Source organism: Streptomyces sp. NPDC028910, from assembly GCF_055564955.1.
Window position 1 is genome coordinate 56927 of record NZ_JBVHVF010000026.1, and the last position, 46665, is coordinate 103591.

At 72.1% G+C, this 46665-nt stretch carries 13 protein-coding genes and 1 pseudogene (1 of these 14 running past the window's edge); 12 read left to right on the top strand and 2 right to left on the bottom strand.

Annotation, left to right across the window (positions count from 1 at the left end; all coding sequences use genetic code 11):
• From ACZ4TV_RS26910 to ACZ4TV_RS26925, 4 genes are all read left to right on the top strand, one after another.
• Positions 1 to 5660, top strand: partial view of an amino acid adenylation domain-containing protein gene (locus ACZ4TV_RS26910; protein WP_468137540.1) — the 3' portion only. The gene continues 2152 nt to the left of window position 1, outside the view; the window shows 5660 of its 7812 coding nt (coding positions 2153-7812); its start codon lies off the left edge, out of view; its stop codon occupies positions 5658 to 5660.
• Complete coding sequence (locus ACZ4TV_RS26915) at positions 5657 to 14509, top strand: non-ribosomal peptide synthetase (protein ID WP_468137541.1); 8853 nt, start codon at positions 5657 to 5659, stop codon at positions 14507 to 14509. The genes ACZ4TV_RS26910 and ACZ4TV_RS26915 overlap by 4 nt, the downstream gene beginning before the upstream one ends.
• Positions 14510 to 14520: 11 nt before the next feature.
• Positions 14521 to 18396 carry a non-ribosomal peptide synthetase gene (locus tag ACZ4TV_RS26920; RefSeq protein WP_468137543.1) on the top strand — a complete coding sequence of 1292 codons (3876 nt, stop codon included), beginning with the start codon at positions 14521 to 14523 and terminating at the stop codon, positions 18394 to 18396.
• 79 nt (positions 18397 to 18475) lie between these two features.
• Positions 18476 to 19195 (top strand): thioesterase II family protein, encoded by a 720-nt coding sequence (locus ACZ4TV_RS26925; RefSeq protein WP_468137544.1) that lies wholly within the window; start codon positions 18476 to 18478, stop codon positions 19193 to 19195.
• 201 nt (positions 19196 to 19396) lie between these two features.
• Here ACZ4TV_RS26925 and ACZ4TV_RS26930 read toward each other — a convergent pair whose 3' ends face one another.
• Complete coding sequence (locus tag ACZ4TV_RS26930) at positions 19397 to 20914, bottom strand: FAD-dependent monooxygenase (protein WP_468137546.1); 1518 nt, start codon at positions 20912 to 20914, stop codon at positions 19397 to 19399.
• A gap of 450 nt (positions 20915 to 21364) precedes the next feature.
• Between ACZ4TV_RS26930 and ACZ4TV_RS26935 the strand changes: the two genes are divergently transcribed.
• The 8 genes and pseudogenes from ACZ4TV_RS26935 (at position 21365) to ACZ4TV_RS26970 (ending at position 45547) form a co-directional block, all read left to right on the top strand.
• The gene (locus ACZ4TV_RS26935; protein ID WP_468137547.1) at positions 21365 to 21586 is read left to right on the top strand and encodes a phosphopantetheine-binding protein; all 222 of its coding nucleotides are present in this window, start codon (positions 21365 to 21367) and stop codon (positions 21584 to 21586) included.
• Positions 21583 to 22833 (top strand): cytochrome P450, encoded by a 1251-nt coding sequence (locus tag ACZ4TV_RS26940; protein ID WP_468137549.1) that lies wholly within the window; start codon positions 21583 to 21585, stop codon positions 22831 to 22833. Before ACZ4TV_RS26935 ends, ACZ4TV_RS26940 begins: the two co-directional genes overlap by 4 nt.
• A complete protein-coding gene (locus ACZ4TV_RS26945; RefSeq protein ID WP_468137551.1) occupies positions 22830 to 23567 on the top strand; it encodes a thioesterase II family protein in 738 nt (245 codons plus the stop codon). Before ACZ4TV_RS26940 ends, ACZ4TV_RS26945 begins: the two co-directional genes overlap by 4 nt.
• 67 nt (positions 23568 to 23634) lie before the next feature.
• The gene (locus ACZ4TV_RS26950) at positions 23635 to 26739 is read left to right on the top strand and encodes a type I polyketide synthase (RefSeq protein WP_468137552.1); all 3105 of its coding nucleotides are present in this window, start codon (positions 23635 to 23637) and stop codon (positions 26737 to 26739) included.
• A gap of 58 nt (positions 26740 to 26797) precedes the next feature.
• Positions 26798 to 32359, top strand: a pseudogene (locus ACZ4TV_RS26955) (type I polyketide synthase); the annotation flags it as partial.
• A gap of 12 nt (positions 32360 to 32371) precedes the next feature.
• The gene (locus ACZ4TV_RS26960; RefSeq protein WP_468137554.1) at positions 32372 to 39001 is read left to right on the top strand and encodes a type I polyketide synthase; all 6630 of its coding nucleotides are present in this window, start codon (positions 32372 to 32374) and stop codon (positions 38999 to 39001) included.
• Positions 39002 to 39005: 4 nt separating this feature from the next.
• Positions 39006 to 42119, top strand: coding sequence for a type I polyketide synthase (locus ACZ4TV_RS26965; RefSeq protein WP_468137556.1), 3114 nt, complete (start codon positions 39006 to 39008; stop codon positions 42117 to 42119).
• A gap of 191 nt (positions 42120 to 42310) precedes the next feature.
• Positions 42311 to 45547, top strand: coding sequence for a non-ribosomal peptide synthetase (locus ACZ4TV_RS26970; RefSeq protein WP_468137563.1), 3237 nt, complete (start codon positions 42311 to 42313; stop codon positions 45545 to 45547).
• 209 nt (positions 45548 to 45756) lie between these two features.
• Here ACZ4TV_RS26970 and ACZ4TV_RS26975 read toward each other — a convergent pair whose 3' ends face one another.
• Positions 45757 to 46518, bottom strand: coding sequence for a thioesterase II family protein (locus tag ACZ4TV_RS26975; protein WP_468137557.1), 762 nt, complete (start codon positions 46516 to 46518; stop codon positions 45757 to 45759).
• Positions 46519 to 46665: the final 147 nt, after the last annotated feature.

Consider the following 46665-nt stretch of genomic DNA (forward strand, 5'->3'; position numbering starts at 1 on the left):
GCACGGTCGTCTTCGCCGGCGACGTCCTGCCGGCCCGGCTGGTACGCCAGGTGCGCCAGGCCCTGCCCGACGCGCGGATCGTCAACTCCTACGGCCAGAGCGAGAGCTTCTACGCCACCACCTTCAGCCTCGCCGCGTCCCAGGAGTGCGCCCACAGCGACGTCGCGCCCATCGGAACCCCCCTGGGCAACATGCGCGCCTACGTGCTGGGCCCGGGACTCACCCCCGCCCCCCAAGGCGTGATCGGTGAACTGTACGTGGCCGGCACCTGCCTGGGCCGCGGCTACCACGGCCGCCCCGGCCTGACCGCCGAGCGCTACCTCGCCAGCCCGTTCGGCCCCGCGGGCGAGCGGATGTACCGCACGGGCGATCTGGCCCGCTGGAACGCGGCCGGCCAGCTGGAGTGCCTGGGCCGCGGCGACGGCCAGGTCAAGGTCCGCGGCTTCCGCATCGAGACGGCCGAGGTCGAAGCGGCGCTCACCCTGCACCCCGGGATCAGCCAGGCCGTGGTGATCAGCCGTGAGGTGCCCACGGGCGGGCGCCGGCTCGTCGCCTACGTGGTGCACACCGGCGAAGGAGGCGTCGGTGACGACGGCGCCGGCGGCATCGGCGATGTGGATGTGCAGTCCGGAGCCTCGGCCGCCGAGCTGCGCAAGTTCCTCGCCACACGGCTGCCCGACTACATGGTGCCCTCCGCCTTCGTGGCCGTCGGCCGGCTGCCGCTGGGACCGACCGGCAAGCTGGACCGCTCGGCACTGCCCGAACCGGAATTCCTGGGCGAGGCCTACCGGCAGCCCCGCACCGACGCCGAGAAAATCATCACCGCGGCGTACGCGGACGTCCTCGGCGTGGAGCGGGTCGGTATCGACGACGACTTCTTCGCGGTGGGCGGCGACAGCCTGCGCTCCATCCAGGTGGTGGCGCGGGCCCGGGCGCGGGGCCTGAACCTCAGCACGCGGGAGATCTTCGAGTGCCGCACGGCGGCCCGGCTGGCCGAGGTGGCCGCCAACCGGCGCCACGAGGTGCCCGCGCTGGCGGAGCTGGAGGGCGGCGGCGTCGGAGAGATGGCGCTGGCGCCGGTGGCACGGCACGTGTTCGCCCACGGCGGCGCGATGAACCGTTTCGCCATGTCGATGGTGCTGGAGCTGCCCGCCGGCATCGAGGAAAGCCAACTGGCCGCGACGCTGGACGCCGTACTGGACCGCCACGACCTCCTGCGCGCACAGCTGGTGGGCGGCGCGCAGCCCCGTCTCCTCGTGCGTCCGCCAGGCGCCGTGCGGGCGGCGGACCTGATCCACCGCGTCCCCGTCACCGGCCACTGGCAGGACCCCGCCGCACTGAAGGCGGCGAAGACGGAACTGGAAGCCTCCGCCGACCGGCTCGACCCGCGGGCCGGGACCGTCGCGGACTTCGTCTGGTTCGCCGCCGACTCCGGCGCCGGCAGGCTCCTCGTGGTGCTGCACCACCTGGTCGTCGACGGCGTGTCCTGGCGCATCCTCATGTCGGACCTCGCCGAGGCCTGGCAGCAAGTCCGCTGCGGCCAGACGCCCGAGCTGCCCGAGGTCGCCACCTCGGCCCGCCGCTGGGCGGCGGCGCTGGAGTCCGAGGCCCTCTCCCCCCAGCGGGAGGACGAACTGGACCACTGGCGCGACGTGCTCGAGTCGCCCAACCTCCCCCTGGGCGAGCGGGCGTTCGACCCGGCCGTGGACGTGATGTCCACCCTGGACACCGTGCGCGTGCAGCTGCCCGCCGACATCACCGAGGCCGTACTGACCACGCTTCCCGCCGCGTTCAAGGCCACCGGCACCGACGTCCTGCTCGCCGCGCTCGCCCTCGCCGTCAACCACTGGCGCGGGGACGACCGCTCGATGCTGGTCCGCCTGGAGGGCCACGGCCGCCAGGAGGACGCCGTCCCCGGCGCCGACCTCTCGCGCACCGTCGGATGGTTCACCAGCATGTACCCGGCCCGCATCGACGTGCGGGGCGTGGACCTGCCCGACGCGATGGCCGGCGGCCCCGCCGCCGCAAAGGCGGTCAAACTGGTCAAGGAGCAGCTGCGCGGCGTCCCGGACAAGGGCCTGGGCTACGGCCTCCTGCGCTGGCTGAACCCCGAGACCACGCCACAGCTCGAGCAGTACGCGGCGCCGCAGATCGGCTTCAACTACCTCGGCCGGATCTCCGGCACCGACGTGCCCGAACACCTGCGCGCCCAGGGATGGATACCGGCCGACTGGTCCTCCGAGCTGATCCCGATGCCCGACCCCGACCTGCCCGCGCTGTCCGCGCTGGAGGTCAACTCGGTCGTCACCGACACCGCCGACGGCACACAACTGCAGGCCGCCTTCATGTTCCCCACCGGCGTCCTGTCCCGCGAGCGGACGGCCGAACTGGCCGAGCTGTGGGTCAAGGTCCTGCACGGCATGGCCGCACACGCCGCCCGCCCCGGCACCGGCGGACTCACCCCCTCCGACACCCCCCTGGTCACAGTGGGGCAGGACGAGATCGACCAGTGGCAGGAACGCTACGGCCGCCTCGTCCAGATCTGGCCGCAAGGCCCGGGCCAGTCCGGCATCCAGTTCCAGGCCGCGCTCGCCGACGGCACCTTCGACGTCTACCACATGCAGTTCCTGCTGCACCTGACCGGACACGTGGACCCGGCCCGCATGCGAGCGGCAGGCCAAGCCCTCCTTCAGCGCTACCCCAACCTGCGCTCGGCGTTCCTCGCCGGAGCCGACGGCGAACCGGTCCAGGTCGTCGCGGAACACGTCGCCCTACCCTGGCGGCACCTGGACCTGACCCATCTCGCCGAGGCCGAACAGGACACGGCCATCGACCAGGCCCTGGCCGACGACCGGGCCGAGCAGCTCGACCCCTCCCGGCCGCCGCTGCTGCGCCTGGCCCTGCTCACCTGCGGGCCGCACAAGGCCAAACTCATCATCACCGCGCACCACACCCTCTTCGACGGCTGGTCCTCACCGCTGGTGATCAAGGACCTGGTCCGGCTGTACGCCGGGACCGAGGAACTCGCCCCGGTCCGCAGCTACGGCGACTACCTGGGCTGGCTGTCCCAGCAGGACCGGGACGCATCAGCCGCCCGCTGGAAGGAAGAACTCGACGGATTCGAGCAGCCGACCCTGCTGGCCGCCGACCTCCCCACCAAAGGCGAGGCGTCCCGCCTGGGCCGCGTCGAGGTTCCGCTGTCGATCGACCAGGGCCGCGAACTCGCCCGCCGCGCCGCCCAACTGGGCGTCACCCTCAACACGCTCCTGCAGGGCGCCTGGGCGGTCCTGCTCTCGAAACTGACCGGGCAGCACGACGTGGTGTTCGGCGCCGCCGTCAACGGCCGCCCCGCCGACCTGGCCGGATCCGACGAGATGGTCGGCCTGTTCATCAACACCCTGCCCACCCGCGTCCGCTGCCGCCCCCACCAGAGCGTGGGCGAGGTCATCACCGACCTGCAGGACCGGCAGATCTCCCTGCTCGACCACCACTACTACCCGCTGGCCGACATCCAGCGCGGCGTCGGCCTGCCCTCCCTCTTCGACACGATCGTCGTCTTCGAGAACTACCCGATCGACCGCGAGGGCATGGTCGAGGCGAACGACTCGGCGGGCTTCACCATCGACGCCATCCGGCCCTTCGCCGGCTCCCACTACCCCCTCACCCTCAACTCCTCCGACCCCTACCTGCGCCTCTCCCTCGACTACCAGACCAACCTCTACGAACGCGACACGGCCCAGGAGATCGCCGCCCGCCTCGTCCGGGTCCTGGAGCAGATCCTCAAGGACCCGCACACGCCCGTCGGCGCGCTTCAGGTGCTCTCGGAGCAGGAACGCGACCGGCTGGTCAGGGGGATCAATGAGACGGCCCATCCGGTGGCGGCGGGCACTTTGCCGGGCGCGTTCGAGGCTCAGGTGGAGCGCACCCCTGAACGGGTGGCGCTGATCGGCGAGCGGGAAAGGCTGACCTACGCCGAGTTCAACCGGCGCGCCAACCGGCTGGCGCACTGGCTGCTCGAGCAGGGCGCCGGACCCGAACGGCTCGTTGCCGTGAAGATCCCCCGCTCCGTCGACCTGATGGTGGCGATCTACGCGGTGGTCAAGGCCGGCGCGGCCTACCTGCCCCTGGACACCGAGCTGCCCGAGGACCGGATACGGCGCGTCCTGGACAGCGCCGAACCCCTGCTCGTCCTCGACGAGACGCTTCCCGACGTGTCCGGATACCCGGAGGCGAACCCGCAGCGGGCACTGTCGCCGGACCACGCCGCGTACGTCATCTACACCTCCGGCTCCACCGGGCGTCCCAAGGGGGTGCAGGTGGCGCACCGGTCGATCATGAACCGGCTCGCGTGGGGACTCGCGCACTTCGACGTCGGCGAGCAGGACCGGGTGCTGCTGAGCACGACGGCCAGCTTCGACGTGTCGGTGCCGGAGATCTTCGCGCCGCTCCAGGTTGGTGCCGCCGTCGTCATCGCACGCCCCGACGGGCGCCGCGACCCGGCCTACCTCGCCGAGTTGATCCGGCGCGAGCAGGTCACCGGCGCGGACTTCGTGCCCTCCCTGCTGGAGGTGTTCGTCAACGAGCCCGCGGCCAAGGCGTGCACGAGCCTGCGCTGGATCGAGGTCGCCGGTGAGGCGTTCTTGCCCGCCCTGGCCAACAAGGTCTGCGAGGTCCTGCCCGGCTGCGCGGTGCACAACCTCTACGGGCCCACCGAGGCCTCCGTCGAGGTCACCGCATGGCAGCACCTGCCCGGCGCCGACCGGGTACCGATCGGCGCACCGGTGTGGAACACCCAGGTCTACGTCCTGGACGCCGCCCTGCGCCCGGTCGCCCCGGGCGTCACCGGCGAGCTGTACCTGGCCGGCACCGGACTCGCCCGCGGCTACCTCGGCCAAAGCGATCTGACCGCCAGCCGGTTCGTCGCCTGCCCCTACGGCCGGCCCGGCACCCGCATGTACCGCACCGGCGACCTCGTACGCTGGAACCGGGACGGCCAGGTCGAATACATCGGCCGCTGCGACTTCCAGGTCAAACTCCGCGGCTTCCGCATCGAACTCGGCGACATCGAGCAGGCGATCGCCGCGCACGCGGACGTCGACAGTGCCGTGGCCCTGGTGCGGGAGGACCGCCCCGGTGACCAGCGGCTGGTCGCGTACGTGGTGCCGGCGGGCGGCAAGGCCCCGGCCCAGCTGAACCTCACCGCCCTGACGGACCTGGCCCGCGAGAGCCTGCCGCAGTACATGGTTCCCTCGGCGATCGTGCCGCTCGCCGAGCTCCCCTCGACGCCGAGCGGGAAGCTCGACCGCAAGGCGCTTCCCGCCCCGGACCTCCCCACCGAGGCCGTGACCGGACGAGGACCGCGCAACCACAACGAGGAAGTCCTCTGCCGGCTGTTCACCGAACTGCTGGGCGCGCAGGAGATCGGCATCGACGCCGACTTCTTCGACCACGGCGGGCATTCGCTGCTGGCCACCCGACTCATCGGCCGCATACGCAACGAGCTCAACGTCGACGTGAAAGTCACGACGGTATTCCGCAGCCCGACCGTCGCCAAACTGGCCGCCCAGATCGAGGAACTGGCCACGTCGAACCGCCCCCAGCTGCGCCCCCAGCTGCGCCCCCAGCTGGGCCAGATGACCGTTCAGGAGAAGCGTCGATGATCCCGTTGTCCTTCGCCCAGCGCAGGATGTGGTTCCTCCACCGTCTGGAAGGCCCGTCCTCGACCTACAACATCCCCTTCGTGCTGCGCCTGGACGGGTCGCTGGACACCGCGGCGCTGGCCGCGGCGGTCACCGATGTCGCACACCGGCACGACAGCCTGCGCACCCTGGTCGTGGAGAACGCGGACGGCACGCCGGAACAACGGGTCCTGTCCCCGCATGAGGCGGCCCCGCAGTTCCAGGTCATCGACGTCGCCGCCGACGCGCTCGACGCCACCTTGCACCAGACCCTGTCCCAAGGTTTCGACCTGGAGGCGGAACTGCCCCTGCGGACCACCGTGTTGCGCCTTGCCCCGCAGGAACACGTCGTGGCGTTCGTGTTCCACCACATCGCCGCCGACGGCTCCTCCATGGCGCCGTTCCTGCGGGACCTGGTCTCGGCGTACTCGGCCCGCCACAGCGCAAGCGCACCGCAGTGGACGCCGCTGCCGGTCCAGTACAAGGACTACACGCTGTGGCAGCGGCAACTGCTGGGCGAGGACGGCGATCGCGAGAGCGTCGCCGCGCCACAACTGGCCTACTGGCGCCGCGAACTGGACGAGGTGCCGCAGCCGGTGCAGCTGCCGCTGGACCGGCCCCGGCCGGCGGTGGTCAGCCACCGCGGCGGCCACGTCGAATTCCTCCTTCAGTCCGACCTGGTCTCCGCACTCGGCAAGCTGGCCGCCGACCGCGGCGCCACGGCACCGATGGTGGCCCAGGCCGCACTGGCCGTGCTGCTGAACAAGCTCGGCGCCGGCGAGGACGTCACGATCGGCAGCCCGATCGAGGGCCGCACCGACGAGGCCCTGGCCGACCTGATCGGCTTCTTCGTCAACACCTGGGTACTGCGCGCCGACCTGTCGAAGAACCCGTCGTTCAGCGATGTGCTGGAGCAGGTACGGGACAAGGCCCTGGCCGCGTACGACAACCAGGACGTTCCCTTCGAGCGGCTGGTGGAACTGCTCAACCTGGAGCGTTCCACCTCCTACCCGCCACTGTTCCAGGTGATGCTGGCCTGGCAGTTCGTGTGGCCCGAGATCGAGATGCCGGGGCTGCGGGTCACCCCCATCCCGGCCGGCACCGACACCGCCAAGTTCGACCTCTTCTTCAACATCGTCCCGGACGCCCACGGGCGCGCGCACGGGCGGCTGGAGTACTCGGCGGCGGTGTTCGACCACAGCACGGCCGTCGCCATCGTCGACCGGCTCGTACGCATCCTGCACCAGGTGACCGCCGACCCGGCCCTGCGCCTGGGGGACGTCGACGTACTACAGCCGGCCGAACGCGACCGGCTGCTCCTGGAGTGCAACGACACCGCCCATCCGGTGGCGGCGGGCACGTTGCCGGGCGCGTTCGAGGCTCAGGTGGAGCGCACCCCTGAACGGGTGGCGCTGATCGGCGAGCGGGAAAGGCTGACCTACGCCGAGTTCAACCGGCGGGCGAACCGGCTGGCGCACTGGCTGCTCGAGCAGGGCGCCGGACCCGAGCGGCTCGTTGCCGTGAAGATCCCGCGCTCCGTCGACCTGATGGTGGCGATCTACGCGGTGGTCAAGGCCGGCGCGGCCTACCTGCCCCTGGACACCGAGCTGCCCGAGGACCGGATACGGCGCGTCCTGGACAGCGCCGAACCCCTGCTCGTCCTCGACGAGACGCTTCCCGACGTGTCCGGGTACCCGGAGGCGAACCCGCAGCGGGCGCTGTCGCCGGACCACGCCGCGTACGTCATCTACACCTCCGGCTCCACCGGGCGTCCCAAGGGTGTGCAGGTGGCGCACCGGTCGATCATGAACCGGCTCGCGTGGGGACTCGCGCACTTCGACGTCGGCGAGCAGGACCGGGTGCTGCTGAGTACGACGGCCAGCTTCGACGTGTCGGTGCCGGAGATCTTCGCGCCGCTCCAGGTTGGTGCCGCCGTCGTCATCGCACGCCCCGACGGGCGCCGCGACCCGGCCTACCTCGCCGAGTTGATCCGGCGCGAGCAGGTCACCGGCGCGGACTTCGTGCCCTCCCTGCTGGAGGTGTTCGTCAACGAGAGCGCGGCCAAGGCGTGCACGAGCCTGCGCTGGATCGAGGTCGCCGGTGAGGCGTTCTTGCCCGCCCTGGCCAACAAGGTCTGCGAGGTCCTGCCCGGCTGCGCGGTGCACAACCTCTACGGGCCCACCGAGGCCTCCGTCGAGGTCACCGCATGGCAGCACCTGCCCGGCGCCGACCGGGTACCGATCGGCGCACCGGTGTGGAACACCCAGGTCTACGTCCTCGATGCCGCCCTGCGCCCGGTCGCCCCGGGCGTCACCGGCGAGCTGTACCTGGCCGGCACCGGACTCGCCCGCGGCTACCTCGGCCAGACGGACCTGACCGCCAGCCGGTTCGTCGCCTGCCCCTACGGCCGGCCCGGCACCCGCATGTACCGCACCGGCGACCTCGTACGCTGGAACCGGGACGGCCAGGTCGAATACATCGGCCGCTGCGACTTCCAGGTCAAACTCCGCGGCTTCCGCATCGAACTCGGCGACATCGAACAAGCACTGACCGCACACCCCGGTGTGGCACAGGCCACCGTCGTCGTACGTGAAGACCACACGGGCGACAAACGCCTCGTCGGCTACGTGGTGCCCGAGCCCGACGCCGCCGTAGCGGACGCAGACGACCAACAGGACGACTGGCGCCAGCTCTACGACGACAGCTACCGCGCCTCCCAGGACGAGGCCTGGGGCGAGGACTTCCAGATGTGGACCTCCTCGTACGACGGCGAGCCGATCGCGCGCGAGCAGATGCGGGAGTGGCGGGACGCGGCGGTGGCACAGGTGCTGCGGTTCGCGCCGCGCCGGGTGCTGGACATCGGTGTGGGCTCCGGCCTGCTGATGGCGAAGATCATCGGAGAGGTCGAGGAGTACTGGGGCACCGACATCTCCGCCCCCGTGGTGGAACGGATCCGGGCACAGGCCGAGCAGGCCGGTTACGGGCAGCGGGTCCACCTGAGCGCCCGCACGGCCGATGACCTGTCCGACCTGCCACGCGGCCGGTTCGACACCATCGTGCTGAACTCGGTGGCGCAGTACTTCCCCAGCGCCGAATACCTCGACCAGGTGCTGCGCCAGGCCATGGAACTCCTCGCGCCGGGCGGCCGCGTCATCGTCGGTGACGTCCGCAACGCCGCAACCTTGCGCGTTCTGCTGACCGCGGTGCAGCGTGCGGCACGCCCGCACGCCTCGCACGAGGAACTGCGCACGCTGGTGGAGAAGGAACTGCTCGCCGAGCGGGAGCTGGTCCTGGCCCCGGAGTGGTTCACCCAGTGGGCACGCGAGCGATCCGTCGCCGCCGACATCCGCCTCAAGCAAGGCCAGGCACACAACGAACTGACCCGGCACCGCTACGAGGTCATCCTGCACAAGGCGCCCGCCGAGGTGACCGACCTGAGCGAGGTGCCCTCGGTGCCGTGGGGCGGACAACTCTCCGCCCTGGCCGACCTGGCCGCCCTTGAAGACCGGGTGGGAGCCGGACCGGTGCGGGTGGCCGGCATACCCAACGCGCGGCTGGCCGAGGAGGCCGCCGTGGCCGTCGCGGCAGGTCTCCTCGACCCGGCGTCCCTGCCCGGCACACCACTGGATCCGCACGACCTGCTCCGGTGGGCCCGTGAGCACGGACGCGACGCCGTCCTGACCTGGTCGGGCGAGGACACGCGCTGCTTCGACGCCGTGCTGCTGCCCCAGCAGCCGGCCGGAGCGCGGGGCGTCACGGGCGCGTTCGTTCCCGCCCCGGCCGGCCGGCGGATCCTGGCGAACGCCCCCGCCCTGGCCAAGTCGATCGGTCCGCTGCTCGCCGAGCTGCCCGACTACCTGCGCGGCTGTCTTCCCCCCTACATGGTGCCCGCCGCGGTCGTGCCGCTCTCGGAGATACCGCTGACCCCCAGCGGGAAACTGAACCGGCGCGTGCTGCCGCCACCGGACTACGCACAGACCTCCACCGGCCGGGCACCGCGCAACCAGCTCGAGGAGACCTTCTGCGCGCTGTTCGCCGAAGTCCTCGGCCTGCAGACGGTCGGCATCGACGACGACTTCTTCACCACCGGCGGAGACAGCATCCGCTCCATCCAGATCGTCGCCCGGGCCAGAGCACGCGGCGTCACGATCAGCACCCGGGAGATCTTCGAGCACCGCACGGTCGCGCGGCTCGCGGAACTGGTCGAAGGACGCCAAGAGGAACGCGTGACGCTGGCCGAGCTGCCCGGCGGCGGCGTCGGCTGGGCCCCGCTGACCCCGATGGCGGCGCACGTCCTCGCACTGGGCGCAGGCATCGGCCGGTTCTCCATGTCCGGGATGCTGACCCTGCCCCAGGACATCGACCGTGCCGGGCTGCTCGCCACGCTGCGAACCGTCCTGGACCGCCACGACGTACTGCGCTCCAGCCTCGACCGCACCCAGCCGGGCCTGCGGATCGAGCCGCCCGGCAGCGTGGACCCCGCCGCACTGCTGCGCGAGGTCCCCTACGCCGACGCCGACGTGCACGCCGAACTCGACGCGGCCGCGGGCCGGCTGGACCCCGACGCGGGTGTCATGGCGCAGTTCGTGTGGTTCACCTCCGACACCGGCGCCGGCCGGCTGCTGATCGTGCTGCACCACCTGGTCGTCGACGGGGTGTCGTGGCGGATCCTGCTGCCGGACCTGGTCTCGGCCTGGCAGCAGGTCCGCGACAACCGCACCGCGCAGCCCGCCCGGGCGGGCACCTCGCTGCGCCGGTGGGCGCATGCCCTGGCCGAGGAGGCGGCCAGCCCACAGCGGGTGGCACAGCTGCCGGTGTGGCAGCAGATCCTGCGCGCGGACGAACCCGTGCTGGGAGCACGCCCACTGGACCCGGCGCGTGATGTCTCCTCCACCGTGGACACGGTCCGCGTCCAGGTCCCGGCCCAGGTCACGCACACCCTGCTGACCACCGTGCCCGCCGTGTTCCGCGGCCGGCCCGACGACGGGCTGCTGGCCGGCCTCGCGCTGGCCCTGGCCCGCTGGCGCCAGATACGCGGCACATCCGGGACCTCGGCACTGGTACGGATGGAAGGACACGGCCGCGAAGAGCACCTGGTACCCGGCGCGGACCTCTCCAGCACCATCGGATGGTTCACCTCCCTGTTCCCGGTGCGCCTGGACCTGGCCGACCTCGACATCGCCGACGCGTTCGCCGCCGGCCCCACCGCCGGCGACGCGATCAAGACCGTCAAGGAACAGCTGCGAGCGGTCCCCGACAACGGCATCGGCTACGGCCTGCTGCGCCACCTCAACCCCGACACCGCCGCCGCGCTGGCCACCGCACCCGAGCCGCAGATCGGGTTCAACTACCTCGGCCGGACCTCCAGCGCGGACATCCCCGAAGAACTGCGCGGCCTGGGCTGGACACCGGACACCACCCACCAGGACCTCATCGCCGCTCCCAACGCGGACATGCCGGTGCTCTCCGCGCTGGAGATCAACGCGGTGGCGGGCGCCACCGAGGACGGCGACCAGCTGACCGCCTACTTCGCCTTCCCCACCGGTGTCCTCTCCCGCCAGGAGGTCACCGAACTGGCCGCCCTGTGGGTCCAGGCACTGACCGCCCTGGCCCAGCACGCCACCACACCCGACGCCGGCGGACTGACCCCCACCGACGCACCCCTGGTCGCCGTGAGCCAGCAGGAGATCGACACCTGGGAAACCCGGTTCGGCAAGCTCACCGAGATCTGGCCGACGACCCCGGCGCAGTCCGGGATCCTCTTCCACACCATGCTCGCCGAATCCTCCTTCGACGCCTACCACATGCAGCTGGTGTTCCACCTCTCCGGAGACGTCGACCCCGAACGGATGCGCCGGGCCGGGCAGGCCCTGCTGGAGCGCTACACCAACCTCCGCGCGGCGTTCGTCAACCGGGCCGACGGCGAGATCGTCCAAGCGGTCCCCGCGCGCGGGGTGACCCTGCCCTGGCAGCACCTCGACCTGACGGCGGCCGGCGAAAGCGAGCGAACCGAAACCTTCGAGGCCTTCCTCACCCAGGACCGGGCCGCCCACTTCGACACCAGCACCCCACCACTGATGCGACTGGCCCTCGCCGTCCTGGAACCCGGCCGGGCCGAACTCGTCGTCACCGCCCACCACGTGCTGTTCGACGGCTGGTCCATGCCCTTGCTGATGCGCGACCTGCTGCTGCTCTACGCATCCCACGGCGACGCGGCCGCTGTGCCCGCAACCCGCAGCTACGGCGACTTCCTGGCCTGGCGCGCCCGCCAGGACAGGGACGAAGCGGCACGGGCATGGGCGGCCGAACTCGACGGCATCCAGGAGCCGACCCTGCTGGCCCCCGGCGCCCAGGGCGCCGGCGACGACGGCCTCCACCAGGTCGAATTCACCCTCCCCGAAGGCCTGTCGGACCAACTGGGCCGGCGCGCCGCCGAACTGGGCGTCACCATCAACACCATGGTCCAGGGCGCCTGGGCACTGCTCCTCGGCCAGCTCACCGGCCGCCAGGACCTCCTCTTCGGCGCCACCGTCTCCGGACGCCCGCCCGCGGTGAGCGGCGTCGAGACGATGGTCGGGATGTTCATCAACACCCTGCCCGTCCGCGTCCAGTACACCCCCGGCGACACCCTCGCCGAGGTCCTTAACCGCCTCCAGAGCCGCCAGGCCCGCCTCCTGGACCACCACCACTACGGCCTCACCGAGATCCAGCAGGCCACCGGCCTGCCCTCCCTCTTCGACACCCTGGTCGTCTTCGAGTCCTACCCCGTCGACCAGGAGGGCCTGTCCGCCGCCACCGCGGCCGCCGACGGGATCGCCTTCACCGGCCTGCGCCCCACCAACGGCACCCACTACCCGCTGGCCCTGATGGCAGCCGCCGACCCGCACCTCCAGTTCATCCTCCAATACGCGCCCGGCGTCTTCGACCGCGACACGGTGCAGGCGCACGCGGCCCGCCTCGTACGCGTCCTCGGGCAACTGGCGGCCACCCCCGAGCTGAAGGTCGCACAGCTCGACACCCTGGAGCCGGCCGAACGCGAGCGACTCCTCGTCGAGTTCAACGACACCCACGCCCCCACCCCCGACATCACGATCACCGGCCTCCTCGAGGCGCAGGCGGCACGGACCCCCGATGAGGTCGCCGTGATCGCCGAGGGCCACTGCCTCACCTACCGCGAGGTCCACACCCGGGCCGATCGCCTGGCAGCCGAACTCGCCGGCCGCGGCGTGGGCCCGGAGTCGGTGGTCGCGGTGTCGCTGCCACGCTCGGCGGACCTGGTCGTCGCCCTCCTCGCGGTCCTCAAGGCCGGCGGCGCCTACCTGCCCATCGACCCCAAGTACCCCAGCCACCGCCTGAAGACCATCCTCGAAGAAGCCCGCCCGCACCTGGTCCTGACCGACTCCGCGACCGCCCCCGCGCTGCCCGAACACCAGGCCCCCGACGTCTTCCTCGACACGCTCGACCTGCCCGCACACCACACCGGCCCCCAACCGCCGCTCCACCCGCAGCAACTGGCGTACGTCATGTACACCTCCGGCTCCACGGGCCGGCCCAAGGGCGTCGCCATCACCCACGGATGCGTGGTCAACGGCGTGCTGCGGCTCGCCACCCAGGCCGGCATGGCACCGGGCAAGCGGCTCCTGGCGGGCACCTCGATCAACTTCGACGTGTCGGTGTTCGAGATCTTCACGACCCTCGCCACCGGCGGCGTCCTCGAACTGGTCCGCGACGTCCTGGTCCTGGGCGAGCGGGAAGCCTGGAGCGGCAGCGTCATCTCCACCGTCCCCTCCGCCTTCGCCGAACTCGTCGACCACATCCGCGACCGCACCAGCGTGGAGACACTCGTCTTCGCCGGCGAAGCCCTGCCCTCCTCCCTCATCGACACGGCGCACGCCGCCTTCCCCGGTGTACGGATCATCAACGCCTACGGGCAGAGCGAGTCGTTCTACGCCACCACCTTCACCGTCCCCGACACGACCCAGGACCAGGCGGGCAGCGCACCGCTCGGCACCCCGCTCGGCAACATGCGGGCCTACGTCCTTGGCCCCGCCCTGACCCCCCTCCCGCCGGGCGCGGTCGGCGAACTGTACGTCGGCGGAAACGTGGGCCGCGGATACCACGGCCGCGCCGCCCTGAGCGCCGAACGCTTCGTCGCCGACCCCTTCGGCCCGCCCGGCGCACGCATGTACCGCACCGGCGACCTGGCCCGCTTCAGCGCCGAGGGCCGGCTGGAGTACGTGGGCCGCCTGGACGCACAGGTCAAGGTGCGCGGCTTCCGCGTCGAGCCCGGCGAGGTCGAGGCCACACTCACCGCGCACCCCGACGTCGCCCAGGCCGCCGTCATCGCCCGCAAGGCAGCGGGCAGCGGCCAGCAGCTCGTCGCCTACCTGGTGCCCCGCGGCCAAAGCGACGCCGAGAACATCCGCCGGTTTGCCGCCGAGCGGCTGCCCGAATACATGCTGCCCTCCGCCTTCGTGCTCCTGGACCGGCTGCCGCTGATGCCCAACGGCAAGCTGGACCGGGCCGCGCTGCCCGAGCCCCAGTACACCGGCGCCGCCTACCGCGCGCCGCGCACCGCCCGCGAGGAGACCTTGGCCAAGCTGTTCGCCGAGGTCCTCGGCCTGGAACGAGTCGGCATCGACGACGGCTTCTTCGCGCTCGGCGGGCACTCCCTGCTCGCCACCCGGCTGATCAGCCGCGCCCGCGCAGAGATCGGCAAAGAGATACCCCTGCGCAAGATCTTCGACCTGCCGACGGTGGCCGAGCTCGCACCGTGGCTCGAGGAATCGGCCGTCGCCCGCCGCCCCAGCTTGCGCCAGATGTTCGTATGAGGAGTGAAGTGATGATTCCGCTGTCATTTGTGCAACGCCGTACCTGGTTCCTGCACCAACTGGAGGGCGCGGAGACCTGGAACATGTCGGCGGCGTTCCGGCTGACCGGCCCCCTGGACCAGGCCGCCCTCGCCGCGGCGATCAGCGACGTCGTCGAACGGCACGAGATCCTGCGCACCACGTACATGACGGACGACGACGGTGAGCCCCACCAGCGGATCCTGCCGATGGCGCAGGCATCGGCGCAGGTACGGCTGCCGGTGCTCGACGTAGCGCCCGACGACGTCCCCGCCGCGATCGACGAGGCCGTCGCGCACTGGTTCGACCTGGCGGCCGAAATCCCGCTGCGGGCACGCCTGCTGCGCTGCTCACCCCAGGAACACGTCCTGGTCCTGGTCATCCACCACATCGCCTCCGACGGCAGCTCGGGCGCACCGCTGGCACGCGACCTGGCCGCCGCCTACACCGCCCGCCAGGGCGGCCGGGCCCCGCAGTGGCAGCCCCTGCCCGTCCAGTACAAGGACTACACGATGTGGCAGCGCGAGGTCCTCGGCGACCTGGCGGACCCCGGCAGTCTCGGCGCCGCCCAGATCGAGTACTGGCGCACCGAACTGGCCGGGGTGCCGCAGCCGCTGAACCTGCCGCTGGACCGCCCGCGCTCCGCGGAAGCCAGCACCGACGGCGACACGGTCGGCTTCACGGTCGACGCCCACGTCATGGCCGCCCTGCAAAAGCTCGCCGACGAACGCGGCATGACCATGTCGATGGTCATGCAAGCCGCGCTGGGCGTACTGCTGTGCAAGCTCGGCGGCGGGCCCGACATACCCATCGGCACCCCGATCGCCGGACGGACCGACGAAGCACTGTCCGACCTGATCGGCTGCTTCGTCAACAACCTGGTCCTGCGCATGGACCTCTCCGCCGACCCCTCCTTCACCGACCTGCTCGCACAGGTCCGCGGCAAGGCGCTGGCGGCCTACGAGCACCAGGACGTGCCGTTCGAGGTACTGGTCGAACAGCTCAACCCCGACCGCTCCGCGGCGTACCGGCCCTACTTCCAGGTGATGTGCGGCTGGCAGAACACCGAGAAGTGGGCCCTGGAACTCGCCGGCCTCGACGTGGACTACCAGCAGGCCCTCCTGTCGACCACCCAGGTCGACGTGTTCTTCAGCATGACCACCGACGACTCGGGGGCGCTGCGCGGCGACATCCAGTACGCCACCCAGCTCTTCGACCGGGACACGGTCGAGGCCATGGCCGCCCGCTTCGCCCGTGTCCTGGAGCAGGTCGCCGCCGATCCCGGCGTGTGCGTCGGCGACGTCGACGTGCTGATCGCGGGGGAGCGGCAGTGGCTGCTGGAGGAGGTGAACGACACCGCGGAGCCGACCCTGGAGCTGATCGAGGCGGTGCGCCGGCAGGTACAGGCCACACCGCAGGCACTGGCCATCATCGGCGAGGAGGAGTCGCTCACCTACCGGGAGCTGGAGGTGCGGTCCAACCGGCTCGCGCACTGGCTGGTCGAGCGCGGTGTGCGAGCCGATGCGCTGGTCGCCGTGTGCCTGCCCCGCACGGTGAACCTGATGGTGGCACTGCTGGCGGTCCTGAAGGCCGGCGGAGCCTACGTTCCCCTCGACCCGGACCACCCGCGCTCCCGCATCGACTTCGTCCTCCAGCAGGCGGATCCGGTGCTGGTCCTCGACGCCGACGCCCTGGCCGGCGCTAACTGCTCGCACTACCCGGACACCGCACCCCAGGTGGCCGTCCGGCCGCAGAACACCCAGTACGTGATCTACACCTCCGGATCGACCGGCACCCCCAAGGGCGTGACGATCCCGCGCGGCGCGGTGGCGAACTTCCTGGCCACCACCAAGCGGCGGTTCCCGCTGGCCCCGGGGGAGCGGATGCTGTTCAGCACGACGGTGTCCTTCGACATGGCGAACACCGAGCTGTACCTCCCCTTCATCTGCGGCGCGACCATGGTCATGGCGAAGAAGGACACCGTCACCGACCCCTCCGCCGTGGTGGCGCTGATCCGCCGCCACGAGGTCACCGCGGTCCAGGCCACCCCCGGCTTCTGGCAGATGCTGCTGACGCACGAGCCGAACGCCGCGAAGGACCTGCGGATCATCACCGGCGCGGAGGCCGTGCCGGCACGGCTGGCCGAGACGCTGGCGCAGCAGGCCGCCGAAGTCGGCAACTGGTACGGCCCCACCGAGACGACGACCTGGTCGACCATGGCGCCCGTCAAGGCCGGGGCCGGTGTCGCGATCGGCTCGCCCGTCGGCAACACCCAGGTGTACGTGCTCGACTCGCGGATGTGCCCGGTTGCGCGCGGGGTGCAGGGCGAGCTGTACATCGCCGGCGCCGGCGTGGCCCGCGGCTACCAGGGCCGGCCGGACCTGACCGCGGAACGGTTCGTGGCCTGCCCCTACGGCCCCGCCGGCGCCCGCATGTACCGCACCGGCGACCTGGTGCGGTGGGACCGCGACGGTCAGCTGGAGTACATCGCACGCAGCGACTTCCAGGTCAAGGTCCGCGGTTTCCGCATCGAACTGGGCGAGATCGAGCACGTGCTGGCCGCGCATCCCGCAGTGGCGCAGGCGGCGGTCGTGGTCCGCGAGAACCAGCAGGGCGACAAGCGCATCGTGGGCTACGTGGTGCCCGAGCCCCAGCCCGAGCCCCAGCCCGACGCCGACGCCGCGGCGGCCGACGACGGCGGCCAGGCGGACCACGCGCGCCAGAGCCACGACCAGGACGCGAACGCACCGCTGCTCGCCGAGCTGTCCCAGTACCTGCGCGGGCGCCTCCCGGAGTACATGGTGCCGTCCGCCGTGATCACGCTGACGCACATTCCGCTGACCCCCAACGGGAAGCTCGACCGCCAGGCACTGCCGTCGCAGCACCCGCACACCCAGGCCGGCAAGGAGCCGCGCAACTCCCACGAAGAGAAGCTGTGCGCCATCTTCGGCGAACTGCTCGACAAGGAGAAGGTCGCCACCGACGACGACTTCTTCGCACTCGGCGGACACTCGCTCCTGGCCACCCGGCTCAGCGTCCGCATCCGCAACCAGTTCGGCGTCGACCTGCCCCTGCGCACCATCATCAAGTTCCCCACCGTGGCCGAGCTGGCCGCGCTGCTGCTCACCGGCGCCATCCCCGAGGAGGTCGCCGACCCGTACGGGGTCGTGCTCCCGGTCAACACCGACCCCGGCACGGGCAAGCCGCCGGTGTGGTTCTTCCACGGCGGAGGCGGCCTGGGCTGGGCCTACTTCAGCTTCGCGACGCACCTGCCGGACCGGCCGGCCTACGCCCTGCAGGCCCGCGGCTCCAACGGCACCGACCCGCTGGCCGGATCGGTGGAGGAGATGGTCGAGGACTACGTCACCCAGATCCTCCAGGTCCAGCCGGAAGGGCCCTACCACCTCATCGGCTGGTCCTACGGCGGCACGGTCGGGCACGCCGTCGCCGACGCCCTCGACCGGCGCGGACACGAGGTCGCCATGATGGCCATCCTCGACTCCCACCCGGGCGGCCACGGATTTTCCGAGATACACGCCGGGAAAACCCTCGCGGACTACCGCGCAGAACTCGAGGAATACTTCGGCAAGTACATCAACACCGACAACCAGGACCAGTTCCTGGACAACATGTCGAAGGTCCTGGCCAACGACATGTCCCTCATGATGAAGTTCGAATCGCCCGTCTACCGCGGCGATGTGCTGTTCTTCAGCGCGACACTCAAGGACGAGCTGTATGACCACCTGTGGCGGCCGTACATCCTCGGCGACATCGAGGTCCACGACGTGTGCGCCACGCACCACGAGATGAACCTGCCCGCACCCGTGGCCGAAGTCTTCGAGGTCATCAACCGCAAGCTGGCCCCATGACCGGACAGCGATTTCCCGAAACCGGTTCAACAAACCACCGAATGGATGAGGGGGGTTGGTCGGGGTGACGAAACCCGGCATGTCCGCGGAAGGCGCGGAGAGGGCCACGCTGCTGTGCGTGCCGTTCGCGGGAGCAGGTCCTTCGTTCTTCCACCCGTGGCGGGAGCTGTCCGCCGGCCGGTGGCGCGTGACCTCGCTCGAACTGCCCGGCAGGGAGCGGCGGATCCTTCAGGAGCCGTACCGCAATGTCCTCGAAGCCGCGAAGGGCTCGATCGACGACATCGTGGCGGACCTCGGCGACGGCGCGCGGACCGTGCTGTTCGGGCACAGCCTGGGCGCGGTCCTCGCCTACGAGCTGGCGCACCTGCTGAACGCGCGCGGTGTGCACGTCGAGCGGCTGGTCGTCAGCGGCTCGCCGGGGCCGTGGACACAGCGCGAGCGGCGGGCGACGGGCCTTGAGGACGAGGAGTTCCTCGCCAGGGTCGAGGAGTTCGCCGGGTTCAGGCACGAAGCCCTCGATCACCCGGAGATGCGTGAACTGATCCTCCCCACGCTGCAGGCCGACTGCGAGATGCACGAGAACTACGTCCCGAGCACCGACGAACCGCTCCCGGTGCCGATCGTCTCGCTGCGCGGTGACCGCGACGGACTGGTCACCGCGCGGGAGGCGCAGCAGTGGCGGGCGGCCACCACGGCCGGATTCAGCTATGCGGAGTTCCCGGGCGACCACATGTACCTGGTCGACCTCGGCCGCGAGGTACTGGACGTGATCGAGGCGGAGTCCGCCCGCGGCCGCTAGTGCTGTGACCGGTCGGTTCGCCGGGCTCGCGGTCAGCTGCTCAGCGCCCCCACCCGAGCCGCCCCGGCCGACCAGGCGTCGCCGGGGCGGCTCCGCGCGCCCCCCCCCCGGACGCCACCCCCGCACGAGAATGGCGGCCGTCAGGACCACAAGGGTCTTGACGGCCGCCGTCACGCGCAGCCGGTCATCTCGGGCGGCGACTCACCCCCGTAGGGCCGGACCGAACCAGGTGGTGAGGGCGGTCCGCAGCGCGGAGGTGTCGCACGCGCCGCCGGCGGCGGCCGCCCAGGCGACATGGCCGTCGGGGCGGACCAGGAGCGCGGCGGGAGCGGGGATCTCGCCGACGACCGGGACCGGCCAGTGCTCCTCCTCGCTCCGCGCCTCGACGAGGTCGACGCGATCGGCCCAGCCCCGGGCGAGCGCCGCCACCTCGGCGCCGGCGCCCAGGTCGAGCAGGACCGGACGGCCGGCGTGCAGCAGCTCGTAGACGCGGGTGGCGCCGCCAGAGGTCTTCAGGCCGGCGTCGGGGACCCGGCGGCCCGCCAGCGGATGCTCCCCGTCGAGCGGGTAGCGGATGTCCAGAGCGGTCAGCATGCCGCGCAGATGCCGGTTGACGTCGTCGAACACCATGAGCGAGCCGAACACCTCGCGCAGCGCGTCCGTCTGCGCGCCGGGGCGGGCCAGCGCCGACTGCGCCCGCGTGTTGTGCAAAACGCGCTCCCCGACCGGGTGGCGCTCGGCGTGGTAGCTGTCCAGCAGGCTCTGCGGCGCCTGGCCGCGCACCACCGAGGCGAGCTTCCAGCCGAGGTTCACCGCGTCCTGCACCCCCATGTTCAGCCCCTGCCCGCCGGCCGGGAAGTGGATGTGCGCCGCGTCACCCGCCAGCAGCACCCGGCCCTGCCGGTACTGGGCGGCCTGCCGCGCCGCGTCGTTGAACCGGGAGACCCACCGCGGGCTGTGCATCCCGAAGTCGGTGCCCGCGAGCCTGATCAGAGACTGCCTCAGCTGCTCGAACGTCACCGCCTCGTCGCGGTCCGCGACACGGTCGTACTCGGATGTGATCACCCGGAACCAGCCCGGCTCGAAGGCGATCGCCGAGTAGTCGCCGCCCGCGCAGCGCCGCACCCACACGTAGTCCTCGCGCAGCTCGGGCAGCTCGACGTCGCCGATCAGCGCGGTCATCGTCGCCTCGGTTCCGGGGAAGTCGATGCCCGCCAGCTTGCGGACCGTGCTGCGCCCGCCGTCGCAGCCCACGAGGTAGCGGGCGCGCAGCGTCGCCGCTCCCGCCCGCCCCGTGGCGACTTCGACGCTCACGCCGGTCTCGTCCTGGCGGATCCCGCTCACCTCGCACGACCTGCGCACCCGCACACCGAGCTCGGCGGCCCGCTCCTCCAGCAGCTGCTCGATGGCGGACTGCAGGATCATCAGCGGATAGGGGTGCCTGGACTCGGACTCGTCGAAGTCCAGATAGAGGCCGGAGAAGTGGCCCACCGGCTGTGGTTCGCCGACCGCGAGGAAGCGATCGAGGATTCCGCGCTGGTCCAGCACCTCCAGGGTGCGCGAGTGCATCCCCCCGGCCCGGGACTCGCCCGTACGCTCCGCGAGCCGCTCGACCACCACCACCTCGACGCCCGCCAGCCGCAGCTCGCAGGCGAGCATCAGGCCCGTCGGCCCGGCGCCCGCGATCACCACGTCCGTGTCGATGCCGGTATGTTCCATCTCGTTCCCCCTCGATTCCCTCGGCGCCGCTCACTTCGCCGCATCACCTTCACGTTCACGGAAGGCGAATCGGCCGGTCAACAAACGCCGGCGCGGGAGAAGACGGGCCGCTGTCGAACTTGCCTCCTGTCCCGCCGGCGGGACGGCCGAAGGCGCCGGGGGCCCTCGTATGCAGGCTGGCCGGTCCCCTCTCAACCCCACCGGCCGGCCGGGCCCCGCAGGCCACCGACACGGTGTGAACGCAGGGGAATTCACGCGACACTCGATCCGGCCATTCAAAGAATGTGTCTCGCCGGCGGGACAGCGCACCAAAAGACGCGAGCGGGCATTCCCGGTCGGCGGAGGAAGGAAAGACTGGCAATGGAATCGTCGCCGCAGGTCCACCCGCGAGGTGGACAAGCAGAAGCACCGACACGGCAATTGGCGCCCTCCGGCGCGCCGGTGTCGCTGGTGCGGGAAATCGCGGAGCTGTGGGCGCAGCACCTGGGCGGCCGCGAGGTCGGGGCGGACGATGACTTCTTCACGATCGGCGGCAATTCGCTGACCGGAATCAAGATCATCGACCGGGTGTCGCAGGACTACGGCGTCCAGCTGTCCGTGCGCGACTTCTACCTGGCCCAGACCCCGGCCCGGGTCGCCGAGCTGATCGAGCAGGCAAGGGCGCGGACGTGAGGCTGACGCCGGGCGCCGCGCGCGAGATCGACCTCGACAGCGTCGACCTGTTCGACCTGGACCTCTACACCTCGGGTGATCCGCACCCGATCTGGGACGTGATGCGGGCCAAGGCACCCCTGCACCACCAAGTCCTGCCGGACGGCCGGGAGTTTTGGTCCGTGACCCGCTACGAGGACGTCCGCCGCGTGCTCAGCGACCACCGGGAGTTCACCTCCGAGCGCGGCACGGTCCCCACCCACCTCGGGACGGACGACGTCGCGGCCGGCGTGCTGATGACCTCCACCGACCCGCCGCGGCACACCGAGGTCCGCCGGCCGCTCGGCTCCAAGCTCACCGCGCGGGCGGTGAAGTCCTGGGAGGACACGATCCGCGGCACGATCCAGCGCTTCCTGGAGCCCGCGCTCGACGGTGAGCCCTTCGACCTGGCCGAGAAGGCGCTGCTCCTGCCGGCGATGGTCACGGGCCCGCTCCTGGGGATCCCGCGGAAGGACTGGGAAGAACTCGTCCAGCTGACCGCGATGGTGACGGCCCCCTCGGACCCGCACTTCCAGATGGGCAGCGAAGCCGCGACGCTGGCCATCTCCCACCACGAGCTCGTCTCCTACGTCAAGCAGTGGGTCAAGACCCGCCGGGCGGACGCGGAAGAGGGCGACAGCCTGCTCCACCACCTCATGAGCGTGCGTCCGGGAGGCGCGCCGCTGGACGACGAGGAGATCGCCCTCGACGGCTACAGCATCCTGCTGGGCGCCAACGTGACGACGCCGCACACCGTCTCGGGCACCGTGCAGGCGCTCATCGAGCGGCCCGAACAGTTCGACAAGGCGCGGGCCGACCTGTCGCTGGTCCCCAACCTGGTCGAGGAAGGACTGCGCTGGACCTCGGCCGCGTGCAACTTCATGCGGTACGCGGTCGACGACGTCCACATCGGCGGGGGCACGATCCCGGCCGGCGGCGCGGTCGTGGCGTGGATCGGATCGGCCAACCGGGACGAGTCCCTCTTCCCCGACCCGCACACCTTCGACATCACACGGGCCGGCGCCAAGCGCCAGGCCGCGTTCGGGTTCGGGGCGCACTTCTGCATCGGGGCACCGCTGGCCCGGATGACGCTGCGCGTCTTCTTCGAGGAACTGCTCACCCGGTTCGAATCGATCGATCTGGCCGGCGAACCGCAGCACCTGCGGTCCTACTTCATCGCCGGAATGACCCACCTGCCCATCGTCGGCAAGAAACGGCAGACGCCATGACAACCGGCTCCACCACCGTCACCTCGCCGTGGTTCGTCCGGCCGCACTCCACCGGACACCCCGCCCGGATCTTCTGCTTCCCCTTCTCCGGGTCCGGGGCCTCGGCCTTCAGCGCCTGGCCGGCCGCGATCGCGGACGCCGAGGTCTGCCCGGTGCAGTTCCCCGGCCGCGAGAACCGGCTGGGACACCCCCACTACGGCACCTACGAGAACCTCGCCGCCGCCCTGGTCGAACCGCTGGAGCCGCTCCTGGACCGGCCCTACGCGTTCTTCGCGCACTGCGCGGGCGCGCTGGCGGCCTACGAGGCGGTGCTTCGGCTCGCCGAACGCGGCCTGCCCGGACCGCAGCGCCTCATCGTGTCGGGCCAGCCCGCCCCGCACGACGCCTCCCGCGACCGGATGCTCACCCTGACCGAGCCCGAGCTGCGCGCCGAGCTGGAGACCTTCGTCCGCGGCCGCGGGATCGAGCCACGCCCGGACATGATCGACATGGGCATGCTCGTCCTGCTGCGTGATCACGCCGCCGCGGGCGCCTACCGGCGGCTTCAGCCGGTGAAGGTGGACTGCCCCATCGTCGTCGTGCACTGGCGGGACGACGCCGACGTCAGCCTCGAAGACCTCCAGGGATGGCGCCAGTACTCGGATTCGGTCGAATTCCAGGTGGTCGACGGCGGCCACTACGACTTCATGGACGCGACCGACGAACTGCTGAAGTTGCTGACCTGTTGGCGGTGAAAGCAGTGCCGCCGCCCATAAGTCCGCCCGTAACAGTCATGTGCCGAGGGAACCGGAAGGAATTCGTATGAGTGGCGCAGCCGCCGATATTGCGGTCATCGGGATGTCGTGCCGCTTCCCCGGTGTGCACAACCTGCACGAGTTCTGGCGCCTGCTGCTCGACGGCGAGTCGACCGTCACGACGTTCCCCGAGCACCGGGCGGCCGACTCGAACCACCTGTCCCACCCGGACGGCGCCACCTTGAACTCGGGCTCGTTCCTCGACTCCATCGACGGGTTCGACGCGGAGTTCTTCGGCACCGGCGCGGCGGAGGCCGCCGCCATGGACCCCGTGCAGCGGCTGGGGCTGGAGCTCGCCTGGGAGGCCGTCGAAGACGCCCGTATCCCGGCGGCCGCCCTCGCGGGCCGCGAGATCGACGTCGTGGTCGGCGCCGCGCCCTCCGGGTACGAGCTGCTGCGCAAGCGCTCGGGCAGCGACAGGGACGACCACTACGCCGCGCTCGGCTCGAGCGGTGCGCTGATCGCCAACCGGATCTCCAGCCTGTTCGACGTCCGCGGCATGAGTTTCTGCGCGGACTCGGGCCAGTCCTCCTCACTGGTGTCGCTGGCGCTGACGTGCGAACGGATACGCGGCGGCGCGATCGACATGGCGATCGCCGGCGGCGTGCACCTGATCGCCGATCCGGAAGCGGGAGCCGGCCTGGCGAATCTGGGCGCCCTCTCGCCCGACGGCCGCTGCTTCACCTTCGACGAACGGGCCAACGGTTTCGCCCGGGGAGAGGGCGGCGCGTTCGTCCTGCTGAAGCGGCTCGACCTCGCCCTCGCCGACGGCGACCACATCTACGCGGTGGTGCGCGGCTGGGGCGTCGGCAGCGGGGGAGCGTCCACCCGGATGCCGGATCCCAGCCCCAGCGGGCAGGCGGCCGCCGTGCTGGCCGCTCTCGAACGCGCGGCCGTCCCCTTCGACGGTGTCGACTACGTCGAGGCCCACGGCACCGGCACCCGCCTGGGCGATCCGGCCGAGATAGCCGGCCTGCGCGAGGTGATCCGTAAAACCGGCCGCAGCCGCCCCCTGGCGATCGGCTCGGTCAAGACGAACGTCGGGCACCTGGAGCCGGCCGCCGCAATGGCCGGCTTCGTCAAGGCGGCGCTCTGCGTGGACCGCGCCCAGCTGGTCGCGAGCCTGAACTTCCGCTCCGCGAACCCGAACATCCCCGACTTCCACGAGGACTTCGAAGTCGTCCGCGCCGCGCGGCCCTGGCCGTCCGCGCCCGACCGGCCGCGACGGGCCGGGGTGTCGGCGTTCGGCATGGGCGGCACCAACGCGCACGTGATCCTCGAACAGGCCCCCCCAGCGCAGACGCAACCCCGCGCCGCGGGCCGGGAACCGGCCGCCGCGGGCGTTCCCGGCGTACTGCCGTGGGTGCTCTCCGCGCGGTCGCAGCCGGCACTGCGCGAGCAGGCGGCGCGGCTGCGGGACCTCGTGGCCGCCAACGCCTCGCTCTCGGCCGCCGATGTCGGCCACTCACTGGTCTCGACGCGGTCGCTGTTCGAACACCGCGCGGTCGTGCTCGGCGCCGGCCGTGAGGAATCCCTGGCCGCACTCGACCTGATGGCGGCGGGCGGCGACTCGGCGCAGGCGATCCGCGGAACGGCCACCGGCCCGGCGGGCCCGGTCGTCTTCGTCTTCCCCGGCCAGGGCTCGCAGTGGCTGGGCATGGGCAAGCAGCTGTACGCCGAGTCGGAGGTCTTCGCACGCTCCATCGACGCGTGCGCGCAGGCCCTGGCCCCGTACGTCGACTGGTCGCTGGTGGACGTGCTGACCGGCGAGGAGACGGCCGCCTCACTGGAGCGGGTCGACGTCGTCCAGCCGGCCCTGTTCGCGATGATGGTCTCGCTCGCACAGGTGTGGCGCTCGCTGGGAGTGGTCCCCGACGCCGTCGTCGGCCACTCGCAGGGCGAGATCGCCGCGGCGTGCGTCTCGGGCGCGCTCAGCCTCCAGGACGCGGCGCGGATCGTCGCCCTGCGCAGCCAGATCGCGATCGAACTGGTCGACTCCGGTGGGCTCAGCGCCGTCTCCGCGTCCCCCCAATGGGTTCAAGACCGGCTGGAGCGGTGGTCCGGGCGGCTCTCCACGGCCGTGATCAACGGGCCGGCGTCCGTGGTGATCGCCGGCGACCACGAGGCGCTGGACCAGTTCGCCGCGATGGCCGGCGAGGAGGGTGTCCGGGTGCGACGGGTCAAAGGGGCCTACGCCTCGCACTCCCACCACGTCGAACCCATCCGTGAGCGTCTGCTCCAGGCCACCGCAGACGTCTCGCCCAGGCAATCGGCGGTGGAGTTCCACTCCACCGTCACCGCGGGAATGCTCGACACGCGCGCGCTCGACAGCTCGTACTGGTACGACAACCTGCGCTCGGTGGTGCGCTTCGGCGAGGTCGTCGAAGGCCTGATGCGCGAGCGCGGCGGTGTGTTCGTGGAAGTCAGTCCGCACCCCGTGCTCCAGGTGGCGATGGCGGAGGCCGCCGACGCGCTGGCGAGCCCGCCGGTGCTGGTGAGCACCCTGACCAAACACGACGGCAGTACGGCCAAGATCCTGGCGTCGCTGGCCGAACTGCACGTACGCGGTGTGCCGGTGAACTGGAAGGCGGTCTTCGCCCCGGCCCGGCCACGCCGGATCGGCCTGCCGACCTACGCCTTCCAGCGGCAGCGGTACTGGCTGACAGCGCCCGATGACACCGCCGCCACGAACAGCCCCGCCGCCCGGGCGGGCGCGGCGGACGCGAGCGGCACCAAGGCGGCGGACCTTCGCTCGCAAGCATCGGTCCTCACCCTGGTGTGCGCCGAGACCGCGGCGCTGCTGAGCGCGAACGACCCGCGGCTGACGGGCGCCGATCTCCAGGCACGGTCGACCGAGACCTTCAAGCATCTGGGTTTCGACTCCCCGATGGCCGTAGGGCTGCGCAACCGGCTCACCGCGGCGACCGGAGTGCGGCTTTCGGCCACCGTCGCCTTCACCTACCCCACTGCGCAGACGCTCGCCCGCCACATCTTCTCCCTCCTGGAACCGGACCCGCCCACGGCACCGGCCCCAGCGGCGACGGAGGAAGAAAGCCCGGAAAGCCGCAGCGATGACGATTTGTACGCATTGATCGACCGCGGATACATGTAGCCGCACCTGTTCTTTTGAGGTAACTGTGGGGGAGGCCCTGGTGGAGGACGTCGACAAGCTCCGGTCCTACTTGCGACGCGCCGTAGGCGACGCGCAGGAGTTGCGCGAGCGCGTGCGCGAACTGGAGGAGTCCGCGCGCGAGCCGATCGCGATCGTGGGTGCGGGGTGTCGCTTCCCGGGTGGGGTGACGTCCCCCGAAGGGCTGTGGGGACTGGTGTCCGACGCGGTGGACGCGATCGGCGACTTCCCGCAGGACCGCGGATGGGACCTGGAGGCGCTGTACGCCCCCGATCCCGCGACCCCCGGCACGACGAACACCCGCTCGGGCGGATTCCTGCACGATCTCGCGGAGTTCGACGCGCCGTTCTTCGGCATCAGCCCGCGCGAGGCGCTCGCCATGGACCCCCAGCAGCGGCTGATGCTGGAGACCTCCTGGGAGGCGCTGGAACGGGCCGGCATCGACCCGGCCGCGCTGCGCGGTTCACCGACCGGCGTGTTCACCGGCATCTACGCCGTCGACTACGGCCCGCGCACGGGCGGCGGGGCAGCCGCCGAAGTGGAGGGCTTCTCGCTCACCGGGACGCTCCCCAGCGTGGCCTCGGGCCGGGTGGCGTACGTACTGGGCCTGCAGGGCCCCGCGGTATCGACCGACACCGCGTGCTCCTCCTCGCTCGTCGCCGTCCACCAGGCCGTGCGGTCCCTGCGCTCGGGGGAGTGCACGCTGGCGCTGGCCGGCGGCGTGTCGGCCATGGCGACCCCGGGACTGCTCGTGGAACTCGGCCGGCAGCGGGGCCTGTCGGACGACGCCCGGTGCAAGGCCTTCGCGGACGCGGCGGACGGCACCGGCTTCTCCGAGGGCGCGGGCGTCCTCGTCCTGGAGCGGCTCTCGGACGCAACTCGCAACGGGCGCCGGATCTGGGCCGTGATCCGCGGCTCGGCGGTCAACCAGGACGGCGCCTCCAACGGCCTGAGCGCGCCCAACGAACTGGCGCAGCGCCGGGTCATCCGGGCAGCCCTGGCCGACGCCGGACTGTCGGCCGGCGACGTGGACGCGGTGGAGGCCCACGGCACCGGCACGAGGCTGGGCGACCCGATGGAGGCCGAGGCACTGCTGGCCACCTACGGGCAAGGCCGTGACCCGGACAGCCCGCTGTGGCTGGGCTCGCTGAAGTCGAACATCGGCCACACCCAGGCCGCCGCGGGCGTCGGCGCCATGATCAAGATGATCATGGCGATGCGCCACGGCGTGCTGCCCAGGACACTGCACGTGGACCGCCCCTCCACCCACGTCGACTGGTCCTCCGGCGCGGTGCAACTGCTCACCGAGGCCAGGGACTGGACCACCACCGCCCCCGGACGGCCCCGCAGGGCCGGCGTCTCCGCCTTCGGGATCAGCGGCACCAACGCCCACCTCATCCTCGAACAGGCACCCCACACCCCCCAGCAACCCCACACCCCCCAGCAACCCCACACCCCCGGGCAACCCCAGAGCCCCGGGCAGGCCGCCGCAAACGCCCCCGCGGCGCTGCCGTGGGTCCTCTCGGCACGCTCGGAACAGGCCCTGCGCGACCAGGCACTGCGGCTGCGGGAACGCCTGGCCGCGGACCCGGACCTGCCGCTCGCCGGCGTCGGACACGCGCTGGTGACCACACGCTCGCTGTTCGACCACCGCCAGGTGGTCATCGCCGCCACACGCGACGAACTGCTCGCCGCCCTGGCCGCCGCTGCCACCGGCGAGGAGAACACCGCCGCCACCGTGGTCCGCGGAGTCGCGGGGCCGGTGGGCAAGACCGTGTACGTCTTCCCGGGCCAGGGATCCCAGTGGGTCGAGATGGGACGCGAACTGTGGGAGTCCTCCCCGGTGTTCGCACGGCGGATGCAGGAGTGCGCCGACGCGCTGTCGCCGTACGTGGACTGGTCCCTGCGCGAGGTGCTCGCCGACGCCGAGGCACTGGAGCGGGTGGACGTCGTCCAGCCCGTCCTGTGGGCCGTGATGGTGTCGCTGGCCGAGGTGTGGCGGTCCTACGGCGTGCCGCCCGCGGCCGTCGTCGGCCACTCACAGGGCGAGATCGCCGCCGCCTGCGTCGCGGGCGCCCTGACCATCGAGGACGCCGCGAAAGTGGTCGCGCTCCGCTCGAAGGCGATCCTGGCCCTGTCGGGGCGCGGCGGCATGGTCTCGCTCGCGCTGCCCGCGCGGGACGTGGCGCCGCGCCTCACCGACGGGCTGTCGATCGCCGCGATCAACGGGCCCTGTTCCGTCGTGGTGTCGGGCGACGCGGCCGAACTGGACGCACTGCTGGCCGCCTGCGAGGCCGACGAGGTGCGCGCCCGCCGTGTCCCGGTCGACTACGCCTCGCACTCCCGGCACGTGGAGTCCATCGACGGCGAACTGCGCCGGCTGCTGGCAGGGCTGAAACCGCGCCAGGCCGAAGTGCCGTTCTTCTCGACCGTGACCGCCGACTGGCTGGACACCACGACGATGGACGCCACGTACTGGTACACCAACCTGCGCCAGACGGTCCGCTTCGAGGAGGCGACCCGCGCGCTGGCCGACCAGGGCTTCCGCTTCTTCATCGAGGCCTCCGCACACCCGGTCCTGACCATCGGCGTCGAACAGACCCTGGACAGCGCGGGCGCCCCGGCCGCCGTCGTGGGCACCCTGCGCCGCGGCGAGGGCGGCCTGGCGCGGTTGCACCAGTCGGCGGCCGAGGCTTTCGTCGCGGGCGTGGCGGTGAACTGGCAGACGGCGCTCCCAGGCTGGGACGGCCCGTGGGTCGAACTGCCCACCTACGCCTTCCAGCGAGAGCGCTACTGGCTGAACGCCCCCGGCGAGACCACCACCGCAAGCACCTCGGACCACCCGCTGCTCGACGCCGTGATCGATCTGCCCGACGACGCGGAGAACGGCGGCGTGGTGGGCAGCGGGCGCCTGTCCCTGGAGCGCCAGCCGTGGCTCGCCGACCACGTGGTCCACGGCGCCGTCCTGGTACCGGCGACGGTGCTGCTGGAGATGGCGGCCTGGGCCGCCCACAAGGTGGGCGGTGACCTCGTCGACGAACTCACCCTGGAAACCCCGCTGGTGCTCTCCCGCACGGCCGACCGCGAGATCCGCGTCGTCGTCGACGCCAAGAACGTGATCAGCGTGCACTCCCGCGGCGAGGGCGACACCGAATGGACGCGCAACGCCGTCGGCGTCGTCGGGTCCGACACCGGACGCGCCCCCGCCGCGCACAGCCTCGTCCAGTGGCCACCCGCCGGCGCCGTCGCCGTGCCCTTCGAGGACGAGTACGCCCGCCTGGCCGCCCTCGGGTTCGGCTACGGGCCCCGCTTCCGCGGCCTGCGGCAGGTGTGGCGCCGTGACGACACCCTGTTCGCGCAGGTGGAGCTGCCCGCCGCCGACAGCGCCGGCCCGGGCCGGTTCCGCACGCACCCGGCGCTGCTGCACGCCGCGCTGCTCCCGATCGGCCTGGGCGGGTTCGTCGACACCTCCCGGCCCGAGGGCTGGCTGCCGCAGCGCCTGACCGGCATCCGCGTGCACGGCGCCGGGCCGTCCGTACTGCGCGTGCGTCTGGCGCCCGCCGGGCAGAACACGCTGTCGCTGACCCTCGCGGACCACAGCGGTGCCCCCGTCGGCGGCGTCGAATCGCTGACCCTGCGGCCCGCGGACGTCCGCGAACTGACCGAGCTGAGCTTCGACCACCAGGACTCGCTGTTCCAGGTGGACTGGACGCCCCTCGCGGTCCCCTCCGCCCCCACCACCGGCCGGTACGCGGTGCTGGGCGCCCCCGACGCGCTCGCCGCGACCCCGGGACCGGGCGCCGTACTCTTCGCCGGCCTCGGCGAGGTCGCCGCCCGCGGCGAGATACCCCCGCTCGTCATCGCCGCCCTCGACCGGACGGACACCGGCGGCGCCGACACGCCCGCCCTCGCCGAGCAGCACGTCCACCGCGTGCTGCGGTGGACGCAGGACTGGCTCGCCGACGACCGGTTCGCCCACTCCCGCCTGGTCATCGTGACGCGCGACGCGGTCCGCGACGACCAGGTCACCCACCCCGACCCCGCCGCGGCCGCCGTCTGGGGGTTCGTGCGCACCGCGCAGAGCGAGAACCCGGGCCGGTTCACCCTCGTCGACACCGACGGCCGGCCCGATTCGTGGGCCCGCCTCCCGGCAGCGGCCGAAACCGGAGAACTCCAGCTCAAGATCCGGGCCGGCGCGGTGAGCGTCCCGCAACTGGCCCGCGCCCACGGCGCGACCCCCGGCCACCGACCCCCCGGCCGGGCGCAGGACGTACCCGCCCTCGGCTCCGGGACGGTCCTCATCACCGGAGGCACCAGCGGCCTCGGCGCGATGCTGGCCCGCCACCTCGTCGAGCGTTACGGCGTGCGCCGGCTGCTGCTGACCAGCCGGCGCGGGCCGGCGGCTCCGGCCGCGGCACGGCTGCGCGAGGAGCTGACCGGGGCCGGAGCCCAGGTCGAGGTCGTGGCCTGCGACGTCTCCCACCGCGACGCCGTCGCCGAGCTCATCGCCTCGGTCCCCCGCGAGCACCCGCTGACCGCGGTGATCCACTGCGCGGGCGTGCTGGCCGACGGCGTCGTCGAGGCACTGACCGAGGAACGCGTGAACACGGTCCTCGCGCCGAAGGCGGCCGGCGCCTGGCACCTGCACGAGCTGACCCGCCATCTGGACCTGTCCGCCTTCGTCCTGTACTCCTCGATCGCGAGCGTGCTGGGCACGGCGGGGCAGGCCAACTACGCGGCGGCCAACGGCTTCCTCAACGGCCTCGCGGAAGTCCGCCGCGCCCAGGGCCTGCCGTCCACCGCACTGTGCTGGGGCCTGTGGGCCGAGCGCAGCGAGATGGTCGCCGACATCGGCGACACCGACGTCGTACGCCTGCAACGCCAGGGCGTCCTGGCCATGGCATCGCAGGAGGGCCTCGCGCTCTTCGACGCCGCGCTCCCGCTCGACGAACCGGTGCTGGTGCCCGCGCGGCTCAACCTCGCCGCACCGGGCGCGGCCTCTCCCCTCCTGCGCGGCCTCACCCGCACGCCCGGCAGCCCCGGCGACGTGGGGGGCCGCGAGTCCACCGACGCCGCACTCGCGCAGCACCTGCGGACGCTGCCGCCGGCCGACGCCGAGGCCGCGCTGCTCGATGCCATCCGCGCGCAGACCGCGATCGTCCTCGGCCACCCCGACACCGGCCGGATCACCTCCGCCGCGACGTTCAGGAAACTGGGGATCGACTCGCTCACGGCACTGGAACTGCGCAACAAGCTGGCGGCGGTGACCGGCCTGAAGCTGCCCGCCACCCTCGTGTTCGACCACCCCAACCCCAGCGCCCTCGCACAGTTCCTCAGCGCGAGCATCACCCCCCACTCCACGCCCCCGCACTCCCCGGCCGATCACCTGGCCCAGGAGATCGAAACACTGGGCGCCCACCTGCAGGAGGCGTTCCTCCAGCTCGCGCAGGACGACCAGGCCACCATTTCCACTCTGCTCGGCGAACTGCAGGGCCGAGTCCGTTCCATGGCGGGCGCCGGATCACCGGTCGGCATCGCCGACCAGATCAGTTCGGCCTCAGCAGGAGAGCTCCTCTCGCTGCTGGACAAAGAGCTCGGCTAGGGGAAAAGAGCGATGACAAACGACAACAACGCCGATGTTCTCGACTACCTCAAGCGGACATCGATCGAGCTGCTCGACACACGCAAACGCCTCAAGGAGCTGACGGAGGCCGCCGCCGAGCCCATCGCCGTGGTGGGTGTCGCCTGCCGCTTCCCGGGCGCGGCGGCGTCCCCCGAGGCACTGTGGGAACTGGTGCGGGCCGGCGCCGACGTCGTGGGCGACTTCCCCCAGGACCGCAACTGGGACCTGGAGGACCTCTACGACCCCGACGGCAACCGCCCCGGCACCTGCTCCACGCGCTCCGGCGGCTTCCTGCACGACGCGGGCGACTTCGACGCCGAGTTCTTCGAGATCAACCCGCGCGAGGCGCTGGCCGCCGACCCACAACAGCGCCTCCTCCTGGAGACCTCGTGGGAATCCCTGGAACGCGCCGGCATCGACCCGCACACCCTGCGCGGCAGCGACACCGGCGTCTTCGCCGGCATCGCCTACTTCGGCTACGGCAACCACTTCTCCACCCCCGAGGCCATCTCCGGCTACGCGCAGACCGGCTCCCTGCTCAGCGTGGCGTCCGGCCGCGTGTCCTACGCGCTGGGTCTGCAGGGCCCGGCGATCTCGACCGACACCGCCTGCTCCTCCTCGCTGGTCACGGTGCACCAGGCCGTCCAGTCGCTGCGCCAGGGCGAGTGCGGCCTCGCGCTGGCCGGCGGCGTCACCGTCATGGCGATGCCGCAAGTGTTCCGCGAGTTCGCCCGGCAGCGCGGCCTGGCGGCCGACGGCCGCTGCAAGGCGTTCGCCGACGCGGCGGACGGCACCGGCTTCGCCGAGGGCGTCGGCATGCTGGTCCTGGAGCGGCTCTCGGACGCGCGCCGCAACGGGCGCCGGATCTGGGCCGTGATCCGCGGCTCGGCGATCAACCAGGACGGCGCCTCCAACGGCCTGACCGCACCCAGCGGCCCCGCGCAGCAGCGCGTGATCCGGGCAGCGCTGGCCAACGCCCGGATCCAGGCGGGCGACGTGGACGTCGTGGAGGCGCACGGGACCGGCACGACGCTCGGCGACCCCATCGAGGCGCAGGCGCTGCTGGCCACCTACGGGCAAGGCCGCGACCCGGGCAACCCGCTGTGGCTCGGCTCGCTGAAGTCGAACATCGGCCACACGCAGGCGGCCGCGGGCGTCGGCGGAATCATCAAGATGATCATGGCGATGCAGCACGGGGTGATGCCCAAGACACTGCACGTAGACCGCCCGTCGACGCACGTGGACTGGTCGGCCGGCGCCGTGGAGCTGCTGACCGAGGCCAGGCACTGGCCGAGCGCACCGGGACGGCCCCGGCGGGCCGGCGTGTCCAGCTTCGGCGCCAGCGGCACCAACGCCCACCTGATCCTCGAGCAGGCACCCGAGGAGGAGCCGGCCCCCGACGCCGCCGAACCCGCGCCGGCAGGCGCCCGCGAGCTGGTGCCGTGGGTGCTGTCGGCCCGGTCGGAGCAGGCGCTGCGCGCCCAGGCGGAGAAACTGCGCGCGTTCGCCGCCGCCGACCCGCAGGCCGACCTCGCCGCCGTCGGCGCGTCACTGGTCACGAGCCGGGCGACGTTCGAGCACCGTGCCGTGGTGCTCGGCCGCAACCGCGACGACCTGCTGACCGCCCTCCGGGCGCTGGCCGACGGCGCGCAGACCCCCGCGGTGGTCCGCGGCACCGAAGCGGAGCTCGGCGGCCGCGTCTTCATGTTCCCCGGCCAGGGCGCGAAGTGGACCGGTGTGGCCCGCGAGCTGTACGACACCTTCCCCGTCTTCGCGCAGACCCTCGACGAGGTCTGTTCCCGCTTCGACGCGCACCTCCCCTTCGCCCTCAAGCCCCTGCTCCTCGCCGACGAGCCCGAGGGCAGCGACCGCACGGACGTCATGCAGCCGGCGCTGTTCGCCCTACAGGTCGGCCTCTACCGCACCCTGACGCGGTACTGCCCGCCGCCGGACCACCTGATCGGCCACTCCGTCGGCGAGATCGCCGCCGCCCACGTGTCCGGCGTCTTCGACCTCGACACCGCCACCCGCATCGTGGCCGCCCGCGGCCGGGCCATGCAGGCCGTCACCGAGCGCGGCGCCATGCTGGCCGTCCGCGCCCCGCAGGCCGAAGTGGCCGAGCTCCTCGGCCGGTACACGCGGGTCGCTATCGCCGCGCTCAACGGGCCCGAGTCCGTGGTGGTCTCCGGCCTGCGCGACGAGGTCCACGACCTGCGCGACCGGCTCGTCGCCGACGGCCGCTCGGCGAAGCTGCTCCCCGTCGACCACGCGTTCCACTCCCCGCTGATGGACCCGATCCTGGACGCGTTCGCGGCGGCGCTCCCCGCGTTCCCCGCGGACGGCGAGCCGGCGATCCCGATCCTCTCCACGCTGCTGGGCCGCGAGGCGACGTTCCAGGAGCTGACGTCCGCCGCGCACTGGGTGAACCATGTCCGCGAGCCCGTCCGCTTCCACGCCGCCGTGGACGGCGCCCGTGCGGCGGGAGCGCAGGTCTTCGTCGAGGTCGGCCCAGGCCCGACCCTCGCGGGCCTCGTCAAGGACGCGTTCGCCGCCGAGGGCATCCACGACGCGCTCGTCGTGGCGTCGTCGCGGCGGGACCGCGGGGTCGCGCAGGGCCTGACCGGCGCGCTGGCCGAACTCCACGTCCACGGCCAGCCGGTGGACTTCAGCGCCCTGTTCGGTACGCGCCGGCCGGTGGACCTTCCGACGTACGCCTTCCAGCGCCGGCGCTACTGGATGGACTTCCACGCCGGGGCCAAGCCGGCCGACGTCACCTCCGCCGGTCTGACCGCCCCCGAGCACCCGCTGCTGGGCGCCGTGGTGGACCACCCCGGCACCGACGAGGTGGTGTTCACCGCCCTGTGGTCCCTGCGCACCCACGACTGGCTCGCCGACCACACCGTGTTCGATGCGGCCGTCGTCCCGGCGACGGCCTACCTGGACCTGGCGCTGACGGTGGGCGAGAGCCTTAGGTGCGCCGCCGTCGAGGAACTCTCCCTGGAAGTCCCCCTGATCCTCCCCGAGGCGGCAGACGTACAGGTACGGGTCGTCGTCGGCGCGCCGGACGAGACGGGACGCCGCTTGCTGGACGTGTACGCGCGTCCCGCCGAGGACGGCGCGAGCGCGGGCGGCTGGACCCGTCACGCGATGGGCAGCCTCACACCCGACACCGGCCAGGCCGCCGCCCGGGCCGACGACACACGCCCCCTCGCCGTGTGGCCCCCCGCCGGCGCCGAGCGGCTCGACTTCGACACCCTCTACGACCGTCTCGCCGACAGCGGCTTCGACTACGGTCCCGCCTTCCGCGGGCTGCGCGAGGTCTGGCGGCACGGCGACGACCTCTTCGCCCTCGCCACCCTGCCCGAGACCGCCGAAGCCGCCGAAGGCGCCGCCCAGGGCGCCTTCGCCCTGCACCCGGCCCTGCTCGACACCGTGCTCCACGCGGTGGTCGCCGGCGGCGTCATCGAGGTGACCGGCGACCAGGGCTGGATGCCCTTCTCATGGTCCGGCGTCCACCTCGCCAGGCCGTGCGGCCCGACCGTGAAGGTCCGGCTCACCCCGGCCGGCGAAGGCGCCGTGTCCCTGGCGATCGCCGACGAACACGGCCACACGATCGCCCACGTCGACGCCCTGACGTTCCGGCCGGCCGGCGCCGAGCAGGTGCGCTCGGCGCGCGGCGGCCAGCAGCAGCCGCTGTACGAACTGCACTGGCGGCCGGCCCCGCAGGGCGAGGCCGGCGCCGACCGCGCGGCCTGGGCCCTGCTCGGTTCGGCGGACGGCCAGGCCGGCCGGCTCGCCGCGGCGGGCGACGGCAGCGTGGCGCTCCACGCCTGCCTCGACGCGGTCCTCGCCGCCGACGACGTCCCCGCGCACCTGGTGCTCTGCCTGGACGACGCCGTCACCACCGGCGCCGACCCGCTCACCGCCGTCGCCGACGCCGACAAGCACGTGCTGGCCCAGCTCCAGCGGTTCCTCACCGAGGAGCGGCTCGCCGGATCCACCCTGGTCGTCCTCACCCGCCTGGCGCAGGACACCGGCGCCGGCGAAAGGGTCGAGAGCCTGGCCGGCGCGTCCGTGTGGGGCCTGATCCGCTCCGCCCAGAGCGAGCACCCCGGCCGGTTCCGCCTCCTCGACACCGACGACGACGCGGCCTCCCCGGCAGCCCTGCCCGGCGCGCTCGCCCTCGCCGAGGACCAGCTGGCGCTGCGCGCCGGCGCGCCCCTCGTCCCGCGCCTGGCCCCGGCCGCCCCCTCAAACCAGCGGCTCCCGGCGCCGGCCGACGGCGCCCACCGGCTGGCCATCGCGAAGGCGGGCACGCTGGAGAACCTGACGTGGGTCCCGTGCCCCGAGGTGGAGGCGCCCCTGGAGGCCGGACAGGTCCGCATCGCCGTCCAGGCCGCCGGCCTGAACTTCCGCGACGTCACGATCGCCCTGGGACTCATCGACCGGACGGCCTTCGACGACGGCCTCGGCAGCGAGGGCGCCGGCATCGTGCTGGAGGTCGCGGACGACGTGACCGCCATCGCGCCGGGCGACCGGGTCACCGGCATCTTCCCCGGCTCCTTCGGCCGCGTCGCCATCGCGGACCACCGCCTGGTGACGGCCTTCCCCGACGGCTGGAGCTACGCCGAGGCGGCCTCCATGCCGAGCACCTTCCTCACCGCCTACTACGCGCTCTTCCACGTGATCAAGCTGAAGAAGGGCCAGCGCATCCTCATCCACGCGGCGGCGGGCGGCGTCGGCACGGCCGCGGTCCAGCTGGCCAAGCACGCCGGCGCCGAGATCTACGCCACCGCGAGCCCCGCCAAGTGGCCCGCCCTGCGCGCCATGGGCCTGGACGACACGCACCTGGCCTCCTCCCGCGACCTGGAGTTCGTCGAGAAGTTCCTCGGCGCCACGGACGGCCGCGGTGTGGACGTCGTCCTGAACTCCCTCGCCCACGCGTTCGTCGACGCCTCGCTGAAACTGCTCCCCGAGGGCGGCGACTTCATCGAGATGGGCAAGACCGACATCCGCGACCCCCGGCAGGTGGCGGCCGACCACCCCGGCGTCCACTACCAGGCCTTCGACCTCTACGGGTCGGCGGGACCGCAAGCGCTCCAGGCGATGTTCCGGGACGTCATGGAGCTGTTCGCCGACGGACGGGTGCGGCTGACCCCCGTCTCCGTCCGCAACATCCGCGACGCGCGCGGCACGTTCCGCGAGATGAGCCAAGGCCGCCACATCGGCAAGCTCGTCTTCGACCTGAGCAGCGGCTTCGGCGGCGGCACCGTCCTGGTCACCGGCGGCACCGGCGGCGTCGGCTCGCTCGTGGCGCGCCACCTCGTCGCCGAACACGGCGTCACAAGCCTCGTCCTGGCCAGCCGCCGGGGCACGGCGGCCGCCGGGGCGGCCGAACTGGTCGCCGACCTCGAAGCCGCGGGCGCATCCGTCCGCGTCGCGGCCCTCGACGTTGCCGACCGCGACGCCGTCGCGGGCCTGCTCGCCGACATGCCCGCCGGCCACCCGCTGACCGCGGTCGTCCACGCGGCGGGCGTCCTCGCGGACGGCACCCTCGAGTCGCTGACCCCGCACAGCATCGACCACGTGCTGCGCGCCAAGGCCGGCGGCGCCCTCACCCTGCACGAGCTGACCCGCGACCTGCCCCTGTCGGCGTTCGTCCAGTTCTCCGCCCTCGCCGGCACGATCGGCACCGCGGGACAGGCGAACTACGCCGCGGCGAACGCCTTCCTGGACGCCCTGGCAGTACAGCGCAAGACGGCCGGCCTGACCGGCACCTCGCTGTGCTGGGGCTGGTGGGAGCAGAGCAGCGGCATGACCGGCGAGCTGGACCAGGCCGACTTCAACCGCCTGCGGCGGATGGGCATCGACGCGATGCCGACCGACGAGGCACTGGTCCTGTTCGACGCCGCCCTCGCGGCCGACAAGGCCGTCCTCGTCCCGGCCCGCGTCGACGTCGCCGGCCTGCGCAACCGGCCCGTCGACGAACTGCCGCCGCTGCTGCGCGGCCTCGCCGAGGCCGGCCGCCCGCGCCGCAACCGGGCCACCAGCGCCAAGGACGGCGGCGTCGCCATCGCCGCCCGCCTGCTCACCCTCCCGGCCGACGAGGCACAGACAGCCGTCCTGGACTGGGTCCGCGACCAGATCGCCATCGTGCTCGGACACCCCACCGGCACGGCCGTCGACGCCGACCAGGCCTTCACCCAACTCGGATTCGACTCGCTCACCTCCGTCGAACTGTGCAACCGCCTGGCCGCCTCCACCGGACTGCGCCTGGCATCCACCCTCATCTTCAGCTACCCGACACCACGCGAACTGGGACACCACCTGCTCGCCCTGCTGCGCCCCGAACCGGACCCCAGCTCCGCCGAAGACGCCCGGATCCGCGAACTGCTGCGCACCATCCCGATCGACAACCTGCGCAGCGCGGGCGTCCTGGACCAGGTCCTGGCCTGCGCCAACCCGCCCCGGCCCCCCGGCAGCCCGGACCCGGCCCACACGGACCCGGCCCACACGGACCCGGCCCACACGGACCCGGCCCACACGGACACCGGCGCCGACGACCTGCCCGACATGGACCTGGACGCGCTGCTCGACCTGGCTCTGGACGAGAAGAGGTAGTGACATGACCAACTCCGCCGAACACACCGCCCAGGGCACCGACCGCATCCAGCGGGCCCTGCGCACACTGCTGGAGGAACGCGACCGCCTCCGCCAGGAGAACGACGCCCTCAAAGCCGGCCACGGCGAGCCGATCGCCGTGGTCTCCATGGCCTGCCGCTACCCGGGAGGCGTCTCCTCGCCCGAAGAGCTGTGGGAGGTCATCCGCAGCGGCCGCGACGTCGTCGGCGACTTCCCCACCGACCGCGGCTGGCGCGACGTGTACGACCCCGACCCCGACACCATCGGCAGCGCCTACGTACGCCAGGGAGGCTTCCTGACCGACCCGGCCGGCTTCGACGCGGACTTCTTCGGCATCAGCCCGCGCGAAGCGCTGGCGACCGACCCGCAACAGCGCCTGCTGCTGGAAACCTCCTGGGAGGCCTTCGAGCGGGCCGGCATCATCCCCGCCGACATACGCGGGACCGACGTCGGCGTCTTCTCCGGGGTGAGCTCCACCGAGTACGGGTGGCGCTTCCTGGAAGCGGGCCAGAGCGAACTGGAGGGCTACCTGCTCTACGGCAGCTCGCTCAGCGTCGCCTCCGGCCGCGTCGCCTACGAACTCGGACTGACCGGGCCGGCGGTGTCCCTGGACACGGCCTGCTCCTCCTCGCTGGTGGCCCTGCACATGGCGGCGCAGTCACTGCGCGCGGGGGAGTGCTCGCTCGCCCTGGCCGGCGGGGCACTGGTGATGTCCACGCCCGCGGCGTTCGTGGAGTTCGCCCGGCAGGGCGCCCTGTCCGCCGACGGCCGCTGCAAGGCCTTCGCGGACGCGGCCGACGGAACCGGCTGGGCCGAAGGGGTCGGCGTACTGCTGCTGGAACGGCTCTGCGACGCCCGCCGCAACGGCCACCCGGTCCTCGCCGTCGTCCGCGGCTCCGCGGTCAACCAGGACGGGGCCAGCAACGGGCTCACCGCCCCCAACGGCCGCGCCCAGGAGAAGGTGATCCTGCGGGCACTGGCCAACGCGGGCGTCGCGGCCCGCGAGGTGGACCTGCTCGAAGCCCACGGCACCGGCACCACCCTGGGCGACCCCATCGAAGCAGGCGCCCTGCTCGCCACCTACGGCAAGGACCGGGCCGAGGACAGGCCGCTCTGGCTGGGCTCCCTGAAATCGAACATGGGGCACGCCCAGGCCGCCGCCGGCGTCGGCGGAGTCATCAAGACCGTGATGGCCATGCGCCACCGATACCTGCCCCAGACCCTGCACGTCGACGCGCCCTCACGACACGTGGACTGGTCCCGCGGCGGCATCCAGGTGCTGGCGCGGGGACGCGAGTGGACCCGCCCGAACCATCCCCGCCGCGCCGGCGTCTCCTCGTTCGGAGTCAGCGGCACCAACGCGCACGTGATCCTGGAAGAGGCCCCGCCCCAGCCCGACGAGCCCGCACCCGACACGGACGTCACCGGCGCCCTGGTGCCCTGGGTACTGTCGGGCAAGAGCGCACCGGCCCTGCAGCGGCAGGCGGCCAGGCTGCGCGACTTCGTCGCCGCCGACCCCCACGCGGACACCCCCGCCATCGGCGCCTCACTCGTCTCGACCCGCTCACGGTTCGAACACCGCGCGGTCGTACTGGGCCGCTCGCGCGACGAACTGCTCAGCGCCCTCACCGCGCTGAGCGACGGTACGGAATCCCCCGCGGTGGTCCGCGGCGCCGCCGGCGACCTCGGCGGTGTCACCTTCATGTTCCCCGGGCAGGGATCCCAGTGGACCGGCATGGGCCGACAGCTCTACGACACCTTCCCCGTCTTCGCCAAGAGCCTCGACGCGTGCGCGGCAGCCCTCGGCGAATGGGTCGACTGGCCACTGCTCGACGTGATACGCGGCGTCGAAGGCGCGCCCACCCTGGACCGGGTGGACGTCGTCCAGCCGGCGCTGTTCTCGGTGATGGTCTCCCTGGCCGCCCTGTGGCGGTCCTGGGGCGTGGAGCCGGCCGCCGTGGTGGGACACAGCCAGGGCGAGATAGCCGCCGCCCACGTGTGCGGCGCCCTGTCACTGAGGGACGCCACCAAGGTCGTGGCGCTGCGCAGCAAGGCCCTGGTGGATCTGATCGGCCACGGCGCGATGGCATCGGTCGCCGAGTCCGCGGACATCGTGGCCCAGCGCCTGATTCCGTGGAACGACGAGCTGAGCATCGCCGTCGTCAACGGACCCCGCTCCGTGGTGGTCTCCGGGGAACCGGACGCGCTCGACGAATTCGTCGAGAAGATGAAGGCCGAAGGCGCCCAGGCCCGGAGGATAAACGTCGACTACGCCTCCCATTCACACCACGTGACCCGGGTCCGCGACCAGGTGACCGGCTCACTGTCCGACGTGAGCCCGAAAACATCGATGCTGCCCTTCTACTCGACGCTGTACGGCGAAATCATCGACACCGCCCGGCTGAACGGCGAATACTGGTACAACAACCTGCGCGAAAAGGTCCTCTTCGAATCCTCCGTCCGGCGACTGGCCGACGACGGTTTCCGGGTCTTCATCGAGATGAGCCCGCACCCCGTCCTGACCGTCCCGGTGCAGGAGATCCTCGAGGACGCGGACGACGCGGTGGTCCTCTCCTCCTCGCGCCGCGACCGCGACGAGGCGCAAGCCGTCCTCGGCTCGCTGGCCCAGCTCCACGTCCGCGGCAAAACCGTGGACTGGGACGCCCTGTTCGGGACCCGCCGGCGGGTGGACCTTCCCACGTACGCCTTCCAGCGCCAGCGGTACTGGCTGAACTCCTCACAGACGGCGCCCGCCGCGCAGCTGCCCGCCCCGCAGCCGCCCGCAGACGACGACCACCTCCTGCCCCTGTCGCAGAGGATCTCCACCCTCCCCGACGACGACGCGAACGCACTCGTCCTCGAGCACGTCGTGGAGAAGGTCGCCGTCGTCCTCGGACACCCCTCCAGCGAGTCCATCAACCCCGACCAGGAATTCAAGGAGATCGGATTCGACTCGCTGCTGTCGGTGGAGCTCAGCAAACGCCTGACCGCGTCGACCGGCCTCAAACTGCGAGCGAATCTGGTGCTGCGCCACCCGTCACCCCGACTGATCGCCCGATACATCACGACCTCCATGGCCACCGGCACACCACAGTGATCTCATGGCGCGCCGGGCGGTTTTCCACCCCATAGGCATGTCCCGCCGGCGGGACACCGCAACCTCGACAGCGGCTTTTCCCGCCCCGGCACCAAGGTGTCTTGACCGGCTGATTCACCTTCCGTGAAGGTGGGGTGATCTGCGAATTCCTCCCATTCCCGGACCTGTTTTCCTCTGAGGGGTTGATCCGTGTGCGTTCGTTCGGCGCGTCGTCTGCGCATAAAGGGCTGTGGCTGGCGGAGGCCGTGTCTCCCGACACGCTGAACCATGCGCTGACCATGTGGGATGTGGACGGTGAACTGGACGCGGCGGTCATGGAGTCCGCGTTCCTCCACGTGATGGAGGAGGCGCAGGTGCTGCGCGTCAACTTCGTCGACGACGGCAGCGGACTGCGCCTGATCCCCCGGGAACTGGGGGACTGGCGGCCGTTCTCCCTGGACCTCAGCACCGAGACCGATCCCGAGCAGGCGGCCCGCGAAGCGCTGGCCGACATGCTGCGCGAACCCTTCGACCTGGAGCGGGATCTGCTGTTCCGACTGGGCGTGGTGAAACTCGCGGCGACCCGCTCACTGGTGGTGATCGCCTACCACCACCTCATATCGGACGGATTCGGCACAGGCGGCCTGCTGTCACGGCGCCTCGCCGAGGTGTACACGGCGCTCGCACGGGGCGAAAACGCAACCCCGCTGCCGCACCCCTGGGACGCCGAGTCCTTCGCGACCGAGGCAACGCACTACCAGGCCTCCCAGAAGTTCACCGACGACACGGAGTTCTGGCGCGGCTACCTGACCGACGCCCCGCCACCCGCACGGATCGCGCGCATCGACCTGTCCGAGCCGATGCGCTCCGCGCTCTGCGAACCGATGAACAGCGCCGACCGCTGGGGCGAGCTGACCGAACACATCGGCATGGTCAGCCGGACGCTGACCGTGCCGCGCGCCGAGGCCGACACGTGGACCCAGACCGCCAAGTCCCTGGGCGTGTGGACGTCCACCATGCTCACCGCGGCCGCGGCGGTCTTCTTCCGGCACCGCTGCGACCGCCCGGAGTTCCTCCTCTCACTGGCCGTGGGCAACCGGGTCGGCGTGGCCAGCCAGACCCCCGGCCTGGCGGTGAACGTGGTCCCGGTGCGGGTCAAGGTTCCCCTCACGGCGACCTTCGCCGAGATCGCCGACGCGATGGTCGACGAAACCTACGACCTCTTCGATCACACCGCCTGCCACTACTCCGACATCCAGCGCGCGAGCGAAACCGCCCTCAGCGACCGCGGCAGCTTCGGCACCGTCATGAACGTCGTCGACTTCGTGGAACAGCTCCACTTCGCCGACCACCCCGCCCGCTACCTCGGCGGAACGACCGGGGCCTTCGACGAACTGTCCATCGGCGTCTACACCGACGGCAGCGCCGACAGCGACCTGTTCATCCGGCTCGACGCCCCCGCCAGCCTCTACTCGCGCGCGGAGCTGCGCTTCATCGGCGCCGACCTGATCGCACACATCCGTGCCGTGGTGGCCGCCGACGCACAGCCGGTCGGCGCCCTGGACGTGCTGAGCGGCATCGAACGCGACCGGGTGCTGACGGCGCCGAACGACACCGAGGTGCCGGCGCCCGGCTCGAGCGTTCCGCAGCTGTTCGCCCGACAGGTTCAGCGGGACCCCGACGCCGTCGCTCTGCTCTCCGGCGGCTCGGCCCTCTCCTACCGGGAGCTGGACGAGCGCTCCAGCCGCCTGGCCCAGGCGCTGCGCCGGCGCCACATCGGACCCGAGACGGTCGTGGCGGTGGCGATGCCCCGATCGGTGGACCTGGCCGTCGCCCTGCTGGCCGTGGTCAAGGCCGGCGGAGCCTACCTGCCCATCGACCCCGCGTTGCCGGCGCAGCGGATCAGCTCCCAGGTCAACGACTGTGCGGCGCGCGCCCTGCTCACCGACGCGGCGACAGCCGAAGCACTCACCTCCCACCTGGACGTTCCGGCGATCGTGCCCGACCACATCCGGCCGCAGACCGCCGACGACGACAGCGACGCCGTGCCGCCGCTCCCGCTCCCCTCGCACCAGGACAACCTGCTGGCGCTCACGTACAGCACCGGACCGACCGGCACGCCCACAGCGGTCGCCGTGACGCACCGCAACATGGAGCGGTTCGTCACCGACCGCCACTGCCAGGAGACCGGCCGCGGCACCGTGCTGTGGCACGCGCCCCCCACCCACGACGCGCTCGCCCTCGAACTGTGGGCGCCCTTGCTCAACGGCGGCCGGGTGGTCCTGGCTCCCGCAGGCGACCTGGACGCCGACGCGCTCACCGAGGCGCTGACCCAGGCGCGAGCAGCGCACCCCGTCTCCACGCTGTGGCTGCCCGCCGCCCTGTTCTCGGCGATCGCGGCACAACACCCCGAGCGCCTCGCCGGATTGCGCGAGGTGTGGACCGGTGGCGACCGCGTCCCCGCCGCCGCGCTGCGACGGATCCGGGAGGCCTGCCCCGAGCTGACGATCGTCCACGGCCACGGTCCGACGGAAACCACCGTGTTCGCCGCGACCCACCGCCTGGCCGCCGGCGAACCGGCGCACCCCCCGGCCACCGTCGGCCACCCGATGGACCACACCGCCCTCTACGTACTGGGACCCGGACTGGCGCCCGTCCCCGCCGGCGTGAGCGGAGAGCTGTACGTGGCCGGGCCCGGCCTGACCCGCGGATACCCCGCACGACCCGGACAGACCGCGCAGCGTTTCGTACCCTGCCCGTTCGGCCCGGCCGGAGCGCTCATGTACCGGACCGCGGACCGGGTGCGGTGGACCACCGACGGCCGGCTCGAATACATGGGCCGCACCGACAGCCAGGCGGACGTACGCGGTACCCGGATCGAGTTGACCGACGTCGAAGAGGCACTGTCCGAGCACACCGCACTGGCCCAGTCGGCCGTGGTCGTCAGGCACGACAGCTCCGGGCAGCAGCGGCTGGCGGCCTACGTGGTCCCGGCGGGCGCCCAGAGCGTTTCGGGCGAAGAACTGCGCCGCTTCGCCGCAGGACGGTTGCCGGAGGCCATGGTGCCCTCGGTGTTCACCGTCCTGGAACGCCTGCCGCTGACGGCCGACGGGAGGGTGGACCGGGCCTCGCTGCCGCAGCCCCAGTTCGACGACGGGACGTACCGGGCACCGCGCAACGAAACCGAACGGATCCTGGCCGCGGCCTTCGCCGACGTACTCGAACTGGACCGGGTGGGCATCGACGAGGACTTCTTCGACCTCGGCGGCAACTCGCTGCGGGCCATCAGGCTCAAAGGCCTGATCCGGGCCCAGCTGAACCAAGAGGTGTCGATCCGCAAGCTGTTCGCGGCCCGCACCATCGCCAACCTGTCCGACACGTGGAAGGACCTCGCCCAGTCCAGCAGGCCGACCCTGAGCCGCAGGACGAAGGAAGGCGCCGTCCTGTGAGCTCCGCCCTCTGAGCTCCGCCCCCTGAGTTCCGTCCCCCGCTCAACCGCCGAGTCTGCCGGCGGCGGTGAGAGCGGGGGACGGGCTGTGGAGAAGGGCGCCCGAAGACCAGAGCCGGATCCGCTCACGGCAAAGCCGGCCCCGCCGGTCACCCGCCCATGAGCGATACGCCCGGGCGGGTGACCGGCGAGGCACGGCGGCGAGCACGGTCAGGAAGCGGCGCTGCCCGCGAACATCCCCTCGGTGACGGCCGCAGCGACCCGGCCGACCTCCTCGACGAGATAGAAATGGCCGCCGGGAAAGACCTTCAGAGCGAAATCACCGCTCGTGTGATCCCGCCACGTCCCCGCCTCCTGGACCGTCACCATCGGATCGCTGTCCCCGACCAGCGCGGTCACCGAAGCGGCGAGCGGCTCTCCACCGCGCCAGCTGTACGTGCCCAGCGCCCGGTAATCGGCACGCAGCGCCGGCAGCACCATCTCCAGGACCTCAGGGTTCTCGAGCATGCCCTGATCGGTACCGCCCAGCCTGCGCACGTCGGCCAGCACATCGGCGTCCTCGTACAGCTCGTAGCGGACGCTCGCCCGCGGGCCCGGCGCGCCCCGGCCGGAAAGGAACAGCCGCTGCGGGCCGGGCAGTTCACCCCCGGCGAGCAGCCGGGCCGTCTCGTACGCGACGAGCGCGCCCATGCTGTGGCCGAACAGGGCGTACGGCCGTCCCAGGTCCGCGGCCAGCGCGTGCGCCAGCTCCCCGGCCACCGCCTCGACCAGCGAGTCCAGGTCCGTGAACGGCGCCTCACGGTACCGGTCCTGGCGCCCCGGGTACTGCACGGACACCACGTCGAAGTCCGCGGGCAGCGCACGCGCCAGATGCGTGTACGCCGTCGCCGAGCCCCCCGCATGCGGGAAGCACACGAGCCGCGGCCCGTCCCCCGAGGCCGTGGTGAAGCGCCGGAACCACGTGCTGTTCACCGGATTTCTCCCAGGAGGCTCCGCCCTTTAGGGCGGGGAGGAATGGGTCCTTGGAGCGGAGCCGCGTAGCGGCGGAGTTCTCTGCGCATCTGCTGTGACCTGCACTCTCTTCCGTTGTCAGTGGCGGGTGTTAGGTTCCGATCATGA

Bases quoted from the DNA above. Each gene is read 5' to 3' on its own strand.
- ACZ4TV_RS26945 (WP_468137551.1), top strand. From the start codon at position 22,830: ATGACAACCGGCTCCACCACCGTCACCTCGCCGTGGTTCGTCCGGCCG.
- ACZ4TV_RS26965 (WP_468137556.1), top strand. From the start codon at position 39,006: ATGACCAACTCCGCCGAACACACCGCCCAGGGCACCGACCGCATCCAG.
- ACZ4TV_RS26915 (WP_468137541.1), top strand. From the start codon at position 5,657: ATGATCCCGTTGTCCTTCGCCCAGCGCAGGATGTGGTTCCTCCACCGT.
- ACZ4TV_RS26960 (WP_468137554.1), top strand. From the start codon at position 32,372: ATGACAAACGACAACAACGCCGATGTTCTCGACTACCTCAAGCGGACA.
- ACZ4TV_RS26920 (WP_468137543.1), top strand. From the start codon at position 14,521: ATGATTCCGCTGTCATTTGTGCAACGCCGTACCTGGTTCCTGCACCAA.
- ACZ4TV_RS26925 (WP_468137544.1), top strand. From the start codon at position 18,476: ATGTCCGCGGAAGGCGCGGAGAGGGCCACGCTGCTGTGCGTGCCGTTC.
- ACZ4TV_RS26930 (WP_468137546.1), bottom strand. From the start codon at position 20,914: ATGGAACATACCGGCATCGACACGGACGTGGTGATCGCGGGCGCCGGG.
- ACZ4TV_RS26950 (WP_468137552.1), top strand. From the start codon at position 23,635: ATGAGTGGCGCAGCCGCCGATATTGCGGTCATCGGGATGTCGTGCCGC.